Genomic DNA, 57,671 nt, shown 5'->3' with positions numbered 1-57,671 from the left:
CCTGCTCGTCGCGGGCAAACACCGCAAGGAAATGTTCGGCGGCGAAGCCAACACCACCAATAACCGCATGGAACTGCTTGCCGTCATTCGCGCGCTCGAAGCGCTGACCAAGCCCTGCCACGTTGTGCTCCACACCGACTCGCAATACGTGCAGAAAGGCATCAGCGAGTGGATTCACGGCTGGAAGACGCGCGGCTGGAAAACGGCAGCCAAAGCGCCGGTGAAGAACGCCGATCTCTGGCAAACGCTCGATGTCGTTTCGCAGAAACACGAAATCGACTGGCGCTGGGTGAAGGGCCACGCGGGGCACGAAGGCAACGAAGCCGCCGACCAGTTGGCCAATCGCGGCGTGGAGAGTCTGCGTCGCGGTTAGCGCGGCGACGGCGATCCGACAAGCACCATCCGCGCGTTGCGTGAGGCGTCATGACCCGCAGCGCGCCAATTCCGAAAACACACGAGACTCACCGAACATCATGCGACAACTGATCCTCGATACCGAAACCACTGGCCTGAATGCCAAGACGGGTGACCGTCTGCTGGAAATCGGTTGCGTCGAACTGGTCAATCGCCGCCTGACCGGCAACAACCTGCACTTCTACATCAACCCCGAACGCGACAGCGATCCGGGCGCACTGGCGGTGCACGGGTTGACCACCGAATTCCTCTCCGACAAGCCCAAATTCGCCGAGATCGCTGAAGAGTTGCGCGAATATTGCCGCGACGCCGAGATCATCATCCACAACGCCGCGTTCGATTTGGGCTTCCTCGACATGGAGTTCGGCCGTCTCGGCTGGCCGCCATTCATGCAGCACTGCTCGAGCCTCATCGACACGCTGATGCAGGCCCGCGAGATGTTCCCAGGCCGGCGCAATTCGCTGGATGCCCTTTGCGAGCGTCTCGGTGTGAACAATGCGCACCGCACGCTGCACGGCGCATTGCTCGACGCGGAACTGCTTGCCGACGTCTACCTCGCCATGACACGCGGTCAGGAAAGTCTCGTCATGGATACGTACGATGGCGACGATGGGGAAGCCGGCGCACATCGCGAGAAGATTTCGCTGCGTCAGTTCGACCTGCCGATCATTGCGGCCGCGACCGAAGAGATTGCGCTGCACGACGACGTGCTGAACGGCATCGACAAGAGCGTGAAGGGCACGTGCGTGTGGCGCAAAGAACCGGCACCGCCCGAAGGCGATGCGCCTTCCGCCCCGTAAGTTCGCGCAGCACGATCCGGGACTTTGCGAAAATTTCGCATGACGCTCTTCCCAAGCGAAGAAAACATCCCTATAATTGCGGTCTTTGCTGCTTGCGAGTCATCGCGAGAAACGGCGTGAAGTGATCGAGAGATATCGTCACGGCGGCAGCAAAAAAGAACGAAAGAAAAGTTGCAGGCTTCTACGAAAACAGTTAAAGTTCTGCTCCTGATTGCGAAACGAAAGCGTTAGCAATCAGCACTAAATCATTGATTTAGTTAATGATTTGGGTGGTTAGCTCAGCGGTAGAGCACTGCCTTCACACGGCAGGGGTCACAGGTTCAATCCCTGTACCACCCACCAAATTTGCGCGAACCGCGCTGAAAAAGGCCCTCAGGCAAATGCCGAGGGCCTTTTTCTTTTGTTGCCTAACCTCTTCGAGAGCTTTAGGTGCAAGGGCGGTGCAGTCAGAAAATGCGTCCAGACCTCAACAAGAACTCGTATGGCGCAACACGGGGCGTCGTTCAAAAGATGCGGAGACTTCTGGCGAGCCTTCGTCCGAAGGAAAGATTACCCCGCGCAAAGTCGGACATTCGACATCGGGGCATCACCGGCCACAGCATCAATCATTCTGCCTACGCATCGGCCTGCTTCATGCAGCATTGCCCAAAGAGCCCCCTCACTTCGCAGCGGCTCCCGGGCTGTGCGGAAAACGAGGCATCACGATCGATGCCCTGCCCTTCCTGTCGGCAAACGTATTTGCCTTTAATCTGCCTGCTGCTCGTTGGCAAAACAGCCAGTCCCGATCATGCGCAGCGCTCCGCCGTCGCGCACGACGAAGAGTGCGTCGAGGCGCCGGCGCTGGGCATAATCTCGCCCTGCATCCACGCCTAGCACCAACAAGGCTGTCGCGTAAGCGTCCGCGTCCGCGCATGTCGGTGCAATGACCGTCACCGACGCAACGGAACTGCACAGTGGCGCACCGGTTCTGGGATCCATTGTGTGCGAGACACGCACACCGTCGATGTCGGCCCAGTGACGGTAGTCGCCGGACGTCGCAATGGCGGCATTGCTTAGTTCGATCACACTCATTGCGGTATGCCGCTCGTCATCCGGGGCTTCAAGCGCAATCGCCCACAGCGACCCATCCGGCTTGCTTCCGCAAGCGCGCATTTCACCGTCGATGCCAACAAGCCATGAGCCGATCCCGTGCTCGTTCAACACGCGTGCCAGTTCGTCGACGCCGAATCCCTTTGCAATGCCACACAGATCCAACGCAACCGGTCCACGCTTGCGTACCCGGCACTGTTGCACATCCACGTCGATCAGATCGCTCACAGACGAACATGGGCTCGCTCGCGACGTCTCCACCGCGCCTGGATGACGTGCACGCTGCTCGCCCGATGGCCCAAAACCCCACATACCAACAAGGTCACCGACGCCGATGTTGAAGGCGTTGTGCGTATCACGGCCAATCTCCAGCGCACGTGCGAGCAAAACCGCAAGACTTCTGGATACCGGCACCCAGCAGTCCAGCTCGGCACGATTCAGCCGCGACAGGTCGGAGCTTTCCTTCCAGTTCGACATCTGCTCGTCAACCGCGCCAACCGCCGCCGCAAGCCGCGCCGCCAGTTCCTTTTCATCCGTCGTCGGCGACGCATGGAAGGCCGCAGTGTAGCGGGTTCCCATCGTCGCGCCGCTAAGGCGCCAGAGCTTAAGTTGCGCGTCTGGCAACGCTTCAATAGACATCTTCGACATAGCGCCCCTGCGCTCTCAATTGTTCGACGGACAAGCCGGTATCCATCAAAATACGTTCCCACGCCTGCGCGACACCTTCCGCCATCCTGCGGCCGCCGCACACCATGATTTGCGCGCCGTGCGCAACCAGCGTGCGCAGGCTCTGCGCATCGGCGACAAGGCGCTCCTGCACATAGCTCCGGCTTCCGGAACGTGAGAAGGCAGTCGTGAGCGCCCGCAGTCGCCGGTCGGCTACCAGATGCTTGAGTTCGTCGCGATACAGGAAGCCATCGTCAGCGTCGCGCGCACCGAAATACAGGTGCATCGGACGACGAACCGCGTTGTGCCGGATGAACCCGATCAGTGGACCGATCCCAGTACCGGCCCCGATCAGGATCACCGGAGCACTTCCAGCCCCCGGCCGAAAACACGCGTGCGGCCGCATGAATGCCTCAATCGTTTCGCCGGGCCGCAGGTCCGTGAGATACCCGGAACACACGCCGTTCGGGTGACGCCGCACGCAGATCTCGACCAGGCCGTCCGCCGCCGCGCTCGCGAGCGAGTAGTACCGGGGCGAGGTGGCGCCCGGCGGCACGACGCCGAGCAGATCCCCCGTCTCGAACCGAGGCAGCCGCCGCCGTAGCAGGAGGGCCCAGGATCTTGCCCGCTCGGCAGGCATGAAGCGCAGCACCGAAGTCATGTCCTCTTTATCGGCACCGTAGTCGTCTCGTGAGACGAGCTTGAGCGGTATCGTGGGAGGCAGCAATGGCGTGTAGCGAATATCGAGCGACACGCCGAGCCTTTCGGCGAGCCCCGTGCACCACTGCCGGAATTCGGGTTCAGACTGCCGGTCAACCGTGCCCGGATCGGTCAGTGCGTCTAGCCCCTTGGCCGTCAGCGCGTCATGAACCGTTCGCGCATACCCGCAAAAATGAGGAAACTGACGGTCGCCGAAGCCCAACACCCCGAACGCCACCCCGCCAGGGATCGTCAGACGCTCGAGCTTCGGCAGGAATCGTGCAGCGCTCTCCGGTGCATCGCCGTCACCATGGGTCGCAGTCAGGACCAGCAGATACCGCAGGCCGCGGTAGTCGGCTGCAAGATCGTTCATCGGCGCAACATGCACGCGAAAGCCAGCCCGGGTCAGTGCTGCATGCAGTGCCGAAGCAAAGCCCCACGTGCTATTGCCCTCCGTACCCACTAGCAACACCGTATCTGCGTCGCGTGCCGGCACGTTGCAGGCGAGCTTCGGCATGCCCCGTCGACGACGCAGCCACAGCAACAGGCCGGTGGTGGCCAACAACGGCACCGATGCCGACGATGCGCCGAGGATCAGCCCGAGCCACCATAGACCTTCGCCCGTGTGCAGCATGCGGACCATCCCGTGCAAACGTTGCCAGGCGTCGACCGGCTGAAAGGCAAGCCATCTGCCTGACGATGGATCGACATAACCGGCGCCATCCGTCGTATTCACTTCGATGACGCTGCTCGGGTCGGCCGCGTTGGCAAACGTCAACTGACGCAGCCTGGAGACGTCGATTGCCAGTGCAGACAACTGCCGCAGTGGCATCGGGGACGGGGTGATTGCCGAAACGCTGAGGCTGGGCTCCTGCGCGCCGCCTTCCGGGATCACGCCGAACGTCGTCAACGACATGACCACCCCGGTCATCGCCGACAGCGTGAGCCCGGCAAGCACGGCTCGCGCAGTCTCGTTATGCAGTCGCTGCAACCCGTCACCCCGGATCGGGGCCAAAATATGCGTCCACCCGCCCATCCGGCGTGCGAGCAAAACAAGCCCAGACAACACCGCGAACAGCATGAAGGCGGCAGTCGCGCCTGTTGCTATCCGGCCAGCGTCGCCGAGAAAGAGCTTGCGGTGGAGGTTCTTCAGCCAACGCTCGACAGGCGATGGGCGATAGTCGCCGACAGCCTTGCCGGTCACGGGATCAATGATCGATGCACGCTGTTCGCCGCCAACATGGTAGTACGCGATGATCTCCCCTGACGGTCGGCGCATGAGCGTTTCGACGCCGGGCACCGAGGTGCTCACGCGGCTGGCGAGCGTTGCCACGCTCAACGGCGCCAGGTCTGGGCGGACGGCACTTGCGTGCTCAAGTGCCGGATTTACTGACAACACCGCGCCTGTCAAGGCGACGATCGTCATCAGCAATGCAGCGATGAGACCGGGGATTGAATGGAGCTTGCGTAACATCGGGCACCTCCTCGCCTGCCCCTGGCTACAGGGAATAGCGGAACGACTTCACATAGCCGCTCCCCTTGACCGTCTTGTTTGCGCCCGAGGTGGTCAACGGCACGACGACCTCGGATGGGTACTCCTTCATGTCCTCGACCGCGGTGTCGATGTGGACCTCATATCCGGCGTCGAGCAGCGTGTCGGAAAGATCCAGCGTCGCACGCAGCGTCTTGCCTGCGCCGACGCTGGCGCCCGTAATGCCGTCCACCTTTGCGGTGCCGCCTGTGGCGCGATACCAGTCGCGCAGGTGTCGGTAGTACTTGGCTTTCCGCCCCGCCACCCACAGCGTGCCCTGATACCGTCCGGTGCGATCGGTGACATACATGGCAACGTAAGCGCCATCTCCCCCATAGTTCGACAGTTGCGTTTCGAACGAAACCTGACGCGCGGATGCAAGTGAAGGAGCAGCAAGCGCACCGGCAAGCACGGCAATCGGGAATGCGTGTTTCATCTGGATTCTCCTGATTTAGGCAAAAGGGGGGCATCGCACCCATCGCATTGGCCTGCCGCTGCTTCAGCAGGGCCAACGCCGATGAGGTACGCGGTGCATCGGCGATAAAGGGTCAGCGGATCTGGACCCGGGGCTTCGTGCCGGGCTTCAGCAAACCTTCGGAGGGTGCGTCAGCCGGTGGCTTGCCAGAATTCGCATCCGGCAGGCGTCCGCGTGCTCCGTCGTGGTCGTCGTCTTCACGCTTCATGCGGACGACATCGAGGGTGACAGGATCAAGTTTTGCCTTGAAACGCCGGCCATCGGCATCACGCCCCTTGACCTCGTAGCAACCGTCGTCGATCCTGAGCCTGTCGATCTGCCACCCCTTTTGCTGCGCCATCGTCCGGACGGCATCACGCGGCTTCCAGGCGTTGACCGGGGCCTCGCAATCGTCGCTGTCGTGCGCCTGTGCGGGATAGTGGATGCCGACAGCGCCGACAAGGACAAACATCGTGAGCACCAGGCGTCTGGCTATTCGCAGGTGTTTCATAACTAACATCTCCCGTTCCCATCCTTAGACGCCACAATGCACCCCAAACCTGAAGCCAAGCTTGCGGACACAGGAAATTTCCGTCATGTTCGCGACAGGTTCGCATGGCAAAGTCACGCGAGACACCCATCAGGGAGATCTTAATGAGAGTCCTTCTCATCGAGGATGAGCCTTGGCTCGGGGAGGCCGTTCGCGACCAGATCGAGAAAGACGGACATCCGACCGACTTCGTCACCAACCTCGCCGAAGCACGCCGACACCTCGCGGCCGCCAACTACGATCTGGTCCTGCTCGATCTGCTGCTTCCCGATGGCAGGGGGCTCGACTTCCTGCGACAGCTTCGTGCGAGTGGATCGACCGTGCCCGTCATCATCCTGACAGCGCTCGACCAGGTGTCGAATCGTATCGACGGCCTGAACGCCGGCGCGGATGACTATCTCGTCAAACCATTCGACCTGTCCGAGCTTTCCGCGCGGGTGAGCGCGGTGTCGCGCCGGTATTCGGGCAATCCGAATCCCCTGGTCAATCTCGGCGAACTGCGTATCGATACGGCGGGACGCAGCGTGATGCGGGGTGCCGCGCGCATCGACCTGACCGCCAGTGAATGGGCGCTTCTCGAAGCCCTGATCCGGCATCCGGGGATGATCGTATCAAGGAGCCGGCTGGAGGATCGCCTTTATTCCTTCAACGAGGAAATTGGCAGCAACGCCATCGAGGTACATATGAGCCGGCTGCGCAAGAAGCTCGGTGCCGATGTCATCGAGACCTTGCGTGGGCTCGGCTATCGGCTGAAACTGGACTGACCATGCTGCGCAGCCTGCAAAGTCGACTGGCGGCAGCACTGGTTGCAGGGCTCGCGGTGCTATCGCTCGCGGCTGCGGCCGCTTCATTCTACGTGCTGCGCCACGAAGTCGATCAGATGTCGGACAGTGCGTTGCAGGAAACGGCGCAGCGCCTGTTGCCGCTCGCCATCATGGATATCGTCGGGCGCGATTCGGATGGCGATGACGATGGCAGCCGCCGTATCGCAGCCGTTCGCCCGCACGACGAATTGCTGACCTACGCGGTTCGCGATGACAGTGGCAAGCTCCTGCTGCAATCGCACGACGCCGATCTCGCCATCTTCCCGCCTGACCTGAAAGCAGGTTTCACTTCCACGGCGTCGCACCGGATTTACGCCGAACCGGGCTTGCAGGGCACGATCTCCCTGATGATCGCCGAGCCGCTCGCCACGCGCCGGCATGCAGTGATTGAGGCCGCGCTCGCGGTCGCCAGGGTCCTCATCCTGTTTCTGCCGGTCGGCCTGTGCGGCATCTGGCTGATTGTCCGCACCGGGCTACGGCCAATCCGGCGCTTCTGCGACAGCATCGCTGCACGCGGCCAGAACGACCTGACCCCACTCGAAAAGAAGGAACTGCCGACGGAGGTCGCGCCGGTCGCCGACGCGGTCAACGACCTGATGGCTCGCCTGGACCGCGCGCTGGCTGCGGAGCGCAGCTTCACTGCCAATAGCGCGCACGAGTTGCGCACGCCAATTGCCGCAGCCCTCGCGCAGACGCAGCGCCTCATGGCCGAAATGCCTTCCGCCGCCACGCGGGAACGCGTACAGCATGTCGAGAGAGCCCTGCACACTTTGTCGCGGGTCAGCGAAAGGCTCATGCAACTCGCGAAGGCCGAAAATGGACGCGTGCTCGGGGACGCGCCGCAGGATCTGCGCCCGGTGCTGGAGCTTGTCGTCGAGGATTTTCGGCGCGTTGCATCGGCGCAGCCGATCCAGCTCGACGTGCCCGACCAGCCCGTACCGTCGTGGATCGATCCGGACGCATTCGCCATCGTCGTGCGCAATCTGGTTGAAAATGCACTCAAACACGGTGCGCCCGGGAAACCGGTGGAGATTGTGCTGTCGGTCGCCGGTACGCTCAGGGTAAGGAATCAAGGACCCGTGCTGCCGGACGATGAACTTGAGCGCCTGACGAAACCGTTCGAGCGCGGCGCGACTACCGCCACAGGCAGCGGGCTTGGTCTGGCGATCGTCGACGCGATTGTCCGCGGCGCAGGTTCGGTCCTTACGCTGCGCTCACCGGTTCCGGGCTGGCAGGACGGCCTGCAGGTGAGCATCGATGGTCTGCCGCTGGCGTCCGCGAAGCCGGTGCGCGAGAAGACCGGTTCAGCGTAATCAGTCGAGATGGCGTGACGGGTTGTCTTGAGACGATCGGCGAACCTGGGCTGGCACTCTCAAGCCCTTGTTTTAATACTGACTTCTGCCGGTCGGGACCAATTTTTCATAGGCGAACAGACAGCATATCCAGCGGTGCAACGGTTTCAGACGCACCGCACGCCTCTATCGCCTCACCCCATCATCAGCGCTTGAACCCCGCTGCACCGATCACTCGCGTCTCCGGTCCCGTCAGCGAATAAACGATCCCCGCGTTGTTCGCCGCCGCGCCCGTGAGCATGCCCTGCGTCGAAAACGTGCAGGCGCTGCCCGCGCACGCGCCACCAGTCACGTTCTGTGTCATGGTGGTGAACGTACCCCGTGCGCCATCCGGGCCGACTCTCGTGATCCCCGATCCCGTCACGTAGGTCTGTCCGGGCATCGCAATATTCAAATTAGGCGTGACGTTGTACTGCCCATTCTGAAACGCAATGCTGAGCGCCCCCGATAGCGTGCCAACCGCGCCCGTCGTCATGTCGACAGCTTTCGTTGCGCCGGCGAGCGCGTAGGTCATCGTGCCCGACACCGGCAGATTGGCATCCAGCGTCGGGCGCCCCACGAGGTATGGCATGCCTGAGCGCCACGTCGACAGATCGAACGCCACGTTGTGATCGGACACACTCCCCGACGTCCATCTCCCCCAACCGAGGTCGTCGAGCTTGCCGACCTCAATCGCCGTCAACGTCGAATTCACGGCGAACGGCATGGTCGATCCCGTGAAGTTGGTCAGCCAGTTCAACACATTGAACGTCGCCGTTCCCGAGCCAAGATTACCAAGACCGTCCGAGCCCCAGTTCATCAGGTAATAGCCCGAACCACTTGCCAGCACGCTGGGCAGCGCGGCCGGCGGTATCACGACAGGGGGAATGACTGCCGTCACGACATTAGGCGGCGGATCCCGAAAAACGGACGGCGGCGTGAACGTCAGCCCAGGATTCACGGGCATGAAGACCGGCGGCGTGGCGAGCTGCGGCGTGAAGCCGAACTGTCCCGCAACGAACTGCTGCGTGCCACCAGGATTCGTCACGTTGATCAAGCCGTCCAGCACCTGAACATAAAGCCCCGGATTCAGTTGTGTGAAACTACCACCGGCGCCGCTAGGCACAGTACTCCCCGGTGCCGAGGGTTGCGCGAAGCGGCCGAAATCCGGGATCGCGGTCTGAGCGGCGGCTGGCGAAATCCCGGCCACCATCAAGCACGGCATTGCACTCAGAAGTGCCGCCACACGCCGGAAGGCGTCGCGAGACACCCCCCGGGTCAGTATCGGTTTGCGCAACGTCATTTTTCGCTCCATATCAGGACGGCAAGGCAACATATCGAAGTCGGAAACAGACCGGGCACGCACCCGCGAAGTGTCAGCGGAAGTCATAACGCGCCACAACTTCATAAACGCTGCGGTGATAGTCATACAGCGTCAGACTGGAACGGTTGCGAGTGAAGCTGTATTGCGGTGTGACTGAAAATGCCTTCGTCACGAAATACGAATAGCCCGCTCGCACATCTAGCTGGCGGTCGCGGCGCTCGACGAGAAACATGCTGTCGAGCGTGTCGTAGTTGCGCCGCTCGAAGCTCACGTTCGCAAACAGCACCTGATTAGGCATCGCATGCCATTCGCCACCGAAGCGTCCGCCCCACAGGTGATTGCCGAACGCCGCAGCATTGTTGTCCTTGGGACTCTCACGTCCCGCATACATCGACGCAAACACCACCGGCTCGCCATACACCGACGTGAATCCCTTGACGATGGAGGCGCCGCCCAACGCGCGGTTCACATCGCGCGCGTCTGTTCCCATATAGCGCAGCGGCGTGTACTGCGCGAACGCCGCAGCCTGAAGGCTGTCACCCAGATCTCGCGTCCACTGCGCCGTGAAACCGTTCAGATTGCGATAGCTCTCCGCGTCCAGCCACATGTGCTGATTGGCATATTGCAGGCCGAAGTTGTTTGCACCGGATAGCCAGTTCGCCCCAAGCTGGAACATATAGCTGCCCTGATCGAACCCCCGGGCGTTGCCGCCATATCGGCGAATATCAATGTCGGCACCGCCCGACACCACGAGGTTCTCCGTCACGGCATGACGCACCGACAACCCACCGCTCACATCGCCAAAATTCGCGGGCGTGCCGCGGGCGCTGCCGTCGAGAACGAACACCAGACCGCCGAGCGACGGAATGGCAATCGACGAGTTGGTCGTCGCGTTGTTGGCGTTGGTGTCGCGTCCGAAATTGCCTTGCACGTATCCCGACCACGCGGTGCGCACGCCCGCCGGCGCATTGATCGCGTTCAGATAAGCCTGAATGACGGGGCGCACCCCTTCCGGCACATCGCCTGCGGCCACGCTCTCGAATTCGCGCCGCGCATTCTCGCGTTGCCCCAGCAGGAAATAGGTTCTGGCAAGCTCGAGATGCGTGGGCCCGTCATCGGGACGCGCCGCAGCACTGCGCTTCAACGCTCGTTCGGCAACCTCGAGATGACGGCTATCCGCCGCAGCGATGCCAAGCAGATAGTCATACGCCGAATCCCCGGCCAGACGATCCTCCAGCGGAGCGAGCACCGCGTAGGCCGCATCGGGCGACTTCGCCTGCATCAATGCGCGCGCCTGTTGAAGCGCCTGATCTTTTGCATCGGGCGAATCTGACGAATTTGACGAGCCTGGCTGAGCAAAGGAACGAGCGTCGACTACAGCGCCTTCGGAAGCGTATGCCCCGCCGGCGAGAACAACGGAAAACGCCGCCGCAACGAACGCGCGCCAGCGAAACGATAGAACGGACATGCCAAGAATCCCCGATACGACGAGACTCCGGCCGCACCGGTAGCCTCTTGCTGGTCTATTTATTGGTTTTACTTTGTACAGCCGAATCTCACTGTCGCGCGCCTACCTGTTTTCATTGCAGCAACGGCAGTGAACGCGCGGCGTCCCAGGGCCGGTGCGTGAGCGCCATTAAAGCGCAACGATATAGGCATGGCAAGCGGGGAATCCGGAGGCACGTCCACGGCATTCGCTCAGGGTTCGCCCAGTGAACTCGACTTCGGCGCACCCTTTTCAATAGATTATTTCTATGAAAATATTAAATTAATTAACATTTATCTTCCCATCGTCCCCCATCAACACACCCCCTGATCCACGCCTCGCCGCACGTTGCGGGATTTTGCACGAAGTTATGGGGCCTACAGAGGCAGTCTTATATAAGACCCAAGCATTCACATTACGAAAAGGCATTTCAGTTTTGCCCCCGACCCGTGTCACAATCGGGGAAATTTGTCATGGCTAGCGGACTGGCATCTCAGTCAGCGGCGTTCCCCCACCTTTCCCTGCTTCTTGAATCCGAGACCAGCGATGAGTACGCAGCAACCCAGCATCATCTACACCCTGACCGACGAAGCACCGCTTCTGGCCACCAGTTCCTTCCTCCCGATCATTCGTACGTTCACGGCACCGGCGGGCGTGTCGGTCGAGACGAGCGACATTTCGGTCTCGGCCCGTATCCTCGGCGAGTTCCCCGAATTCCTGACGGAAGAACAGCGCGTGCCGGATAACCTCGCCGAGCTGGGCCGTCTGACGCAAGAACCGGACACGAACATCATCAAGCTGCCGAACATCAGCGCATCGGTGTTCCAGCTCCAGAGCGCCGTGAAGGAACTGCAATCGAAGGGCTACAAGATCCCGGACTATCCGGAAGATCCGAAGACCGACGAAGACAAGGCTATTCAGAAGCGCTACTCGAAGTGCCTCGGCTCGGCCGTGAACCCGGTGCTGCGCGAAGGCAACTCGGATCGTCGCGCCCCGCTCGCCGTCAAGAACTACGCCAGAAAGCACCCGCACAGCATGGGCGAGTGGAGCATGGCTTCGCGCACGCACGTTGCGCACATGAAGCATGGCGACTTCTACCACGGCGAAAAGTCGATGACGCTCGACCGCGCCCGCGACGTCAAGATGGAACTCGTCACCAAGAGCGGCAAGACGATCGTTCTGAAGCCGAAGGTCTCGCTGCTCGACGGCGAAATCATCGACAGCATGTTCATGAGCAAGAAGGCGCTGTGCGACTTCTACGAAGAGCAGATGGAAGACGCGCGCAAGACCGGCGTGATGTTCTCGCTGCACGTGAAGGCCACCATGATGAAGGTCTCGCACCCGATCGTGTTCGGTCACGCCGTGAAGATCTTCTATAAGGAAGCCTTCGAAAAGCACGGCAAGCTGTTCGACGAACTGGGCGTGAACGTCAACAACGGTCTCGTGAACCTGTACGAGAAGATCGAAGCGCTGCCCAGCTCGCAGCGAGAAGAGATCATCCGCGATCTGCACGCCTGCCACGAGCACCGTCCGGAACTGGCGATGGTCGACTCGGCCAAGGGCATCTCGAACCTGCACGCACCGAACGACGTGATCGTCGATGCCTCGATGCCCGCCATGATCCGCATCGGCGGCAAGATGTGGGGCGCCGACGGCCGTCCGAAGGACACGAAGGCCGTGATCCCGGAAAGCACGTTCGCCCGCATTTATCAGGAAATCATCAACTTCTGCAAGACGAACGGCAACTTCGACCCGACCACGATGGGTACGGTGCCGAACGTGGGCCTGATGGCTCAGAAGGCAGAAGAGTACGGCTCGCACGACAAGACGTTCGAAATTGCCGAAGACGGTGTGGCGAACATCGTCGACATCGCCACGGGCGAAGTGCTGCTCTCGCAGAACGTGGAAGCCGGCGACATCTGGCGTATGTGCCAGGTCAAGGACGCACCGATCCGTGACTGGGTGAAGCTCGCCGTGAACCGCGTGCGCAACTCGGGCATGCCGGCCGTGTTCTGGCTCGACCCGTACCGTCCGCACGAAGCCGAACTGATCAAGAAGGTCGAGACGTACCTGAAGGATTACGACACCAACGGCCTCGACATCCAGATCATGTCGCAAGTGCGCGCCATGCGTTACACGCTCGAGCGCGTGATCCGCGGGCTGGACACCATCTCGGTGACCGGCAACATTCTGCGCGATTACCTGACCGACCTGTTCCCGATCATGGAACTCGGCACCAGCGCCAAGATGCTGTCGATCGTGCCGCTCATGGCCGGTGGCGGCATGTACGAAACGGGTGCCGGTGGCTCGGCACCGAAGCATGTGAAGCAGTTGGTGGAAGAGAACCACCTGCGCTGGGATTCGCTGGGTGAATTCCTGGCATTGGCCGTCTCGCTGGAAGACCTGGGCATCAAGACGGGCAACCAACGCGCCAAGATCCTCGCCAAGACGCTGGACGCCGCTACCGGCAAGCTGCTCGACAACAACAAGAGTCCGTCGCCGAAGACCGGCGAGCTGGACAACCGCGGCAGCCAGTTCTATCTGGCAATGTACTGGGCGCAGGAGCTGGCCGAGCAGAAGGACGACGCCGAACTGGCCAAGGCCTTCACCTCGCTCGCCAAGCAACTGACCGAGAACGAGAAGACCATCGCGAGCGAATTCGCCAGCGTGCAGGGCAAGCCGACGGACATCGGCGGCTACTACAAGCCGGACTTCGAGAAGCTCGATCAGGTCATGCGTCCGAGCAAGACGTTCAACGCGGCACTGGAAAGCGCCACGAAGGCGTAAGACGGGAAAGCATGCGATGCGGGCGGTCTGTGAGGACCGCCCGGGAACACCGCAGCATCCAACAAAAAAGCTGGCCTAGGCCAGCTTTTTTGTTGACTTCACGCAGGTGGTGCGAAAGCGGGCGATGCCGCCCTTCGCCCCACCGGATCAATGCGTTAGCGATTGACCTGTTCCTTCGATTGCGTGAGTGCGAGCACAGCGCCGATGGCCAGTGCCGCCGATACGCAGTACATGCCCGCGTTGGTGCTGTGCGTCACGTCCTTGAGCCAGCCGATGACGAAGGGGCTCACGAAGCCGGCGAGGTTGCCGATCGAGTTGATCATGCCGATAGCTGCGGCCGCTGAGCCGCCGACAAGGAGCGCGCTCGGGTAGGTCCAGAACACCGGCATCGTGGCAAGCATGCCCGCCGTGCCGACCGAGAGTGCAACCATCGCGAGCGGCACATTGTTGCCCCAGACGGTGCTCAGGTACAAGCCCACGGCACCGGCGAACGACACCACGGCAAAATGCCAACGACGCTCACGCGTGCGGTCCGAGCTACGTGCGACACCCATCATGCTGAGCACGGCACAGGCGTACGGAATGGCGGTGAGCAGGCCGACGTCGAGTGCGCTTTTCACGCCGCTGGCCTTGATCAGCGTCGGCAGGTAGAAGCCGATGCCGTAGAGCCCCATCATGCAGCAGAAGTAGATCACGGCCATCAGCCACACGCGACCGTTCGCGAACACTGATGTGACCGAATGCTGAACCTTGCCCGCACTGTCTTGCGCAATGTTGTGCTCGAGAACCGCCTTTTCGTCTTCCGTCAGCCAGGACGCGGCACGAATGCCGTTCGGCAGATACATCAGCGTCACGACACCGAGAATCACCGACGGAATGGCTTCGATGAAGAACAGCCACTGCCATGCGGACCAGCCGCCCACGCCATTGAACGCGGCGAGAATCCAGCCCGAGAGCGGCCCGCCGAACACGCCCGCAATGGGAATGCCGATCATGAATAGCGCGTTCATCCGGCCACGGCGTTGCGCCGGAAACCAGTAGGTCAGATACAGCACGATGCCGGGGAAGAAGCCTGCCTCGGCCACGCCGAGGAAGAAGCGCACGACATAGAACTGCGTCGGTGTCTTCACGAACAGCGTGGCGGCCGAGAGGACTGCCCACGAGATCATGATGCGCGCGATCCAGCGGCGCGCACCGACCTTATGCATGATGATGTTGCTCGGCACCTCGAAGAAGAAGTAACCGATGAAGAAGATGCCGGCGCCCAGACCGTAGATGGTCTCGCTGAACTGAAGGTCGTTCAGCATTTGCAACTTGGCAAAGCCGACGTTCACGCGGTCGAGATAGGCCGCGACGTAACACAGGAAAAGGAAAGGCAACAAACGCCAGGTCGCTTTTGCATAGGCTTGCGCCTCGATCTCGCGCGTATGCGCGCTGGGTTTGACTCCGCTAGCGATAGTACTCATGGTCTCCACTTCGAACCTTGGCTGCTCATTTATCTGTTCATGCAGCCAGAATCACGACTGCAACGCTGCCCCCGGACCACTCGCACTGATCACGCCGCCTTACCCACTCGACTGCTCTGAAAGACCTCACGGTTCTCGCCATAAGAGAACCGATCGCGCGAAGTCCGGACGCATTGTCTCCGGACGTCGCCCCCGGCCAGCGGGCCGTTGGGCGACGTTTCTCACCCTGCCATCCCCTTTCGTCATTGGGAGGCCGACGGGATTGTAAACCATAGGACACCGCTCCATTTCGAACGCTTGCCCGGCCATTGGCCACATGCCGAAACCGCGTACGCCGAAAATGTCGTGTTGACACGACGTTTATCGCGAGCTGACACAATGCGGCGTTGCGATCGATGTCAGCGTCGCAATGCCGCGCAGCGCGGTGCGTCCGGAGGCTGACATGCGTATGCCGATAAGGACGTGTCTGAAAAGCCATCGAAAATTCGTCACATCGCCACCTGACAGCCAGGCGGCTTGGCGCGTAACCTAGACGTTTTCGGGAGGCATCACGCGGTGCACTGCAATGCCCGTCGCGAGATGGAGCGAGACGTCGTGCAAGGCCTCCCGCCGAGACATTTTCCGAGTCACCTATCGCCATGACGTCACCCACTGCTCTTTCTCTCCCCACGCCGGCGACGGTCTCGTTGGTGAGTGTGTTTCCCGCTGCCGAGAACGGTGGCAATCCGGCGCCCATCGTGCTCGATGCGGATGCCATGACCGCAGACGACATGCGTGCCGTGGCTGCGCACTATGGCCACGAGAGCGCGTTCGTGATGGCTCCAGAACACGCGGGCAATGCCTGGCGTTTTCGATTCTTTGTACCGAATCACGAGATGGAGATGTGTGGACACGCGACGCTGGGGGCGTTGTGGGTGTTGCGTCGCGCCGGGCGATGGGATGGCAGCCCCGTCACGATTGAGACGCTCAGCGGACGGGTCGAAGGCCGCCTCGCGTCGGATGGCGAGCATATCGAAGTGAGCCAGCCGGCCGGGCGCACCGAACCGGTCATCGATGCCAGCGCCATCGCCGCCATTTGCGCGGCGCTGCGAATCTCACCTGACGACATCGCGCTCGAAGGTATCTGTAACGCCGCGACCAGCCGCGTGAAGACGCTGGTGCCGCTACGCAGCGTCGAACAGTTACAGGCGTTGGCACCCGACTTTACGACGATGCTCGCCACATGCGACGCCATCGGGTCCACCGGCCTGTACCCGTGTGCCCGGGAAGACGTTGGCAACGGACGTGCGTTACCGGTACTGCAAGCGCGTCAGTTCCCGCGCGCTTCCGGCTATCCGGAAGATGCGGCGACCGGCATAGCGGCCGCCGCCCTGCTCTACGGTGCGCGCCGCTACGGCTGGCTCGCGCCCGGCGAGCGTGGCGTCGTCGTGCGCCAGGGGGTGGCAATGGGGCATCCCTCCGCCATCACCGTCACGTTGCGCGATCCGCTCGATGCTGCCGTCGGCTGCTGGATCAGCGGCGACGTGCACGCCATGTAACGACGACCGGTACACCGCACAGGAACACGGTACCGGCCCGGCTGGCGAGAAGACGCCATGACGTGCCGACGGACGTCGAACGTCGAACGAACGACCGCGACGGGAAGCACCGGCCGGCGCTTTGAGCCTTAGCCGTCTGCGCGCAGCAGCCCCCAACATAACCGGTAGAGTTCGTCTTCAAACTCGGGCGTGCCGAGCAACGGGGAGTCTTCAAGCGCGGCGGAGCGCAGCGTGCCCATGACGGCGCGTGTGAGCACGAAGATGGTGGCGGCGGTGGGCGGACGCATCTCTGGGGCGTCGCGCCGCGACATGGCGACGGCGATATGTTCGGCTGCCTCGCGCATGGCTTGCATGATGTTCTCGTGATGATCGAGTTGCCACGCCATCTTGATGAGCGAGCGCTTCACGCGCCCGCCCGCGCCGAACGCTTCGATGAGCACCCGAAGCCGCTCACGGATCACACGCTCGGGGTCGGCGCCTTCTTCGGCGGCTCGGGCAATACGTTCATTGAGTTCGTCCATCACGCGGCGACGTTCACGCGCGATCATCGCCAGCAGAATCGCTTCTTTGGTCGGGAAGTACTGGTAAAGCGTGCCGATAGAGAAGCCGGCCTTCCGAGCGATACGATTGGTGGTGAGCGCGGCCTCGCCTTCTTCGTCCAGAACCTGAGCAGTGGCCTCGAAAATCGTCTCGACGGTGTGTTGCGCGCGTGCCTGCATCGGCCGCTTTCTCATGGTTGACGGGGCGTTCGGGGTAACGGGCGGCTTGGGTGTGAACATGTTGAAAAACCTGAGCGGGAAGCGAGTTGCGGCAAGACGCCTGAAAAATGAATAATGCTCACATTCAAGACAAAACTCAAGTGACGGCGACAAGGCGAGCCTTCCGCACTCAGCGAGTGCCGCAAATTCGCCAATATCGCCGGAGAGCCGAGACACCATGAGCAACGACATTTCCGCCCTGACCGTACGCAAGCTGACTGTCGACCTCGCCAGTGGCTTCGACCGTCATTGGCATAGCGGCGACGCGTACCGCACGATGTACTACAACGCGCTGTCGATGAGCTTCCCGGTTGGCGAGCAGTCGTTCATCGATTCGGTGCGCGACACGATGGACCATCTGCCCGACGATGCCCGCTACGACAAGTTACGTGCCGACATCGCGCAGTTCATCGGACAAGAGGCGACACATCGTCATCTGCATGGCCAGTACAACGCGCAGTTGGCCAGGCAGGGGCTGGTCAATCACTGGGAAAACTGGGCGACGGCCCGCATTCAATGGGCTCGCCGCCGCAAGCTCTCGCCGATGTATATGCTCGCCGTGACGGCTGCATACGAGCACTGCACGGCCGTGTTCGGCGATGGCGCACTTCGTTACGACCGCTGGCTCGCGAAGGCAGCGCCGAAGATGCGCCTGATGTGGCAATGGCATGCGGCCGAAGAAACCGAGCACAAGGCCGTCGCGTTCGATCTGTATCGCACACTCGGGGGCAGCGAGCGTCAGCGCATCCTGACCTATCTCTATGTGCTGTTCATGTTCGCGCTGGAAAGCCATGCGCAGACGATCAATAACCTCTGGCACGACGGCACGCTCTTCAAGCCGCGTACCTGGTGGGGATTCACCACGATGTTCTTCGGCCAGGACGGCATCGTCTGGCGCAGCACCGGGCCAATGCTCAAGTACCTCGCGCCCTCGTTTCATCCGAACCGTCACGGAGATCCGAAGCTCGCTGAAAACTGGCTTGAGGCCCATAGCGCCAGTTGGCGCGCCGTTCGTTGATTTGCTTTGCCGGTTGCTGACGGCTGACCTGCGCTTCCCTCAGCGGTCGGCCGCCGGGCCGGTACCCGTTTTCGTCGCTCCACGAAATTCGCTTTGGAAAACGGGTACCGGCCCGACGGCACGAAACACGCCCTCGCATCGTCGCAACCCATCCCCCTCCCCGCCTCGCTTCCCCCACCACCCCCATCTTCACGACGACACCGTCTTCTCATGCGCCAAGGGCCTCGCCGCCCGTCCCCACGTGCTTCGCAACTGCTGGGGCCCGAGCAGCGAGGCCCTCGACATCACACCGGTGCCTCCTCCACCCAGTCCGCAACGGCCGTGGCTACCGACAAGGTTGCAACACACTCGGTAACGTGGGCGTGTCGCGTATTTCACGACGACACCTGCAAACCGGGGGCGAAGAAGTTCTTTGGGGATAACGAGGCTCTCGACGATCGGGCCCCAGCAGTTGCGAAGCACGTGGGGACGGTCGGCGAGAGCCTGGGCGCATGAGAAGACGGTGTCGTCGTGACGGTAAGGCGAACGACTGCGCAAGCGCGTGCGCCGGGGGAGGTCGCGTCGAATCGATGGCATGGAGATGGCCGTCGGCGGGGTCCCCGTTTTCCAAAGCGAATTTCGTGGAGCGACGAAAACGGGGACCCCGCCGATGGCAGACCGCAGCCGTGTGCAAGGGGCAAACCACCGGCGTTAACCCGAGAATTGTGCCGTCAACAACGGAATACCGAGTATCAAAGCCAGGTGATATGTCATATGAGGCAACTTGATAATAATAATCACGCCTCAAAGCAACACCGATACCCTCGCGAAGCGAAGTCAGTGTGTCAATGACTCAGGCGTGCCCCCTTGCACTCTTCGGTGAAAAGAGAAGTTCAGAGGCACGCACAAACTAAAACGAGACGGAGACACATTCATGAGCAAGGCAGCAGATTGGCTGCGAGGCGCGCTCGCCCTCGCGGTCTGTAGCGCAGCGGGCGTCGCCCACGCACAATCCAACGTATCGCTCTACGGTCAGGTCGACGCCTGGGTCGGGGCCGCCAAGGCACCGGGCGGTGAGCGCGCGTGGACGCAAGGCGGTGGCGGAATGTCCACTTCTTACTGGGGCATGAAGGGTTCTGAGGATCTAGGCGACGGTCTCAAGGCGATCTTCACGCTGGAGGATTTCTTCTTGCCGCAGAGCGGACGCTATGGCCGCTTCACCGGCGACAGTTTCTTCTCGCGCAACGCCTATGTCGGACTGCAATCGAACTCGCTCGGCACGGTGACGATGGGGCGTCTCACCACGTCCTATTTCGTCTCGACGATTCTGTTTAACCCGTTCGTGGACTCGTATACGTTTAGCCCGATGGTCTATCACACGTTCCTCGGCCTCGCGGGTCAGGGGATCGTCGGTGATTCGGGGTGGAGCAACGCGGTGATGTATGCCACGCCGGATTACAAGGGGCTCGGCGCCAGCTTCTCGTACGCCTTTGGCAACAAGGCCGGTGAAATGGGCCAGAACAAGTGGAGCGCCGCCGCGATGTATTTCCATGGCCCGCTCGCGGCCACCCTCGCCTATCAACAGGTGAAGTTCGATTCAACGCCCGACGATCAAGCGGGTATCACCGGCTTTCGCAATCAGCAGGCCCTGCAAGCCGGTCTGACTTACGACTTTCAGGCGGTCAAGCTCTACGGTCAGTATCAGTACATCAAGAACACGATTACCGGCGGCAACCTGACGTCGAAGGGCGCTCAGTTGGGCGTGTCGGTGCCGCTCGGCGGAGGCAGCGTGATGGCTTCGTTCGCCTATACGAAGAATTCGGGTATGAACGACACGAGCCGAAGCACCTGGGCGCTCGGCTACGATTACCACCTCTCCAAGCGTACGGATCTCTATGTGGCCTACCTGAACGACAAGGTGTCCGGGCTCGAAGCGGGGAATACTTTTGGGATGGGCATGCGCACCAAGTTCTGACAAACTCGGCTGCACGGGTTCGCTCGCAGTACAATGCGCGCGCCCCCGCTGCACACGGACAACGGCATAACAAAGTGACAAGGAGAGCACGTTGCTGACTAAATTCTTCAAGCTCAAGGAGCATGGCTCCAATGTACGGACAGAAATGGTGGCAGGTCTCACGACCTTCCTCACCATGTCGTACATCATTTTCGTCAACCCCAACATCCTCGGCACGACCGGCATGGACAAGAGCGCCGTGTTTGTGGCGACCTGTCTTGCGGCCGCCATCGGCTCGGTGGTGATGGCGTTCGTCGCGAACTACCCGATCGGCATGGCGCCGGGCATGGGGCTGAACGCCTTCTTCGCCTTCACGGTCGTCGGCGCAATGGGCTACACGTGGCAACAAGCGCTGGGCGCGGTGTTTATCTCAGGGTGTTTGTTCATCATCCTGACAGTAACAGGCATACGCTCATGGCTGATTGCCGGGGTGCCCAAATCGTTGCGATGTGCGATTGCGGCCGGTATCGGGCTGTTCCTCGCGATCATCGCGCTCGGTAACGCCGGCGTGGTCGTGGCGAACCCGGCGACGAAAATCGGTCTGGGCGATCTCCACTCGCCGCAAGCGCTGCTCGCGATCTTCGGCTTCTTCCTGATTGCCGTGCTCGACGCCCTGCGCGTACGTGGCGCCATCCTGATCGGCATTCTGGCCGTGACGGTTCTCTCGATGGTCCTGGGCCTGAACCAGTTCCAGGGTGTCTTCGCCATGCCGCCGAGCCTGGCCCCGACGTTCCTCCAACTCGACATTCCAGGCGCACTGCACGCAGGCTTCGTTCACGTGATTCTCGCGTTCGTGCTGGTGGAAGTGTTCGACGCCACCGGCACGCTGATGGGCGTGGCAAAGCGCGCCGGTCTGCTCGAAGGTACGCATTACAAGGGCCTTGGCCGCGCGCTCTTCGCCGACTCGATCGCAATTTTCATCGGCTCGCTGCTGGGTACGAGCAGCACGACTGCCTACGTGGAAAGCGCCTCGGGCGTTCAAGCCGGCGGCCGCACGGGCCTCACCGCCCTCACGATTGCCGCACTCTTCATCCTCGCACTGTTCATCGCTCCGCTGGCCGGTTCGGTACCCGCCTACGCAGCCGCCCCGGCGCTGCTGTATGTCGCAGGTCTGATGCTGCGCGAACTGCTCGACGTGGAGTGGGACGACATCACGGAAGCCACCCCGGCCGCATTGACCGCACTGGCAATGCCGTTCACCTACTCGATCGCCACGGGTCTGGCATTCGGCTTCATCTCGTATGCCGTACTCAAGCTGTTCACGGGCCGCGCGAAACAAGTTCACCCGGCCGCCTGGGTGATCGCCGTCCTGTTCGTGCTGAAGTACACGTTCTTCCCGGGTTGATCGATTCGACATCCCCATGACAAAACGGCCCGCCGGAGGATTCCCCCGGCGGGCCGTTTTGCATTGCGATGCGATGCTGCGGCTCGCAGCAGTTGCCCTACCCGGCACTCACGCCTTCGCAGCCGAAATCAATGCGGCCAACCCCGCACGATGCTGCCCCTGCGCATCGAAGTTCTCCGGTGATAACCATTGCTGGAAACCACGGCTGATGGCCGGCCATTCGCCATCGATAATCGAGAACCACGCCGTGTCGCGGCTACGGCCCCGGTACACAATCGCCTGACGGAAGATGCCCTCGAAGATGAAACCGTAACGCGCCGCCGCTCTGCGCGACGGTGCGTTCAAAGCATCGCACTTCCACTCGTATCGGCGATAACCCAACTCGTCGAATGCTCGGCGCATCAACAGGTATTGCGCCTCCGTACCCACACGCGTGCGCTTGAGCAACGGCGAATACGCCACATGCCCGACCTCGATCACGCCGTTCGCCACGTCGATGCGCATAAGCGCAAACGTCCCCACCGCCTTGCCCGTCTCCCGATCAACGATCGCGTAATGCAACGGATCAGCAGACGACGCCAACTTGGTCGCGTACGCGTAGTAACTGTCGAAGTCCGGGAACGGGCCACCACTCATGTATGTCCAGTCGCGGCCGTCCGGCGCGCCAGCATATGCCTCGTACAAATCCTTCGCGTGACGCTCCACGTCAATCGGCTCGATCCGGCAGTAACGCCCCTCGATCGGCGTACGCGACGGCGCCGCTCGCGGCTTCCAATCCGGCAGCGCAGCGCCGATCGGCTGGTCGTACTCGTTGAAGTTTGGTGCGTCAGTCATGTCCTTCTTTCTCCGAAAATAGGCCCACGTTCAGTTCATGACGCTCAAGGTATCGCTTCAGTGGTACGATTAAAAGCACCACTATGCGGAAATCTCATGGTGCCAGGATTTTTGTAAAACCCGCCGCAAGCCAGACCGAAGCCCCCTTCCGCCACTCAGACAGTGACCCAACTCGCAGCGGAAGGGGGCTCCGGTCCGGCCGCATACGCTCTCGGTTTCGCCGCCCCCCGCCCTCTATTTCGCCACGTCGCCATGACCACCGCTCCGAAAGGCCGCCCCGCTCTCCACGATCACTCGCCGGAAAATGTCGCCGCACTCTTCGATAGCCCACTCACCCTCGGGCCCGGTCGCGGCGCCTCTCTCCAAAAACAACTTCTCTCCCGGCTCAAACACGCCATTCTCGAAGGCCGCCTGCCCGCCGGTGCCCGACTTCCCGCCTCCCGCACCCTCGCCGAAGATCTCGCCGTCTCACGGAACACCGTCTCCATCGTCTACGATCAACTCGCCGCCGAAGGCTTCATCGTCCCCCACCGACTCGGTACCCGCGTCGCACAACTCTCCCTCGACCCACACTTCGCCGCCGAAGCCGCCAAGCAAAAGGCCGACGCGCTCATGCCCCTGCCGCCGGACGATCTCCCCGCCACACCCGCCGCCTCACGACGCATCCAACGCCTGCCATCCACCCGGCACGCCGCCCGCGCCAACGAAACACCCCTCCCGTTCACACCCGGTGTGCCCGCACTCACCCGCTTTCCCGCCAGTACCTGGCGTCGCACACTCGAACGGGTCATGCGCGAGGCCCAACCCCGCCACTATCACTATGGCGACCCGCTCGGAGAACCCGCCCTGCGCGAAGCCATCGCCGAACACCTCCGCATCTCTCGCGGCGTGCGTTGCGATGCTTCTCAGGTCGTCATTACGGAAGGCGCGCACGAGGCACTGATCCTCTGCGTCCGGCTACTCACCGACCCCGGCGATACGGTCTGGATGGAAGATCCCGGCTATCGCGGCGCCAAGGCCGCCTTTCATTCGAGCGACGTTCGCCTCCAAGCCCTTCGCGTCGATGACGAAGGAATCGTGATTCCGGATGGTCTGTGGGAAACGTCGCCGCCACGACTGGTGTATGTCACGCCCTCGCACCAATATCCGCTCGGCAGCGTGCTGTCGGCCGCTCGCCGCCTCGATCTGATCGCTCAGGCTCGGCATCACGGTAGCTGGATTCTGGAAGACGACTACGATAGTGAGTTTCGCCATCAAGGCGAACCCATCGCCGCCATGCAAGGCATGGTGCCGGATAGCCCCGTGGTGTACGTCGGAACGTTCAGCAAGACGATGTTTCCCGCACTCCGCCTCGGCTTCCTGATTCTGCCCGCAACACTCGCCACGCAAGCCCGCGATGCACTCGACGAACTCCTGCGCGGCGGTCATCGCTTCGAACAACTCGCTATGGCCGATTTCATCCGAAGCGGTCAGTTCGCGCGACATCTCGGCCGCATGCGGCGTCTGTATCGGGAACGTCAGACCGCACTGCGTGACGCGCTGGCCTCGTATTTCGACCCGGCGTATGCGGTGATCGGAGAACGCTGCGGCCTGCACCTGACAGTGCGGCTCGATCCCGCCTTCCCCGACAAGGCCATCGTGGCCGCCGCACAGCGCGAAGGCATCGGCCCCCGCGCCCTGTCGAGCTTTGCACTCGACCCACTACCCACGAATAACGGTCTCGTGATCGGCTACGGCGATACGGATGCTTCGCGTATCCCCAGCCTGATCAAGCGGCTTGCCACCATCGTGGCAGCGCAAAAGTCGGCGGCGAGTTAATCGCGCCGCCGTAGGGTATTACGCAGTCTGTGCGACTTTCTTGCCGCCCTCGCGAGCCTGTGCAGCACGCGCCATCCACAACGTCAGCAAGATAGCCGCGACGGCTGCGATGGCTGCACACAAGTACACCTCGGCGTACCCATACGCCCCCACGATCAGGCCCGCCACCGGGCCTGTTACGCCAAGCGCAACGTCGAGAAACACGGAGTACGCACCCAGTGCCGCACCACGGTTCTGTGCCGGCACCAGGTTGACAGCCGCCACACCCAGCGACGGGAACACCAGCGAGAACCCCGCCCCCGAGAGCGCCGCCCCCAACAAGGCGGTGAATCCGGTCGGCGCTATGCCAAGCACGACCAGTCCGAACGCTTCGAGCGCAAACGACACCATCGCAACACGGTAGCCACCGAAGCGCCCGATGCTGCTGCCAAGCAATAGCCGCACGCCCATGAAGCACACACCGAACGCGGTCAGCGCAAGCGCCGCGTTGTCCCAGTGATGGCTCGCGTAGTAAAGCGTGATAAAGGTGGAAATGGCGCCAAAGCCGATGGAACCCAGCGCGAGGCCCATGCCGAACGGCAACACGCGGCCAAGCACGGCATGGAACGCCAGACGCTCACCGTGGATGACCGGTGTCGCGCGCTTCACGCGCGCCAGCACCAATCCCACAATGCCGGACAGCGCAATCGCCCCGCCCAGCGCTTCAATGCCATAGGCATTGTCTAGCGCAACGCCCAACGGTGCGCCCAGCGCCAACGCGCCGTATGTCGCAACGCCGTTCCAAGAGATAACGCGCGCGGTGTGCGACGGCCCCACCTGCCCAATGCCCCACATGATCGCGCCCGTCGACACCCAACTCTCGCCAAAACCCAGCACGAGACGCCCGAGAATCAACGCAAGGAGCGAGAGCCACGCCGCATCGGAGAACACACCGGCCAGCGCCACGAGCAAGCCAGATGCGCCGCAGGCCACCAATCCGCACAGCACCGTGCGCTTCGGCCCCCAAGCGTCGGCCGTGCGCCCGGCGTAAGGGCGCGAGAGCAGCGTCGCCAGATACTGGACGCTGATGGCCAACCCGGCAACAACCGAACTGTAAGCCAGATCCACGTGCACGAACGACGGCAGCACTGCGAGCGGCAAACCGACCGTCAGATAGCAGAGGAACGTGAAGAACACGGTGGAGACGATCTGCAATGTCGTCGCGAACTGTCTGTTCGCAGGGCGGGTGTCGTTGGGCATTGCGCAGGGGATCAGGAATCGACGAAACCCCAGGAAGCGCCAGCCCACACGCCGGGCAAGCATGCGCGTAGGTCAACTCAATCCTAGGGTTTTCCCGGATGATACGCCGTTTCGCGTCTTTTGTGTAAACGCTTAAAAAATGACGGCGAACCGGATTTTCAGTTACCGATTGGCCGCATTCCCGCGCGCCCGGTCCCGCTCGGCCGCGCCTTCGCGCAGCAGGGGAATGAGCTTCTGGCCATATTCCACGGTGTCGTCGAGCAGATTCCAGCCGCGGATGTAGAAGGCGCTCACGCCAATGTCGTAGTAACGAAGATAGGCCTGCGCCACTTGCTCCGGCGTGCCGACCAGTGCCGACGTCGAGCCGCCTGCGCCAAGCAACCGCGTGTACTTGAGCCAGAGGCGTTCGTCGGCCACGTCCTGCTCCTGCGCCACGGTGTTGAGCCGCTTCGCGCCGACGGAGCTGCGTACCGGCGACGAGAACTGCGGGCCATCCGCCTTTGCGGCCGCCTCGAGTTCACGGCGCGATGTCTCGAAGATATGTTCGGCGCGCTCCCACGCCTCGGCTTCGGTCGCCCCGAGAATCGGGCGCTGCGACACGCTGAAACGGACTTGCCGCCCGTGTCGCGCCGCTTCGCCCTGAACCCGCTCGACGAACGCCTGTGTCGGTGCAAGCGGCTCGCCCCAGAGCATGTAGACATCGGCATGCTTTGCGCCAACGCGCACCGCACCGTCGGACGCCCCGGCGAACGACAACCCGATCGAATCGGGATGGTGCGGCTTGACCGCCGAAAACGCGCCATCGACACGATAGAAGTCGCCGTGGTGAGAGAACGTGGACGCCTCGCGCCACACGCGTTTGAGTACGTCGAGATACTCGTCGGTTCGGGCGTAGCGGGCATCGTGCGGCACGTCGTCGCCGTCACGGCGCTGATCGGTTTCGTCGCCTCCGGTGATGATATGCAACGCCACGCGCCCTGCCCCGGCCAGACGCTCCAGCGTGAGCGCCTGACGCGCAGCCAGCGTCGGTTGCGTGAAGCCGGGGCGATGTGCCACCAGCGCGCCGAGCCTCGATGTCTGATACAGCACATAGGCGGCAATCTGGAACGCATCCGGACGCCATGACTCATGCCCGATCAGCACGCGGTCGTACCCCGCCTGCTCATGGGCGCGCGCCACCGCCGCGATGTACTCCGGTTCAAAGGCACTCGCGCCGCGCAATCCGGTCGTCTCAGTGACACGGCTGTGCGGCACCGTGCCGAGGATCTCGATGGGCATGACAGGTGTTTCCTAAAATCAGTATCAGTCAGCTTGAGCGCAGCCCACGCCGGAAGTCGTTCCACACGCTCACGCGGCGGTACGGGTGTGCTCGATCTGGCCCTGAATCGTCTGCGGGTTGATCAGGAAGTTGTAGATCGGGCAGGTACGCTCAACCGCTTCGTGCAGCGCCGCGATCTGTTCGCGCGACGCGGGCGATTCGATATGCGCCGTGTAGCGCACGTTGACCGGATAGACCGGCACATTCTCGAAACCCGGCTGCCCGGCACGGTGATCGATGTTGGCCGTCACCTCGACATTGATCGCGTCGAGCGGCACGTCCTGCAACGCCGCCTGCGTCAGAAAAATGTGCGTGAGGCAAGTGCCCAGCACGCCAAGCTGCATCTCCTGCGAGCCTGGGCCCAGCGAATGCCCCGCCAGTTCGGGCCCGCTATCGAAAATGATCTGAAAGTCGCGCACGCGGATGCGACGCACGCCCGTGCGACCTTCGGCGCTCACGCGCGCGCTCAATTGCGCGGGTTGCGAACCATCGTCGCGGATCTTGTTGCGCCAGCTTGTCACGGCGCCTTTCTTTTGCAGCAGATATTCACGCAGGTTGCTCACGAAAACCTCTTCGATGAAGTCGATGAAATGAATGGGATGAACGGCGCGAGGGCAGGAAAATCAGGCAACACCCTCACGCCGTCGCACGCGCGGCAGCCGCCGCCAATACGGTGTTGAAACGGGCGTCGAAGACTGGGCGCACCTCCACGGGCCGTGCGATGATGCCGAGCGACGCGAAGCGCTCGGCTTCCTGCTGCACGGTGGCGATGAGCGCATCGTCGATGGGCGTGAACTGCCCGCCCGTGCGGCTCGCGGCAAGCGCGGCAGCGTCAGGCGACAGACGTGCGGTTTCGACCTGTTTGCCCGCCCATGCCTGCGCATGCGTGCGCACCCAATCGGCAGCGGTCTGGGCCCGCACGAGATAGTCCTGCAAGGCGGCGCGACGGGCGCTGTCGCCGAGCACGGACTTGCTCGCAAATTGGAAGGCATACGACAGACGTTGAGGTGTCGCGAGGATGCGCGCCCCGTATTGACGCTGTGCAATCGCCGCATTCGGGTCCCAAATGCCCCAGGCATCGACCTTGCCGCTGATGAGTCCCGCAAGACCGTCGGCCGGTGTCAGATAGACCGGCTCGATATCCTGCCAGCGCAACCCCGCCTGCTCGATGATCGACACGAGACTATTGTGGAAACCCGAGCCGCGAAAAACCGCCACGCGCTTGCCTTTGAGTTCGCTGACCTGATGTAGCGGCGAGTCGCCGCGCACCAGCAGCGCCCCGTACAGGCCATTGTTCTGTGCCCCCACAACGAAGGCGTTGCCCGGCCGGGCGGCAATCGCCAGCGTTGGCGTGTCGCCGCCCGAGAAAACGTCGATATGTCCGCTGAGTAGCGCCTCGAGCGCTGGCGGCGCCGCCTCGAAACTCGCCCACTCGATGCGATACGGCAGGTCTCGCAACGCACCCGCGATCTGAAGCTGGACGTCCGGACCGAGACGGCTCGCCAGACCGACGCGCAGCGTCACACCCGCCGGAATCGCCTGCGCGGCACGGAATTCATCACGGGAATAGGCACGCCTGGAAACGGCCAGCGGCGGCAAACCAAATGCGGCAGCGCCCGCCAGACGAAGCGCGCCGGAGAGAAAACGTCTACGACCCACGGGGGTGTCCTCTACGGTGAAAAACGAATAACCGTGTCGATTACACCATCCGTGGGCCGCTCGCCCAACCAACGATTCGCCACAAGGAATTCCGCGCCTATCGCATATGCAATCCCGGCAAAGCCATCGATCCCTCGATCGCGAACATACGCGGAACCCCTCGTCACATCACACCCGCCGGATCCGCCAGACGTCAGACGTCAGCGCCCGACCTCCGCCAATGCCTTCAGACTCACCGACAGCATGGCGAGATCGGTATTGCCCACGGCCACCTGATCGGCAAGCACCCGGTGATAACGCGCCAACGCCTCGGCATGCGCGTGCTGCCACCCCGCGACCAGTCTGCCTGCCGGACTCGGGTCGGCGACGTCGGCAGCGTGCTCGACGGCCTCCGCCCGCTCGCCGCCGTCGAGCACGCTGGCCGTCAAACGCCGCCTGAGCACCGACAACTCCTCAAGCAAGGTGGCACGCGCGAGCCGTTGCCAGTGCGTCTGCATCGGCAAACCCAGTATGCCGGTCTGCAACCAGCCATAGCCGAGCGGCGCATCGAGCGAGAAATACACCTGTGCGGCAAGCGCGGGCTCGCGCGCGCTGATGCTGGCCACTTCCGCAATGTCGAGCAATGCCACTCGCGCGCCGATCCCCGCCGCCGTTTGTGCGAGCGACATCGGCACACCGGCGTCGATCATCGTCTGCGCCCTGAGGCGCGCATCCTCGGCCGCCTCGCCGCTAACCAAGGTGTCGAGTGTCGGCAAAATCGGATCGAGCACACCGCGCAACCGCTCGACGGTCTGCGGCACATCGCTCAGCCGCCGGCGCAGGAACCACAACGTCGCCTGCTCGTGCCATTGCGCGATGGACGCAAAGAGCGATGCCTGCGTTTCGTGCGAGACCCGTGCGTCGAGCGCATCGACCTCGCGCCATAGCGCGTCGAGACCATAAGCGCCACGCGCCGCCAGACTGGCCCGCACAACATCAGCCGGCTCCGCGCCGGTCTCCTCGCTCAATCGGTGTACGAACGTCACCCCCGCCCGGTTCACGAGCGCGTTGGCGTGCATCGTGGCGAGAATTTCGCGTTTGAGCGGGTGACGCAGCATCGCCGCGCCGCATCGGCTCGCCAGCGGCGTGGGGAAGTAGGACGGCAACTCCTCGGCTACGAAGTCGGCATCGGGCAGATCGCTTGCGAGCAGTACGTCGTAGAGCCACATCTTGCTGTAGGCCATGAGCACCGCGCGCTCCGGCGACGTCAGTCCCGCCCCGGCCGCGCGGCGCGCGTCGAGTGCTTCGTCGTCGGGCAGAAACTCAATGGCGCGCACCAGCCGCTGTGCCCGCTCGAGATAACGCATGAAGCGCGCGTCGTCGTCGAGCGCCGCCGCCGCGCGCAACCGTCCCAGCGACAAGGCTTGCGTCTGCAAATAGTTGTCGCGCAGCACGAGCGTGCCAACTTCCTCGGTCATTTCCGCGAGCAACGTGTTGCGCTGCTTGAGCGTCATTTCGCCATCCGTCACCACCAGACCCAGCAGAATCTTGATGTTGACCTCGTGATCGGAGCAATCGACGCCCGCCGAGTTGTCGATGGCATCGGTGTTGATGCGCCCGCCGTGCTGCGCGTACTCGATACGCCCGAGTTGCGTCAACCCGAGATTGCCGCCCTCGGCCACGACCTTGCAGCGCAGCTCTGCACCGTTCACCCGCAGACTGTCGTTGGCGCGGTCGCCCACTTGTGCGTGTGTCTCGGTACTCGCTTTCACGTATGTGCCGATGCCGCCGTTGTAGAGCAGATCGACCGGTGCTTTCAATAGCGCGCGCAACAGGTCGTTGGGCGGCATTTCAGTCGCGTCGGTGCCGATCAATTCACGCACCTGCGGCGAGAGCGCAATCGCCTTGGCCGTACGGGGAAACACACCCCCGCCCTCCGAGATGAGACTCGTGTCGTAATCGGCCCAACTGGAGCGCGGCAATTGGAACATGCGCTCGCGCTCGGCGAACGACGTCGCCGCATCGGGGTTCGGATCGAGGAAAACGTGCCGATGATCGAATGCCGCCACGAGCCGGATGTGCTTCGAGAGCAACATGCCGTTGCCGAAGACGTCGCCCGACATGTCGCCGATGCCGACGACTGTGAAGTCCTGCGTTTGGGTGTCGACGCCGATCTCGCTGAAGTGACGCTTCACCGACTCCCAGGCGCCGCGTGCCGTGATAGCCATCTTCTTGTGGTCGTACCCGACCGAGCCGCCCGACGCGAAAGCGTCGCCAAGCCAGAAGCCGTACTCGGCAGAAATGGCATTGGCGTAGTCGGAAAAGGTAGCCGTGCCCTTGTCGGCCGCGACCACGAGGTAAGGGTCGTCGCCGTCGATGCGTACGGTTTGCGGCGGCGGCACTAGCTGACCGTCGACATAGTTGTCGGTCAGATCCAGCAGACCGCGCAGGAACGTCTGGTAACACGCCACGCCCTCGGCCAGATAAGCATCCCGGTCGCCCGGCAACGGCGGTTGCTTCACCACGAAGCCGCCCTTCGAACCGACCGGCACGATCACGGTGTTCTTCACCATCTGCGCTTTGACCAGGCCCAGCACCTCGGTGCGGAAGTCCTCGCGGCGATCCGACCAGCGCAGACCGCCACGCGCAACGCGTCCGCCGCGCAGATGCACGCCTTCCACGCGCGGCGAGTACACCCAGATCTCGAACATCGGCTTCGGGTCGGGTAGGCCCGGCACCTTCGATGGATCGAACTTGAACGACAGGTAGGTCTTTTGCGTGACACCATCCTTGCCCGTCTGGAAGTAGTTGGTGCGCAACGTCGCTTCGAGCACGCCAAGAAATTGGCGCAGAATGCGATCTTCGTCGAGATTGGGAACGTCTTCGAGCGCCGCATGAATCTGTGCACGCAGCCGCTCCGCCTGCGACGAGCGCACCTGTTCGCTCAGCGCCGGATCGAAACGGGCGAGGAACAGACGCACCAGCATGCCGGCAATCGACGGGTTTCCGGTCAGCGCACTCTCGATGTACGCGTTACTGAAGGTCGAGCCGACCTGGCGGATGTACTTCGCGTACGCCCGCAGAATGCGCACTTCTCGCCACGTCAGCCCGGCTTGCAAGACCAGACGATTGAGGTCGTCGTTCTCGACATCGCCTGCCCAGATGCGCGCGAAGGCATCTTCGAAGCGCGAGCGGGCGTGTTCGAGATCGACGTCTGCACCATCCAGACTCGTCATGCCGAAGTCGTGCATCCAGACGGCCCCCGTGTCGGCAGGCTCGATACGGTACGGACGCTCGTCATTCACCCGCACGCCGAGGTGCTCAAGCATCGGCAGGCTGCGCGAGAGCGCGATAGGCTCGCCCGCCTGATAGATCTTGAAGCGCAACGTGCCGGACGAGGCCTCCAGCGGCCGGTAGAGCTGCATGGCGAGCGGCGTGGCCCCGGTGGCCCCCGTCTGGGCCGGCGGCGCGGCGGCCAGCAGCGGCTCGATCAACTCGACGTCGCGCACCGCCACGCGGGCGGCATAGTCTTCGCGATACCCGGCGGGAAATGCCTGCATGTAGCGCCGCAGCGCACGTGTGCCGCGCTCTTCGCCCAACTGTTCGCGCAATGCGTCGGACAGGTCGTCCTGCCAACGGCGCGTCGCCTCGACGATACTCGCTTCGAGTTCGTTGACATCGACGTCCGGCACGTGTCCCGGCTCGGTGCGCACGGTGATGTGAATACGCGCGAGCATCGACTCGGAGAGCTGCGGCGTGAATTCCACGCTCGTGCCGTGATAGGCCGTCTGCAACAGGTTCTGCACACGCACGCGCAGATCGGTGTTGAACTTCTCGCGCGGCACGAATACGAGACACGACACGAAGCGATCGAAGCGATCACGTCGCACGAACAATCGTGTGCGCTGACGCTCCTGCAATCGCAGAATGCCCAGCGCGATATCGGCCAGTTGGTCGACTTCGATCTGAAAGAGTTCGTCGCGCGGGTATTGTTCGAGAATCGTGGCGAGCGTCTTGGCCAGATGCCCGTTCGGCAGGAAGCCGGTGCGCCCGATCACCTCGGCGACCTTGCGGCGCACGAACGGAATTTCGTCGACCGGCACCATGTAGACGGTCGACGTGTAGAGCCCGAGGAAACGACGCTCGCCGCACACGCGCCCCTGAGCATCGAAGCGTTTGACGCCTACGTAATCGAGATAGCCGGGGCGGTGCACGCTGGCCCGCGAATTCGCCTTCGTCAGAAAAATTGGCGCACTCTGCTTCACGATGCCGATGGCGCCGGGCGACAGACGGGTGATGTCGGGGGTGCTGGCGTCGCGCCGGGCCTCGCGAAGCACGCCCAGGCCGGTGCCCGCCACCCCTTGCAGGTAATGCTCGCCCTCGCGCTCGACCAGTTCATAGTCGCGATAACCGAGGAAGGTGAAGTGACGGGCAAGCATCCAGCCGATGAACCCATGCGCTTCGTCGATCTCCGCCCGCTCCTGCGAACTCACGCCCCTTCGTGCGGCATGTTGCACGAGGGCTTCGATGGCCGCATGAGCCGCCGCCTGCATCGCACGCCAGTCCTCGACAGCGGCGCGCACGTCGCCAAGCACACGTTGCAGGCCGTCCGCCAGCGCCTGAATGCGCTCGGGCTCGGAGAAGCGGTCGACTTCGATATGGATATACGATTCGAACCGGCCGTCGTCGGCCGTGGCGTCGCTGTCGCTCTGTGGTGCCCCATCCGACGCACCGGCCGCCAGCAATGCCCCCACGTCGCTCCCGCCATTGGACGGAACATGCGTGCTCCCAGGCTCGGGGCGAACGAGGCCGCTGCCCGGCACCACCGCGAGGCGCTTGCCTGCCGCGTCACGCTTGATGCGGTAGACCGGATGAAACGCCGAGTGCAGGGCCAACCCCTGCCGGTTGATCTCCATCGTCACCGAATCGACGAGAAACGGCATGTCGTCGTTCACGATTTCGATGACGGTATGGCTGCAATGCCAGCCGTGCTGATCGAGCGTGGGGTTATAGATGCGGATGCGTGGCTCGCCGGAGACGAATTTCTGGCCGAGTTGCCAGTGCGCTATCGCCGCGCCATAAAGATCGGCGACACTGCGCGAGACGACATCGTCGGCATCGGCCAGACCGTAGTAATGCCGTACGAAGGGTTCGAACAGCGCGGCCACCTCTGGCGCACGCTCCCCGGCCATCGTGACGACTTCCGCCATGTGTTGACGGACTTTCTCTTCCGAATTCGCGGGCATGGGCAACCTCAAGCGGGAATGGACGAGACATCGACAGGCAGAGCCATGCTACGCCCGGCAGCCCCAGACTGGCAACGGCGCGAACCCTGACGCGAGCACAACCGGCCCAACCCGACCGGTATAATTGCGCATGAACTCAAAAGCCACCGAATCGCGCAACGACAGCGCCCCCTTCTCGAGCCTGCCGCTCACGCCTGCCATGCAGGAGAACCTCGCACGGCTAGGTTACGTCTCGATGACGCCCATCCAGCAGGCGTCTCTGCCCGACATCCTCGCCGGCCACGACATCATCGCGCAGGCCAAGACCGGCAGCGGCAAGACCGCCGCGTTCGCGCTGGGCGTGCTCCAGCGCGTCGATGCCCGCGATTTCGCAGTGCAGGCCGCCGTGCTCTGCCCCACGCGCGAACTCGCCGAGCAAGTCGCGCAGGAAGTGCGCCGCATCGCGCGCGCCGAAGACAATATCAAAGTGCTTACCCTGTGCGGCGGCTCGCCCCTGCGCCCGCAGGCGGAAAGCCTCGCCCACGGCGCCCACGTGATCGTCGGCACGCCGGGGCGCATCATGGATCACCTGGACCGCGGCACGCTCTCGCTCGCCAGCATCAAGACGCTGGTGCTCGACGAAGCCGATCGCATGCTCGATATGGGCTTTTTCGACGACATCGCCACGGTTGCACGTCAAACGCCCGCTTCGCGTCAAACGCTGCTCTTCTCCGCCACGTACCCCGAAGGCATCGGCAAGCTCGCTCAGCGCCTGCTGCGCACGCCGCGCGAGATTCGTCTGGAAGAGAAACACGACGCGAGCAAGATTCGCCAGCGCTTCTATGAAGTGAGCGAGAACGAGCGTCTGCACGCCGTGGGGCAACTGCTCGACCATTTCCGGCCGGTGAGCACCATCGCGTTTTGCAATACGCGGGCGCAATGCCGCGATCTCACCGACGTGCTACGCGCCGAGGGCTTTCACGCCCTGATGCTGCACGGCGATCTGGAACAACGCGAGCGCGATCTGGTGCTGATCCAGTTCGCGAACCGTAGTTGCTCCGTGCTGGTGGCCACCGACGTGGCGGCGCGCGGGCTGGACATCGCGCAGCTCGAAGCAGTTATCAATGTCGACGTGACGCCCGACCCCGAGGTGTACGTTCACCGCATCGGCCGCACGGGCCGCGCCGACGAGGAAGGCTGGGCGTTCAGTCTGGCATCGATGAACGAGATGGGCCGTGTCGGCAACATCGAGGCCGCACTGGGCCACGAAGTGCCGTGGCACAAGCTCTCGGAACTCACCCCGTCGGGCAGCGGGCACCTGCTGCCGCCGATGGTCACGCTCCAGATGCTCGGTGGCAAGAAGGACAAGATCCGTCCGGGCGACGTGCTCGGCGCACTCACCGGCGAGGCCGGCTTTGCCGCCACCCAGATCGGCAAGATCAACGTGCTGGAGAACTTCACGTATATTGCCGTGGATCGCGACATCGCGCCGACGGCATTGCGCAAGCTCGCAGATGGCCGTGTCAAAGGCCGCAAGGTCAAGGTAAGATTCCTCCAGGATTGAGGTTCCTTAGGTTCCTTAGTTTCGTTACCCGCCGGTTTCGTCACCATCCGGATCGTCCCCTGAGCGCTGCGCGCGGCAAGGAGGCTGCAATGAGGTCACTACGTGCCCTGTGGTTCTCCCCTGTCGCGCGTCTCGCGCGGCGTTCGGCGCTGACGGCCCTGATGGCGCTGGCCGCCGGCTGGCTGGCGGCGTGCAGCACCAAGGGCGTACCGCCCAACCCCACCCTCACCGAAGACACCCTCGACGAGTACGCCCTCGTCATCGTCGGCCTCGACACGCCGCTGCAAAGCACGTGGGGTCCGTGGAATTTCTCGGACGTCTCTCAGACGGTCAACGGCATCATCGGCGGCAAGGTCACACGCACGCTCAACAGCAATCCGCCCACGCGCGGCTTCGTGGCCATGCGCGTCTCGCCGCTCATGCGCAACGAGCGCTTCGGACCGATGGAATTCACCCCCGCCGACAACAGCTATCGCTTCCGCTATTGCAAGGGCCGCAAGGTGCCGACGGTACAGGTCCGCCGGGGCGACGTGATCTACGCGGGCACGCTGGTGCTCGACAGTCACGACGGCAAGGTCTGGCTGCGCACCGAATTCGACATGGCCGGTGCGCGGCGCTTTGTACAGGCGAACTATCCCTCGCTCGCCGACAAGCTTCAGGCCCAACCGTTTACCTACTTTGAAGTGAAAAGCGAGCCGGGCTGCCGCTGATCCCGTCGGCCGGGCTTACCCCTCGTCAGCGTGCCCGCCCGGCGTAAGCACGATCTCCCGCCCCTCGCACAACGCTTCGGCACGTTCGCTGAGTTCGCTCGCGACGTCTGCCAGATGCCGCCGCAGCGTGTCTGCCAGCACGGACTCTGGCTGATGCGCGGGGCGCAACATCTCCACCGGAAATTCGATGGCCGGCGCCACGCGGTACAGGCGCTGTGTCTGCACATGCGCACTCGCCGCCGTGAACTGATCGAGCAACGCGTAACCCAGACCATGCTCGACGAGCGCCGCCGCCAGCGAATACGTCTGCACCATCAATTCGGCGTCCTGCAATAACGCCGTCTGATCCAGACGCTCGTTGATCAGCGCCCCCAGTGGCGTGTCGTCGTGCAGCTTGATGAGATCGCGCCCCGCGAGCGCATCGGCGCTTGCCGGGCCGCGACGCGAGAGCTTCGGCCACGACGCGGGCACGGCTAGCACGATGTGTCCCTGCGCCACCGGCCGGCTCACGATGCCCGCCGCCATCGGCGGTGCCGAGACGATGCCGACGTCGACCGACGACGTCAGGATCGCGGTAATCGTTTCGGTGGTGTGATGCGTAATCAGTTCGAAGACAACATCCGGATGCGCACGACGCATGCGCTCGATCGCAGCAGGCAACAGGCTCTGCGCAAGACTCGGCGTCGCCGCAATGCGCAGATGACCCACACCATGCTGGCGCAGGTTACGCGACGTGGTGCGCAGCCGCTCCAGATCGCTGAAGATGCGTTCAACGTCGGGATACAGACGACGGGCTTCGGCCGTTGGCACGAGCCGGCCCTTGATGCGATCGAACAGCTTGAAGCCCAGTTGCTGCTCGGCGTGCTGCAACACGCGCGAGACGACGGGTTGCGATACGTTAAGCAATTGCGCCGCGCCACTGGCCGAACCGGTCAGCACCACCGCGCGAAACGTCTCGATATGCCGCAATTTCATGCCTGACGTCGTCCCCTGTTCCAGATGCCGGATAGGCAGCGAGGCCGACCCTATAGCCAAAAGACATATGCTGCCTCAAATCCGCATAGGTTACCGAATTTTCTCGCTCTACACTGCGTAGCAAAGGGTGTGTAGAAAGCCTGCCGCGAGGCCCCCGCCCTCCCGCCGGGAATATTTTCCGCCTTGCATTCTCTAGCGTTTTTGGTTGTTATTCATCGTCATGCATATTGGAGTCATCGGGGCGGGCATCGTCGGCCTCGCCAGCGCGTATCAGTTGCTTCGCGCAGGCCATGAGGTCACCGTCATCGACGCCGGACGCGGTCCGGGCCTCGGGACGAGTTTCGCCAACGGCGGTCAGTTGAGCTACGGCTATGTCTCGCCGCTCGCCGCCCCCGGCGTACTTTCGCAACTGCCCTCGCTGCTGTTCTCGCGTACAGGACCGCTACGCATCAAACCCTCGTTCGATCCGGATTTCTGGCGCTGGTCGATCGAGTTCGTCAAGCACTGCAATGCGCGAGCCAACGCCAGCTCCACGTTGCGTCTGCTCTCGCTCGGCCTGCACAGCCGTGAGGTGATGCAGGAGTTTCTGGCCAAGGAGTCGGTGTCGTTCGACTACCGCCGCAGCGGAAAGCTCGTGGTGTATCGCGATGCGGGCAAACTCGCCGCCGCCGAGCGTTCGCTGGAGCTCGCCAACGGCCTCGGTTACACGCAGCGTCGTGTCGACGCTGCGACATGCGCCACCCTGGAACCCGCACTGGGCAAGATTGCCAGTGAACTGGCGGGCGGGATTCATACGCCGGGCGAAGGCACCGGCGATTGCCAGTCGCTGTGCAAGGAACTGGCACGACTTGTGGGCGCGCACGCAAGCGGCACGTTGCTGTTCGACCGCGAAGTGACGGGCTTCGACGCGCGCGGCGGCGCCGTGCAGGCGATTCGTACCCGCACGGGCGACGTGACGGTCGACGCCTGCGTCGTCGCCAACGGGTTGGCCGCCATGCCGTTGTTGCGCACGATCGGCGAGTCGGTGTCGCTGTATCCGCTCAAGGGTTACAGCCTGACGTATCGCGGCGCCCCGGTCGACGCACGACCGCAGGTGTCGGTGACCGACGCCGACAACAAGGTCGTCTATGCGAGCCTCGGCGAGCATCTGCGCGTGGCAGGCATTGCCGACCTGGTGGGGTATGACGATCGCATCGCGACGCACCGCATCGACGCATTGCGCTCCCTCTCTGCGGGGTTGTTCCCCGCGCTGAGCCGTGCGCACGCGCCGCTGGAATGGACTGGCATGCGACCGGCCACGCCGCACGGCCGTCCGGTTCTGGGGCGCGCGGACAAGTTGCGCAATCTGTGGCTGAACGTCGGCCACGGGGGGTTGGGTTTTACCTTGTCGATGGGCGCGGCGCGTGTGATTGCCGACGCCATCGACGGCAAGCGTCCCGCAGTCGATCTGGCAGGGTTTGCCCGGCTGGCCGCGTGACCCCTTGGTCGCCGACCATAGCGGGCCGGCCGGATCGAACGCCTTGATGACGAAGCAGGACGAGGCAGGACGCGGGATTTCAATGCATCACTCCCACGGGGATCGTCGGGAGCAAGTGTTGGGTTGTACCAGTGTGTTTTGGCTTTCGATATTCCAACGGCGCGGACCACCGTGCCATCACTTCCGATAGGACAGAGACCATGAAGAAGCTGTTTGCTCCCCTGCTGCTCGCCAGCGCTGCCGCCGCCCTGTTCGCGCACACCGCGAGCGCACAGGAACTGACGGGCACGCTCAAGAAGATCAAAGACACCGGCGTGATCGCTCTCGGGGTGCGCGAGTCGTCGATTCCGTTCTCGTACACGGACAATGCCGGCAAGACGATCGGCTACTCGCAGGAAATCGCGCTCAAGATCGTGGACGCGGTCAAGAAAGACCTGAATCTGCCGAACCTGAAAGTGACGGAAACGCCGATCACCTCGCAGAACCGTATCGCACTGATGCAGAACGGCACGATCGATCTGGAGTGCGGTTCGACCACGCATACGTTCGAGCGTGAGAAGCAAGTGGGCTTCTCGCACAACATCTTCCTGTACTCGATCAAGATGATCGCCAAGACTGGCTCGGGCATCACCGACCTGAACAGCCTGAAGGGCAAGACCATCTCGACAACCGCCGGCACGACGGCCGACCGTATTCTCTCGGGCAAGAAGGGCGAGATCGGCTTCAACCTGATTCAGACGAAGGAACACTCGGATGGCTTCCTGACCGTCAAGCAAGGCCGTGCCGCGGCCTTCGTGATGGACGAGCCGCTGCTGTACGGCCAGCGCGCCGCACTGTCGACAGACGAAGCCAAGGGCTATGAAGTGGTTGGCCCGAACCTCCAGTTCGAAAACTATGCGTGCATGCTGCGTCGCGACGACCCGGCGTTCACCAAGGTCGTGAACACGGTCATCGCCGACATGGAAAGGTCCGGCGAAATGGAGAAGCTGTACAACAAGTGGTTCACGCAACCGGTTCCGCCGAAGAACCAGAACATGAACTACCCGATGACGCCTGAAATGCGCGCCATGTTCAAGGATCCGATCACCAAGGCTTACGACTGATCCTGACGGGCCGTGCGTTGTGCAGGGGCCCCGGTTCCCGCACAACGCACGATCCGGTTTTCTGCCGCTCCCCCCATTGTCATCATCATGAACTCGCACGCCACGCTCGGCATCCTCGGCGGCATGGGCCCCGCCGCCGGCATCGACCTTTGCCGCAAGATCGTCGATCAACATCCTGCCAGCCGCGATCAGGATCACATCCCGTTCATTCTGTACTCGGTTCCCCAGATTCCCGACCGCACCGAAGCCCTGCTGCACGACGGCGCCTCCCCGCTCGACGGCATGCTCGACGGTGTGCACGCGCTAGAGCAATCCGGCGTCGGCTGCATCGCCATTGCTTGCAACACGGCCCACGCCTGGCTCGACGCACTGCGTCACCGCACCCGGCTGCCGGTGCTCGATGTGGTCGAAGCCGTCGCCAGCGAGTTGTCCACATGCGTCGCACCCGGCGCACCCATCGGCCTGATGGCCACCGAAGGCACGCACCACGCCAACGTCTACCGGCCGCGGCTCGAGGCCCTGGGCTACCGATTTGTTCAGGCGGCCGAACCGCTCGCGCACCAGGCGCTCGTGAGCGAAGGCATCCGGCTCACGAAGGCCGGCGACGTGCGTCGTGGCGGTGAAGCGCTCGCCATGGCGATGGAGCAACTGCTGGCCGCCGGCGCGCAACGCGTCATTCTCGGCTGCACCGAAATTCCGGTCGCTCTCGCCACATGCGAAACCCCGCTGGGACGCTTCGGCCTGGACGCCTCGGCAGCACTGGCTCGCGCCTGCATCGCGTGGTCGCTCGCCCACGAGCCCCCGGCCCACGCCTGAACCGGCCGCATCGATCGTCGATGCCCGCTTCCCGAGCGACACGCCGCCCGGCACCGGCAAGGATGGCCGCGACGGTGGCGATGTTGCATTGCAGTAACAAAAATTCACGATTGCTGCCCCCCAAAGTGCTTCGCGCTTGAGTAGACTGACGCTCGCAGGAGAATCGCACCGGGCACCGGTGTGCGGAAGGTCCGGATGGCGGGCGTTTTGGGGCGACTATCGGCCAAACGTCAACGGCCGCGCAGGAAATAATCCCGATGTCTTGTCAGAAAAAAACCCACAGGGAAAAACCTGTGGAATGCGGCATGAAACGGGGATTGCGGCGACCAAAATCGCTGGCGTCTTTAGCTATAATGGCCCACAATCCATCGGACACCTGCCGGACCATGGTTCGGCCAAGAGCGTTTGCCTGAACGGGGAAGCACATGAGCGGCAGCGCGCTCGACGTGATGCATGCACAGACAACAACAATGAGTTCAGATCGACTCCCAGCCGGTGTGCCTTTCGTCGAACCTTCGACCATGGCGCCGGTCATCGCCGAGGGTAACCTCCCGGCGCCGGCGCCCGCATTATCCCGGGCGCTGGTCGAGCTGACCGGCGGACTCTCGGCGCACGTTGCTGCCGATGGCCGCTTCCTTTTCATTGCCGAATCCTCCCTGCGCCTGCTCGAATACTCACGTGAGTACCTCGACCACGCCACGCTCTTCGAGCTGACCGGCATCGAAGACGTGCCGATGTTGCAGGACGCCTTCTCCGCCGCCCAGACGCTCGGTCCCCAGCAGTGCACGGTGCGCCTGTTGCGCGGTCTGACCGACCGTATCTGGATGCGCCTGCGCATCGCTCAATACACGCCACGTATCGCCGGTACGAACGCATCGTTTATCGTGCATGGCGAGGACATCACCGCCTTCAAGGAAAACGAAGCGCGCCTGTCCGATCTGGCCGTGCGCGATCCCGTGACGGGTCTGGGCAATCGTCAGTACATTCAGCAGTGCATCGTCGAAGCCATTCAGCACGCCCGTGAAGGCGGCCCGAACTTCGCCGTCGCCCTGCTCGATCTGGACGGCTTCAAGAAGATCAACGATTCGCTTGGCCACGATGTGGGCGATCAGCTCCTGCGCGACGCGGGCCAACGCCTGATCGCGCAGATTCGCGAGACGGACATGGCCGCGCGCATGGGCGGCGACGAGTTCGTGCTGATACTGCCCGGCTGCGACGACGAACAGGCGCTCGGCGGGATCATGAAGCGCCTGCTCTCTGCGGTGCAGCAACCGTTTCAGGTCGGCGACCAGTTGCTGCACCTTACGACGAGCATCGGCGTGTCGTTTTTCCCGCAACATGGCGATTCGGCAGGCCTGCTCATCAAGCATGCCGACGCCGCCATGTACTGCGCCAAGGATCGCGGCCGCAACGGTCTGTTCGTCTACACGGACGATCTGGGCAATCTGCACCGTAAGGCGTTCTCGTTGGAATCGGCCATGTTCGAGGCGATTCACAACGGCGAATTCAGCTTGCACTACCAACCGATCTGCGACCCGACTTCACTGAACGTGAAGGGTGTCGAAGCGCTCATGCGCTGGCATCCGGCGCTCGGCCCGGTCTCGCCGACCGAATTCATTCCGCTGGCCGAAGCCAATGGCCTGATCAACCTGCTGGGCGGCTGGGCATTGCGCGCCGCCTGCATGCAACTCGCGCGCTGGGATCGCACCCGGCTCGACGGGCTGTACATGTCGGTCAACGTCTCGGCGCAGCAATTTCACCATCCGTCGTTCCCCAGCCTCGTGTGGCAAGCGATTGCCGACTCGGGCGTGGAAGGTCACCGGCTGGTGCTCGAAATTACCGAAAGCGTGCTCATGCGCGACCCGGAGCAGGCCAATCTTGTGCTGCGCGAGTTGCAGACACTGGGCGTGCGTTTCGCCGTCGACGACTTCGGCGCGGGCTACTCGAGCCTGGGATACCTCAAACGATTCCCGCTCTCCGCGCTCAAGATCGACCGCAGCTTCGTGAAAGACATGCCCACGTCACCGAACGACCGTACGATCGTGACGGCCGTCCTGGGACTGGCGCGCGAGTTGGGTCTGTCGGCTATCGCCGAAGGGGTCGAGACAGAAGAACAACGGCAGATGCTGATCGATCGCGGCTGCCATTCCATCCAGGGCTGGTTGGTGTCGAAAGCCCTGCCTGCGGGAGAACTCGAGGCGGCCTTTGCGAGCGGGCGTCTCAATGTGGATGCCGGCCACTGACCGGACATCCCCGCTACCATGACATGAGCCTTACCAAAGAAAAAACGCTCGAATTACTGTGGCAGCGCATGGCCGAGCGCGGCGACTTTCCGTCGCTGCAACGCTCGGTCACGGGCATCGTGTCTGCCATGCAAAGCGAGAATACAAGCACGGCCGACCTGGCGTCGTCAGTGCTCTCGGACTTCGCCCTCACCCAGAAAGTGATCCGCCTGGCCAACTCTGCCATGTATGCGCCGTTCGGCTGCAACGTGACGACGGTCTCGCGCGCGATCATGATCCTGGGCGTCGATACGATCGGGCACCTCGCCCTGAGCCTGAAGCTGCTGGAGGGTTTCGGTGAAGTTGCCGCCCATCGCGACGACATGGCCCGCGAGTTGGCCCGCGCCACGCTGGCCGGCGCCTTCGCGCGCGACATCACGGCGAAGAACGGTATCCGCGATGGGGAAGAAGCGGTCGTCTGCACGCTGCTGCACCACGTGGCGCGACTGCTGGTGACCTACTGCTTCCCGGACGAGTGGATGGAAATTCAGGCCATCGCCGCCGCACAAGGCATCAGCGACAGCGACGCCTGCGAACAGGTGCTGGGCATCTCGTTCCCCGAACTCTCGGAAGCCGCCGCCCGCAAGTGGGGGCTGCCGGAAACAATCGCGACGAGCATGCGTCCGATCGATCTGGAGGGCGACGCCCCGCTCTCGCACGCCGACTGGCTGTGCGCCGTGGCGAACATGTCCAACGAGATGGTGACGGAACTCACGCGCGGGGCAGACCCCGCGCGTCTGGCGGAGCTGGCGGAGCGCTATGCCGAACGCCTCGCGCTGAACATCGGCGAAGTGGTTTCCGTAGGCGAAGAGATGGTACGCGACACGAGCCATCAGGAATTCATCGCGATCAGCACCGGCGCGTCGAACACGCGTCAACCGCCGGCGGGCAAGCCACTGGACTCGGCGCGGCGTCTGGCTGACGGTCTCTCGGAAGTGCGGGCCGCCACCGGCGAGACCGACGCCGTGGGCCTGCTCAATCTGACGCTCGAGGCCATCCTCCAGTCGCTGGGCTTCGTCAACTGCGCAGCCTTCGTGCGCGCATCGGCGAGCAAGGTCTTCGAGATGCGCTTCGGCATCGGACGCGACGTGCAGTCGCTGCTCGGCCTGACGTTCCCCGAAGCCTTCGAGCCGGACGTTTTCCATCTGGCGCTGACCAACGGCCGGGCGATTCTGATCGACAATGCCCGCGAGCCGCGCATCGTGCCGCGTATTCCAATGTGGCACCGTCAGCATTTCTCGAACGTGAAGTCGTTCTTCCTGCTACCGGTTCGCCAGCGCAACCAGACCGTGGCACTGCTCTACGGTGACTGGGGCGGCGCGCTGTGCACGGGCGGCATCGGTGCAAAGGAAATGGAATTCCTTCACCACATGGGCGAGGAGATCTCCTGCAAGCTCGAGAGCGTGGCGCAGCAAAACGCCAGCACTGGCAATACCACCGATTCGCTCGCCCGCCGGCCATCCGGCACGACTGGCGCACGCTGAGCACCATCACGCGTCGCCAAGCCGCCGGTGCCCGGCAGCCTGGCGGCGAGTGAAGCCTCGTTCATCGGGCCCTGACGCCCCCTCTTCTTCGCTGACGCTCCCCCGTTCTCCATTCCCCATGCCGACGGCATATTCCGGGCCATTTCCGTTTGGCCTGTGTCGGTCTCGTTGTCGATCTTCCGTCGTGGCAAGCGCGTTCATTCGCCGCCGGGCAGCGCCCGTGTGTCTCTGCAATTCATACGCCAAACACAATCTTTAGTATTTCGGATTCGATATGAGCCTCAGCGGATCGCCCGCACTCACCGCCGTGCACAGGACGAAGCGAACGTGGCCGATCTCGGCCCGCGATGTCTCGCGGCTGGCTTCCCGGCGGCATCTGCCCCATATGGCATAAGGCTTTCCCGGTGTTCGACCACGGCGGCACGGGCGGGCTTAACATGTCGCCATACCGCAGTTTTCGGCCGCGACGGCGTGCCGGTCGCCGCTCACGGCAGCGACGTCGCCGGCCCGGCGGCTTTTTGACTGCACTCGCTGCGCCCCGGTAAAAAATTTACGCTCGGTTCGCCATGTAAATCAAATCGTACCGTCGGATCAGGAGAAAACATGACGCAATCTGCTGCTTTACCGGTGCATCCGGTCGACGAGCGCCTGCCGCTCCCCAAGTTGTTCACGCTGGGATTGCAGCACGTGCTGGTGATGTATGCGGGGGCGGTAGCCGTACCGCTGATCGTCGGGGGCGCGCTCAAGATGTCGGTCGATCAGATCGCCTTTCTGATCAACGCCGATCTGTTTGCCTGCGGTATTGCCACCCTTATCCAGACGCTCGGCCTCTGGATCTTCGGCCTGCGTCTGCCAATCATGATGGGGGTGACGTTCACGGCCGTCACGCCGATGATCGCCATCGGCACGAACCCCGATCTCGGGCTGCTCGATATCTATGGCGCGACCATCGCGGCCGGTCTGATCGGCATTCTGATCGCCCCATTCATCGGGAAGCTGCTCCGGCTCTTCCCGCCGGTGGTCACCGGCACCGTCATCACGGTGATCGGCATCTCGCTCATGGGCGTGGGGATCAACTGGGCGGCAGGCGGCTTCGGCAATCCCGACTACGGCAACCCGCTTTATCTGGGCGTGTCGTTCGCGGTACTGCTGTGCATTCTGTTCGTCACCAAGTACGTGCGCGGCTTCTTCTCCAACATCGCGGTGCTGCTGGGCATTCTGTTCGGCACGATCGTGGCGATTGCGCTGGGCAAAGTGTCGTTTGCGAGCGTGTCGGAAGCGCCGTGGTTCGGCCTCATCATGCCGTTCCATTTCGGCATGCCGCGCTTCGATCCGATTGCCATTGCGACGATGACGCTGGTGATGCTCGTGACGTTCATCGAGTCGACCGGCATGTTCCTCGCGGTGGGCGACATCGTCGGCCGTCCTGTGGATCAGAAGACACTGGTGCGCGGCTTGCGCGTCGACGGGCTGGGCACGATGATCGGCGGCATCTTCAATACGTTCCCGTACACGTCGTTCTCGCAGAACGTGGGACTGGTCGGCGTGACCGGCGTCAAGAGCCGCTGGGTATGTGCGATGGGCGGTTTGATCCTGATCGTGCTGGGCATGTTTCCGAAGGTGGCCCACGTGGTGGCGTCGGTACCGCAGTTCGTGCTGGGCGGCGCGGGCATCGTGATGTTCGGTATGGTCACGGCCACCGGGGTGAAAATCCTCTCGACGGTGGATCTCTCGAAGAATCGCTACAACCTTTACATCATCGCGATCAGCATTGGCGTGGGGATGATTCCGGTGGCGTCGGACAAGTTCTTCATGAAGCTGCCGCACGCCCTGGCGCCGTTCTTCCACAGTGGCATTCTGCTCGCCTCGATCAGCGCGGTGCTGCTCAACGCCCACTTCAACGGCTTGCGTAGCGAGGAAGAAGCGAGCGCACTGGCGCAGGAAGCGGGTAAGCAGGCAGACGCCGCGCATTGATGCCGCGGCGGCACGTCGGCCGGGGGCAATGGCCCGGCTGACGTGCTGTGCGCCCGCGATCACGCCATCCTATCGACATCCCTTCAGTGAAAGTTCCGACTCGAGATGGCGAGTTCGCCTAGCATCGACGAGAGATCGACCAGGCGATGGGCGACCAGATGGGTCACACGCTCCTCGCGTTGCCAGACACCTTCCACGCCCAACAAGGACGACGCCAGCAACGCCTTGCGTTGCGTCTCGACCAGATCGGGCCAGACGATCACGTTGATGACGCCCGTCTCGTCTTCCAGCGATACGAAGACCGTGCCATTGGCCGTGCCCGGCCGCTGCCGTCCCGTCACGATGCCTACCGTGCGTACCCGGTGTCCGTTCACGCCCTCGGCCTGCAATTCCCTTGCCGTTCGTACCCGCATCCTCGTGAGCTTCTCCCGCAACAACAGCAGTGGGTGACGGCGCAGCGTCAGTCCCGTACTCGCGTAATCGGCCACAATGTCCTGCCCCTCGGGCATCGGCGGCAATGTCACCTGCTCATCGCGACTGCCCGGCACCGCGTCGCGCAGTGCCGTCGCCCCCAGCAGCGGCGTGGGCGGCTGCCATGCCGCAACCGTCCATCGCGCCTGACGCCGCCCGCCCAGCAATGCCGACAGCGCATCGGCGGCAGCGAGCGCGTCGAGATCCCGCCGCGACAATGCCGCCCGTGCCGTCAGATCGTCGATGTCGGTGAACGGCTGCTGCCGGCGCGCGCGCTCGATTGCCTTCGCGCCTTCGTCAGACAAGCCCCTGACCAACGACAGCCCCAGTCGCACCGCCGGCCTGCGGGCATCGCCGTACCGTCCGATGCGCGCCTCGGGACGCGACTCCACATCGCTCACGCAAACGTCGATTGCACGCACCTCGACGCGATGCCGCCGCGCATCCTGCACCAATTGCGACGCCGAATAGAACCCCATCGGCAAACTGTTGAGCAACCCGCACAGGAACATCTCCGGCGCATGGCATTTGAGCCATGCACTCGCGTAGGCGAGCAACGCGAAGCTCGCCGCATGACTCTCGGGAAAGCCGTACTCGCCAAAGCCCTCGATCTGCCGGCAGATCGCCTCGGCAAACTCACGCGGATAACCGTTCTTCAGCATCCCGCTGATGATGCGAGTCTGGAATTTCTCCAGCCCGCCCTTGCGCTTCCATGCGGCCATCGACCGGCGCAACTGATCGGCATCGCCCGGCGTGAAATCGGCGGCGATCATCGCGATCTGCATCACCTGCTCCTGAAAGATCGGCACGCCCAGCGTGCGCTCAAGCGCCTCCTTGATTTCCTCACGCGGATAAATCACATCCTCTTTGCCCTGCTTGCGACGCAGATACGGGTGCACCATGCCCCCCTGAATCGGCCCCGGCCGCACAATCGCCACTTCGATCACCAGATCGTAGAACTTGTCCGGCTTCAGGCGCGGCAACATGCTCATCTGCGCACGCGACTCGATCTGGAACACACCCACCGTGTCGGCGCGACGAATCATTCCGTACGTCGCCGGATCGTCTCGCGGAATGTCGGCCAGTTCCATCGGCACACCGCGCCATTCGCCAAGCAGATCGAGCGTACGGCGCAAGGCGCTCAGCATGCCGAGCGCCAGCACATCGACCTTGAGCAGCTTGAGCGTCTCGATATCGTCCTTGTCCCATTGAATGACGTAACGATCCTGCATCGCCGCCGGGGCGATCGGCACGAGCCGCGAGAGCCTGTCGCGCGAGATCACGAAGCCACCGACGTGCTGCGACAAATGCCGGGGAAAACCGATCAGCCGCGCCACCAGATCGGCCCATAACCGGGTAGTCGGCGCGTCGGGCGACAATCCCTGCGCCGCCATGCGCGCGAGCAGATTCTCACGGCCATCCCACCACTGCTGGCTCTGCGCAACCTGCTCGACGATCGACAGATCGATGCCCAGCGCTCTGCCCGTGTCGCGCACCGCACTGCGCATGCGGTACGAGATCACCGTCGCGGCAAGCGCCGCCCGGTCGGTGCCGTACTTCTTGTAGATGTACTGAATCACCTCTTCGCGCCGCTGATGCTCGAAGTCGACGTCGATATCGGGCGGCTCGTTGCGCTCCTTCGACAGGAAACGTCCGAACAGCAACTGCACTTCGTCGGGGTTGACCGCCGTAATGCCCAGGCAATAGCACACCGCTGAATTCGCCGCCGACCCGCGCCCCTGGCACAGAATGTTCTGGCTGCGCGCGTAACGCACAATATCGTAGACCGTCAGGAAATACGGCTCGTACTCGAGATCGCCAATGAGTGTGAGTTCGTCCTCGATGAGATTGCGCACCTTCAGCGGCAACCCATTCGGATAGCGTCGCTTCGCCCCCGCCTCGACTTCCTGACGCAGATACGTCACCGGTGTATGACCGGCAGGCACCAACTCCTCCGGATACTCGTAACGCAGACTGCGCAGCTCGAAATGGCACCGCGAGGCGATGGCCACCGTCTCGGCCAGCGTATCGGGGGGATACAACCACGCGAGCCGCAGCCGCGTGCGCAGATGCTGCTCGGCATTGGCCGCAAGCGAAAGCCCGCAAGCCTGCACCGGTCTGCCCAGCCCGATGGCGGTCAGCGTGTCCTGCAACGGTTTGCGCGAGCGCACATGCATGAGGACATGGCCGGTGGCAACAAGCGGCACACCGCACTCGGCGGAGATCGCGCGCAGACGCGCCAGATGCGCGTCTTCGTCGGCACGGTGACGGCGCTCCAGCGCCAGCCATACCCGTCCTTCGCCAAAGGTTTGCGCCGCCCAACGGGCCTGCGCCAGCGTGCGCTCGGGACTCGCATCGGCGTCCGGCACCAGAATCATCAGACACCCCGGCAGCCCCTGCAGGTGCGCTTGCCCGGTCGCCGGCGCGCTGAAGTCTCGTGCATGCAGACGATAACTGCGCTTCGGGCCGCGCATGCGACCGAGCGTAATCATCTCGGAGAGATTACCGTAGCCTTCGCGATGCTGCGCCAGCGCGACCAGATGGACAGTGCCGAGGGCATCCGGCGTGCTCTCCGGCGTCAGACGAAACTCACTGCCCACGATCAACGACACCGAGGGATGCTTCATCACCTCAGCCAGTGCGCGAACCACGCCGGCAAGCGAGCACTCGTCGGTAATCGCCAGCGCGGTGTAGCCCAGGTGCGCCGCGCGCGCGACCAACTCCTCCGCGTGCGACGCGCCGCGTTGAAACGAGAAATTCGACAGACAGTGCAGTTCGGCATACGCGGGCAGGCTGCCGTCGTCGGCCGCGCGCGAGTCCGCCGCATCGGCACTGTCGTCGTTGGCGGCCAGCCCTTCGGTCGGGCCTTGCCATGGCAGGAAATCGTCGGCATTCATAAGACAGGGGCTCCGTGGACTCAGCCGAACAAACCATGCAAATACCACGCGGCATCCGCCCCTTTCACGGGACGCTCACGAAACACCCACAGCAATGCCCCCTGGGTATCGGCCGCAATGAAGTAGTCGCGCGTAACAGTGCCCGGCTCCCACCAGCCCGCTTCGATACGCTCCGGGCCGCTCACCAGTTGCAACGGCCCCTGCCGCCACGGACGCTCCCGCTGCACGCTGAGCCGCTGCGGCGCATCGAGCAGCCACGCCGGACGCGGTGGCAACGGCCTCTCGCCATCCGGCAGATGACGGCTCGTACCGGACGTCGCACCATCGGCAGCAGGCGCCGCACGTACCGGCGCCCCGTACGGCACACTGACGAACGCCGCCTCGGGCCGATGATCGCCGCGCACCTGCAAACGCCTCACATGCTCGTCGCCTAGACGGGCCGCCACGCGCTCCATCAGTTGCACAAAATCCTGCCGGGCACGTCCTGGCTCGGGCAATAACGAGCCGCTTTGCGGCACATGCGGCGCCGTTTGCGTGATGTCGAGCCGCAAGGTCAGCACCGGGGCGATCAATGGCGAGCGGGCGAGCCGCTCCTTGCACAAGGACAACAAATGCGCAGGCGCGGCACTCGCTTCGGCGAGACGGATATCGAAACGCGTCGGCGCCAGCGTTTGCCGCCCGAGCGGCTCATGCTCGAGCACCAATGTGAGTGCGCGCGTGGCCAGTTGTCCGGCGCAAAGCCACCCCGTGAGTTGCGCCAGCAGTCGGCGCAGGCCGAAGAGCAGCACGTCGATGTCATGGGTCAGCGATGGCAGCGGCAGCACCGCCTCGAAATGGGGCGGCGCGCGATACCAGTTCGGCGACTCCGGCGTTTCGCCATAGGCCCGGCAAAGCGCGGCAGGCAGATCGGCGCCACAACGGCGGCGCACGCCCGCCGAGGGCAACGCGCGTAATTCGCCCAACGTCGCACAACCGATTTGCGCGAGCCAGTCGAGCCACGGCTGCGCCTCGGCCAGTAACGTCACCGAAAGCGAATCGAGTTGTTGCGGGAGATCCGTCGAGGCAGGGGGCAACATCTGCCTCAGCGGCATTGGCATGACCGGCTCGCCGGACAACGCAAGAAGCGCCGCCGCGCTGGCCGTAGCGGCAATCCCCATCGACGCACGATGACCCAGCGCCTCGGCACTCTCGAGCACCTGCGCCGCCAGCGATGCCAAACCGCCGAACAAACGCAGACTTGGCGCCACGTCGATCAGCACGCATTGCGGCGAAGCGATGGCGACATCCGGACCGAAACGCAGCAATGCCAGCGCCAACGCTTCGAGCGCCACGGTCTCGGCCGCCTCGTCGCGATCGTGAAACCGCGCTTGCGGCAACAGCGCCAACACACCCCCACGGCGCATGCCGGGTTGTACCCCCGCAGCCTGCGCCGCTTCACTCGCCTGCCAGACACGCGACTGTGCGAGCACGACCGTCGTGTCGGCCTGCGCGTCAGCCCGTGTGAGCGGAGAGGCGATCTCGAGCGCCAGACAGGGCAGATGCAGGGCGATCCAGCAAGCCATGCGAGACTCCGGAAGCAGAAACCAAAGACACCGTAGACGGTGCAAGCGAAGGGGCCCGATCGGGCCTGACGGGCATCGGCCTGTCGTCGTCGGCGCCCCCCGTGACCGGTTGCGGGGCACGGGTATAAGGTGCAGGCAACGTCAGCCAGAGCGGTTCGGTACGAGGCGGCCCGCGGCGCTTGTGAAACTGCACGCCGAGACGGCTCCCCTCAGCGACGGTAAGCCCCAGCCTCAGCGGTGCCGCCGAGGCCGTCGCGATGGCGGCCGGTCCGCGCATCACCCAGGCGAGCGTCTCGCCACCACCGGCCGCGACCTGAAGCCGCCGGATCTGCTCGGGCGTCGCCGCCGGAAGCCAGGTCAGCACAGCACCGCAGCACGCGCTTTTGAGCGCCTGCTCGGCGCACCAGAGCATGTCCCGATCCTCGGTCTTCATGCCTCGCCCGCCACGTGCCCCCGTCATCGGACGCGTCTGACGCGCCGGACGCATCACGACACTAAGCCAGCGCAGATCAATCCCCCACCCGGCCAGCGCCGGAGCATACGGCAGCATCGGCGGCGCAATCACCATCACCGGCTGCCCCGCCTGCGTGAGATCGCGCAACGCCGGTGCCAGCAGCCGCCATTCACCGATACCCGGACGCTCGCTCAACAATTCCGTCACCGCGCCATGCGGCCAGCCAGCGCCGGGCAATTCGGCGTCAAGCGCAGCAAAGCCAGTGGTGTGGCCAGCCCGGTGGCAACGCGCCAGCTCACTGGCACGCCACAGCCCGGCAGGCAAGGAGGAAAGCGGCAGGGTCATCTCGCACCCGAATACTGTATGAATGTACAGTATAGCAGTTCATACGCTATTTACGGGCTATCCGTGCCTCGCCTGCTGTCATGATCCGGCTTGCGGTGGAACGCCGCCCCGGCTAACGTTGACACCATTGGACGAATTCCCTCCCTCATGCCTCTGCCAACTACAGCCACTGCGCCTTTCTGTCCCTCCGAGGTCAAAGGCAGCATCATCATCGACGCGCGCGAATCGCGCTGGATCAAACTCAAACGCTTCGCCGGCCCCGGACTACTCGTTGCGATCGGCTACATGGACCCTGGCAACTGGGCGACGGATATCCAGGCCGGGTCGCAATTCGGTTACTCGTTACTCTGGGTGGTCGCACTCTCCAGCCTCTCGGCCATCTTTTTGCAGATGCTTGCCGCCCGGCTGGGGCTGGTCGCCGGACGCGACCTCGCGCAAGCCAGCTATGACCGCTACGGCCGCGCAGGACGCCTCGTGCAGTGGATCACCGCCGAGATCTCGATCATCGCCTGCGATATTGCCGAAGTCCTCGGCTGTGCGCTCGCATTCAAGTTGCTGCTGGGTGTGCCTATCGCCTGGGGCATTGTGCTCACCGCGCTCGACACGATGATCGTGCTCGGTCTGCAAGGCAAAGGCTTTCGTCAGATCGAGGCCATCGTCTTCGGGTTGATCGGCACGATGGCGTTCTGCTTCGTCGCGCAGGTGGCAATGGTGCCGCCCGACTGGCATGCCGTGGCGGCAGGCCTCGTGCCCGGCGCTCCCAGCCACGACCGGCGCGACGCCATCGTGCTCGCGCTCGGCATCGTCGGCGCCACGATCATGCCGCACAACCTGTACCTGCACTCCAGCGTCGTACAAACCCGGCGCGTGGTCGGCGGCAAACGCGGCGATGTGCGCGACACCCTCGCGATGGTCCGCATCGACACCTGGGTCTCGCTCGTGATCGCGATGGGCGTGAATGCGGCCATTCTGATGCTTGCCGGTGCGGCATTTCATGCCAGCGGCCAGACCAATGTCACCGATATCGAGCAGGCGTATCGGCTCATTACGCCGATTGCGGGCAGTGCGGCGGCGTTCCTGTTCGGCATCGCCCTGCTCGCGTCGGGGCAAAGCTCGACGCTCACCGGGACCATCGCCGGGCAGGTCATCATGGACGGTTTTCTGAAAATGAAGATCCCCTGCTATCAGCGCCGCCTGATAACCCGCGGGCTTGCGCTCGTGCCCGCGCTGATCGGCGTGCTGTGGCTTGGCGACGGCGCCGTCGGCAAGTTGCTCGTGTGGAGTCAGGTGCTGCTCAGCCTGCAACTGCCGTTCGCCATGTGGCCGCTCATCCGCTCGGTCAGCGACCCGCGCGTGATGAACGGCAACACCATCGGACGCCCCACGCAAGTGTTCGCGTGGGGCCTCTTCGCAGTCATTACCGCCACCAACCTGCTGTTGATCTTCGGACTGGATTGAGGCGACCGGTCTGGGCCGGGCGCACGGCGACACGACGTGCACGACGCCTGGCCGCCGCCGTCACGGTTCGTTCTACAAACCGAGATCGCTCAACCCCGGATGATCGTCGGGGCGGCGCCCCTGCGGCCAGAGAAACAGACGCTCGCCCTCGGTGATGCGCGAGTCGTTGATGCTGGCGTGGCGCTCGGCCATGAGCCCTTGCGCGTCGAACGCCCAGTTCTCGTTGCCATACGAACGGAACCAATTGCCCGAGTCGTCGCGCCATTCGTAAGCGAATCGCACCGCAATACGGTTCTCGGTGAACGCCCACAGTTCCTTGATGAGCCGATAGTCGAGTTCGCGTTGCCATTTGCGCGTCAGGAATTCGACGATCTGGTCGCGACCGCGCGGAAACTCGGCACGATTGCGCCAGCGGCTGTCGACGGTATAGGCCAACGCAACCCGCGCAGGATCGCGCGAATTCCAACCGTCTTCGGCCATGCGAACTTTCTGAATTGCAGTCTCACGCGTGAATGGCGGAAACGGCGGGCGAGCTTCATTGTCGGCCATGACAACTCCTGTCAAAAACATGAGGGGAACGCCGGTCGAGTGTATCGCCAAGCGCCCCGCGCTGCTTATCGCAGAGAGCGTACGCACCGTGTTTCGGTGTGCCAACACGCCAAAAACGCGTGCTAATATCAGCCCCCCTTACCCGAAATTACAAGAGCAAAGCATCGCAAATCGGTAAGGGATCAGATGCCCGCGACAAGTCGACGTCACCACGCGTCGCCTGCCGGGTCAAAACACATACAGGGGTATCACCGTGCAGAAAAGCAAGTCCAGCATTGCGCTGCTCAGCGCCGCCATGGTCGCCGTCGGCGTGCTTGGCGGTTGCGCCACCGAAAGCTCGCGCACCATGCAAGTCGCCAAGGTGGAAAGTGCCAGCCGTCCGTACGTGGGTGTACGCACGCCTATCGCCGTCGGCAAATTCGATAACCGTTCCGCTTACATGCGTGGCGTTTTTTCCGATAACGTCGACCGACTTGGCAGCCAGGCCAAAACGATCCTGATCACCCATCTGCAACAAACCAATCGCTTCAACGTGCTCGACCGCGACAACATGGCCGAGATCCGTCAGGAAGCCGATATCAAGAAGACTCAGCAGACGCTCAAGGGCGCCGACTACGTGATCACCGGCGACGTCGTCGAGTTCGGCCGCAAGGAAGTGGGCGACAAGCAACTCTTCGGCATTCTGGGCCGTGGCCGCGAGCAGATCGCTTATGCCAAGGTCAATCTGAACGTGGTCGATATCGCCACGTCAGAAGTCGTCTACTCGAGCGGTGGTGCGGGCGAGTTCGCCCTGTCGAATCGCGAAGTGATCGGCTTCGGCGGCACCGCTGGCTACGACTCGACGCTCAACGGCAAGGTCCTCGACCTCGCGATGCGCGAAGCCGTCAACAATCTGGTCGCCGGTATCGAAAGCGGTGCCTGGAAGCCGGGCAAGTAAGCCAGCCAACTCACTTTTTCAGCATGCCGCAGGTGCGTCGCGCGTAATGCGCTTTGCCTCGCACATCAGTGCAGGCTTGCGCTCGCCCGCCGCGACATGCGTGTCAGGATCTCTATCGCCATGAATCGCAAGTTCTCATCCGGCCGCGCCGCCGTGGCGGCCATCATCGGTGGTGCACTGCTCACGGGCTGCGCCACCCCGCCCAAGCCCCTGTACGACTGGGAAAGCTACCAGCCGCAAGTCTACGAATACTTCAAGGGCGAATCGAAGGAGGCCCAGATCATCGTGCTCGAGCGCGACCTCGAGAAAATCAAGGCCGCCAATAACGCCGCGCCCCCTGGCTTTCATGCTCACCTCGGTCTGCTCTACGCCTCTGTGGGCAAGTCCGACAAGATGGTCGAGGAATTTCAGACCGAGAAGCAGTTGTTCCCCGAATCGGCCGGTTACATCGACTTTCTTCTCAAGAACAAGACCCCGGAGGCCAAGCAATGATCGCGCGACTCTGTAAATGGATGACGGTAGCGGCACTGGCCGCCGTGATGACGGGTTGCGCGGTGCATCAAGCCAAACCGTACGACTACACCGCGTTCAAGGAAAGCAAGCCGAAGTCGATTCTGGTGCTGCCTCCGCTGAACGAATCGCCTGACATCGATGCGACCTACAGCGTGCTGTCGCAGGTTACGGTGCCGCTGGGCGAAGCTGGCTACTACGTGATGCCGGTAGCATTGGTCGATGAGTCGTTCCGTCAGAACGGCCTGACCGTCGCCGGCGACATCCATCAGGTGAGCCCGGCCAAGCTGCGCGAAATCTTCGGCGCCGACGCTGCGCTCTATCTCAAGATCACGCAGTACGGCACGAAGTACATGGTGCTCGACAGCGCTACGGTGGTGACCGTCTCGGCCGAACTCATCGATCTTCGCAACGGCGCCAAGTTGTGGAGCGGCGCGGCCAGCGCGTCGAACAACGAAGGCAACAACAATAGTGGTGGCGGCCTGATCGGCATGCTGGTCACGGCGGCGGTCAAGCAGATCGTCAACAGCGTGTCGAACGCCGGCTACACAGTCGCCGGCACGGCCAATGCGCGCCTGCTGTCAGCGGGTCGCGCCAACGGCCTGCTCTACGGCCCGCGCTCGCCGAAGTACGGCACCGACTGAGGTCGGTTCCCATACCCCGGACATGCGGTCGTCGCTTGATCGTGTGTCCGGGGTGCGCCGACTGTGCAGACCGCGGCACGTCGCCTATAGTGGTAACGCATCACGAAGCAAAACTCGGACCGATAGCTACACCGTGCCCCGAGCACGGGACGATAACGCCTGACGACGCATGCGCGCGCGTCGGGCGTCAATCAAGCTACGTCCAGGAGTCATCATGTTTCCCCGCTTTGCTTCCCCCATCATCGCCTTCGTCGCCAGCGGCCTGCTCGCCCTGTCGACATTCGTATACGCCGACCCGATGCGTCTGTCCGACCTCAAGGACGCCAACGGCCAGCAACTCAGCGTTGACGACTTGCGTTTGCTGATGCCCGGCGCACATATCACCAACGTCATCAACAACGGCAGTACGCGCAAGTGGATCAACGAGACCAATGGCACGCTCAATGCCACGAGTGATAACAAGGGCAATCTCGGATCGGGGGGACGCCTGGTCCAGGTCGCCCACGCCACCGGCACCTGGTCGGTCAACGACAATGGATCGTATTGCGTGAACCTGGAATGGCGGGCGCTCACCGAGAATTGGTGCCGCTTCATGTTCAAGGTTGCTGACAAGTACTACGGCGTGACGTCGCTCGCCAACGGGGCCGCGATCGCCACCGAGTTCACCATTGAGAAGTAAACAGTGGCCCCGCCGATGAAAAACGCCCCGGTACGGCAGTCAGACCGGGGCGCGACCGCCGACTTCGTTTTCCGTCGTCATCGTCAAGAGGGATGCTTGGCGTTGCATTCGCCCCCATGTGCCGCGTAAACGACAAAGCCCGCCAAAATGGCGGGCTTACGCGAGCCAATCCTTGGAAACCGCAGGGATTGGCATCCGGACTTACGGTTGGGCGCCGTCGCACGTCATCACATCGATGACGGGAATCGCCCAGTGTGACGATCGACTTGCCTGATTGCGCCAGCGACGACCGTTCGTCCGGAACGACTTGCTACAGACAGCTTAGAAACCGGCGGTTTCCAGCGTGCGGATACGTTGTTCCAACTCAATGATGTCCTTCGACTCAGCCAGGAACGCTTCACGACGACGGCGTTCAGCAGTTTCGAACCAAGTATTCACGACTTCAAACAGGGCGGCAAACATGGTGTTTCTCCAATTTATTTAGTGTGCTGCATCGCAGCAGTGCTTCGCATTATATAGGGTTTTCCATTTAAGGGTTATACCCTATATAGAAAAATCACGAAAAATCTGCTAGAAGCATGTTTCGAATGCAGTCAATTCCAAATAAATTTCATAAAAATCAATAACTTAAACAA

At 63.1% G+C, this 57,671-nt stretch carries 43 protein-coding genes and 1 tRNA gene (1 of these 44 cut by a window edge); 24 read left to right on the top strand and 20 right to left on the bottom strand.

Annotated features, from left to right (window positions below; translation table 11 throughout):
- From rnhA to PCO31110_RS19705, 3 genes are all read left to right on the top strand, one after another.
- A protein-coding gene (gene rnhA, locus PCO31110_RS19715) for a ribonuclease HI (RefSeq protein WP_010805938.1) crosses the window boundary here: on the top strand, positions 1–373 show its 3' portion. The gene continues 74 nt to the left of window position 1, outside the view; the window shows 373 of its 447 coding nt (coding positions 75–447); its start codon lies beyond the left edge, outside the window; it ends in the stop codon at positions 371–373.
- A 100-nt stretch (positions 374–473) separates the two neighbouring features.
- The gene (gene dnaQ, locus PCO31110_RS19710) at positions 474–1,214 is read left to right on the top strand and encodes a DNA polymerase III subunit epsilon (protein WP_150691207.1); all 741 of its coding nucleotides are present in this window, start codon (positions 474–476) and stop codon (positions 1,212–1,214) included.
- A 267-nt stretch (positions 1,215–1,481) separates the two neighbouring features.
- Positions 1,482–1,556: transfer RNA gene (locus tag PCO31110_RS19705), tRNA-Val, on the top strand.
- Positions 1,557–1,958: 402 nt separating this feature from the next.
- On the opposite strand, the gene PCO31110_RS19700 is transcribed toward PCO31110_RS19705, so the two are convergent.
- The 4 genes from PCO31110_RS19700 to PCO31110_RS19685 form a co-directional block, all read right to left on the bottom strand.
- On the bottom strand, positions 1,959–2,951 hold the full coding sequence (locus tag PCO31110_RS19700; RefSeq protein ID WP_150691206.1) for an FAD:protein FMN transferase: 993 nt from the start codon (positions 2,949–2,951) through the stop codon (positions 1,959–1,961).
- On the bottom strand, positions 2,932–5,142 hold the full coding sequence (locus tag PCO31110_RS19695; RefSeq protein WP_150691205.1) for a PepSY domain-containing protein: 2,211 nt from the start codon (positions 5,140–5,142) through the stop codon (positions 2,932–2,934). The genes PCO31110_RS19700 and PCO31110_RS19695 overlap by 20 nt, the downstream gene beginning before the upstream one ends.
- A gap of 25 nt (positions 5,143–5,167) precedes the next feature.
- A complete protein-coding gene (locus PCO31110_RS19690) occupies positions 5,168–5,635 on the bottom strand; it encodes a DUF2271 domain-containing protein (RefSeq protein ID WP_010805934.1) in 468 nt (155 codons plus the stop codon).
- Between the two features lie 112 nt (positions 5,636–5,747).
- Positions 5,748–6,173 (bottom strand): PepSY domain-containing protein, encoded by a 426-nt coding sequence (locus tag PCO31110_RS19685; RefSeq protein WP_150691204.1) that lies wholly within the window; start codon positions 6,171–6,173, stop codon positions 5,748–5,750.
- Between the two features lie 134 nt (positions 6,174–6,307).
- Between PCO31110_RS19685 and PCO31110_RS19680 the strand changes: the two genes are divergently transcribed.
- The gene (locus PCO31110_RS19680) at positions 6,308–6,967 is read left to right on the top strand and encodes a response regulator (protein WP_010805932.1); all 660 of its coding nucleotides are present in this window, start codon (positions 6,308–6,310) and stop codon (positions 6,965–6,967) included.
- 2 nt (positions 6,968–6,969) lie between these two features.
- A complete protein-coding gene (locus PCO31110_RS19675; protein WP_150691203.1) occupies positions 6,970–8,340 on the top strand; it encodes a sensor histidine kinase in 1,371 nt (456 codons plus the stop codon).
- A 184-nt stretch (positions 8,341–8,524) separates the two neighbouring features.
- On the opposite strand, the gene PCO31110_RS25745 is transcribed toward PCO31110_RS19675, so the two are convergent.
- Together PCO31110_RS25745 and PCO31110_RS19665 are read right to left on the bottom strand one after the other, a co-directional pair.
- Positions 8,525–9,661, bottom strand: a complete 1,137-nt coding sequence (locus PCO31110_RS25745) for a hypothetical protein (RefSeq protein ID WP_010805930.1) — start codon at positions 9,659–9,661, stop codon at positions 8,525–8,527.
- Between the two features lie 73 nt (positions 9,662–9,734).
- Positions 9,735–11,150 carry a surface lipoprotein assembly modifier gene (locus PCO31110_RS19665; RefSeq protein WP_150691202.1) on the bottom strand — a complete coding sequence of 472 codons (1,416 nt, stop codon included), beginning with the start codon at positions 11,148–11,150 and terminating at the stop codon, positions 9,735–9,737.
- Between the two features lie 564 nt (positions 11,151–11,714).
- Here PCO31110_RS19665 and PCO31110_RS19660 point away from each other — a divergent pair.
- Positions 11,715–13,955: an NADP-dependent isocitrate dehydrogenase gene (locus tag PCO31110_RS19660; protein WP_010805928.1), complete on the top strand. Its 2,241-nt coding sequence runs from the start codon at positions 11,715–11,717 to the stop codon at positions 13,953–13,955.
- A 155-nt stretch (positions 13,956–14,110) separates the two neighbouring features.
- Here the strand turns inward: PCO31110_RS19660 and PCO31110_RS19655 are convergent, their stop codons facing one another.
- Entirely contained in the window at positions 14,111–15,421 is a 1,311-nt protein-coding gene (locus tag PCO31110_RS19655; protein WP_150691201.1) for an MFS transporter, read from the bottom strand.
- A gap of 638 nt (positions 15,422–16,059) precedes the next feature.
- Between PCO31110_RS19655 and PCO31110_RS19650 the strand changes: the two genes are divergently transcribed.
- Positions 16,060–16,959 carry a PhzF family phenazine biosynthesis protein gene (locus PCO31110_RS19650; protein ID WP_150691200.1) on the top strand — a complete coding sequence of 300 codons (900 nt, stop codon included), beginning with the start codon at positions 16,060–16,062 and terminating at the stop codon, positions 16,957–16,959.
- Between the two features lie 128 nt (positions 16,960–17,087).
- Here the strand turns inward: PCO31110_RS19650 and PCO31110_RS19645 are convergent, their stop codons facing one another.
- The gene (locus PCO31110_RS19645) at positions 17,088–17,693 is read right to left on the bottom strand and encodes a TetR/AcrR family transcriptional regulator (protein ID WP_051126306.1); all 606 of its coding nucleotides are present in this window, start codon (positions 17,691–17,693) and stop codon (positions 17,088–17,090) included.
- 202 nt (positions 17,694–17,895) lie between these two features.
- On the opposite strand from PCO31110_RS19645, the gene PCO31110_RS19640 reads away from it, so the two are divergent.
- The 3 genes from PCO31110_RS19640 to PCO31110_RS19630 all read left to right on the top strand — a co-directional run bounded on the left by PCO31110_RS19640 (position 17,896) and on the right by PCO31110_RS19630 (position 22,073).
- Positions 17,896–18,735 (top strand): metal-dependent hydrolase, encoded by an 840-nt coding sequence (locus PCO31110_RS19640; RefSeq protein ID WP_150691199.1) that lies wholly within the window; start codon positions 17,896–17,898, stop codon positions 18,733–18,735.
- Positions 18,736–19,648: 913 nt separating this feature from the next.
- Positions 19,649–20,689 carry a porin gene (locus PCO31110_RS19635; protein ID WP_150691198.1) on the top strand — a complete coding sequence of 347 codons (1,041 nt, stop codon included), beginning with the start codon at positions 19,649–19,651 and terminating at the stop codon, positions 20,687–20,689.
- Between the two features lie 91 nt (positions 20,690–20,780).
- Complete coding sequence (locus tag PCO31110_RS19630) at positions 20,781–22,073, top strand: NCS2 family permease (RefSeq protein WP_010805923.1); 1,293 nt, start codon at positions 20,781–20,783, stop codon at positions 22,071–22,073.
- Positions 22,074–22,181: 108 nt separating this feature from the next.
- Here PCO31110_RS19630 and PCO31110_RS19625 read toward each other — a convergent pair whose 3' ends face one another.
- Complete coding sequence (locus PCO31110_RS19625) at positions 22,182–22,907, bottom strand: GNAT family N-acetyltransferase (protein ID WP_150691197.1); 726 nt, start codon at positions 22,905–22,907, stop codon at positions 22,182–22,184.
- A gap of 252 nt (positions 22,908–23,159) precedes the next feature.
- Between PCO31110_RS19625 and pdxR the strand changes: the two genes are divergently transcribed.
- Positions 23,160–24,725: a MocR-like pyridoxine biosynthesis transcription factor PdxR gene (gene pdxR, locus PCO31110_RS19620; RefSeq protein ID WP_150691196.1), complete on the top strand. Its 1,566-nt coding sequence runs from the start codon at positions 23,160–23,162 to the stop codon at positions 24,723–24,725.
- Between the two features lie 18 nt (positions 24,726–24,743).
- On the opposite strand, the gene PCO31110_RS19615 is transcribed toward pdxR, so the two are convergent.
- The 5 genes from PCO31110_RS19615 to PCO31110_RS19595 all read right to left on the bottom strand — a co-directional run bounded on the left by PCO31110_RS19615 (position 24,744) and on the right by PCO31110_RS19595 (position 34,166).
- The gene (locus PCO31110_RS19615) at positions 24,744–25,964 is read right to left on the bottom strand and encodes an MFS transporter (protein ID WP_150691195.1); all 1,221 of its coding nucleotides are present in this window, start codon (positions 25,962–25,964) and stop codon (positions 24,744–24,746) included.
- Between the two features lie 162 nt (positions 25,965–26,126).
- The gene (locus tag PCO31110_RS19610; RefSeq protein ID WP_150691194.1) at positions 26,127–27,242 is read right to left on the bottom strand and encodes an LLM class flavin-dependent oxidoreductase; all 1,116 of its coding nucleotides are present in this window, start codon (positions 27,240–27,242) and stop codon (positions 26,127–26,129) included.
- A 69-nt stretch (positions 27,243–27,311) separates the two neighbouring features.
- Positions 27,312–27,845: an OsmC family protein gene (locus PCO31110_RS19605; protein WP_010805918.1), complete on the bottom strand. Its 534-nt coding sequence runs from the start codon at positions 27,843–27,845 to the stop codon at positions 27,312–27,314.
- Between the two features lie 73 nt (positions 27,846–27,918).
- Complete coding sequence (locus PCO31110_RS19600; protein WP_010805917.1) at positions 27,919–28,941, bottom strand: PhnD/SsuA/transferrin family substrate-binding protein; 1,023 nt, start codon at positions 28,939–28,941, stop codon at positions 27,919–27,921.
- 200 nt (positions 28,942–29,141) lie between these two features.
- A complete protein-coding gene (locus PCO31110_RS19595) occupies positions 29,142–34,166 on the bottom strand; it encodes an NAD-glutamate dehydrogenase (protein ID WP_150691193.1) in 5,025 nt (1,674 codons plus the stop codon).
- Between the two features lie 130 nt (positions 34,167–34,296).
- On the opposite strand from PCO31110_RS19595, the gene dbpA reads away from it, so the two are divergent.
- Together dbpA and PCO31110_RS19585 are read left to right on the top strand one after the other, a co-directional pair.
- Positions 34,297–35,709, top strand: a complete 1,413-nt coding sequence (dbpA, locus tag PCO31110_RS19590) for an ATP-dependent RNA helicase DbpA (protein WP_010805915.1) — start codon at positions 34,297–34,299, stop codon at positions 35,707–35,709.
- An 89-nt stretch (positions 35,710–35,798) separates the two neighbouring features.
- Positions 35,799–36,419, top strand: coding sequence for a hypothetical protein (locus PCO31110_RS19585; protein WP_010805914.1), 621 nt, complete (start codon positions 35,799–35,801; stop codon positions 36,417–36,419).
- Between the two features lie 15 nt (positions 36,420–36,434).
- On the opposite strand, the gene PCO31110_RS19580 is transcribed toward PCO31110_RS19585, so the two are convergent.
- Positions 36,435–37,394 carry a LysR family transcriptional regulator gene (locus PCO31110_RS19580; RefSeq protein ID WP_010805913.1) on the bottom strand — a complete coding sequence of 320 codons (960 nt, stop codon included), beginning with the start codon at positions 37,392–37,394 and terminating at the stop codon, positions 36,435–36,437.
- A gap of 220 nt (positions 37,395–37,614) precedes the next feature.
- Between PCO31110_RS19580 and PCO31110_RS19575 the strand changes: the two genes are divergently transcribed.
- The 6 genes from PCO31110_RS19575 to PCO31110_RS19550 all read left to right on the top strand — a co-directional run bounded on the left by PCO31110_RS19575 (position 37,615) and on the right by PCO31110_RS19550 (position 46,530).
- Positions 37,615–38,871, top strand: coding sequence for a D-amino acid dehydrogenase (locus PCO31110_RS19575; protein WP_036662982.1), 1,257 nt, complete (start codon positions 37,615–37,617; stop codon positions 38,869–38,871).
- Between the two features lie 200 nt (positions 38,872–39,071).
- The gene (locus PCO31110_RS19570) at positions 39,072–39,974 is read left to right on the top strand and encodes a transporter substrate-binding domain-containing protein (protein ID WP_010805911.1); all 903 of its coding nucleotides are present in this window, start codon (positions 39,072–39,074) and stop codon (positions 39,972–39,974) included.
- A gap of 87 nt (positions 39,975–40,061) precedes the next feature.
- Positions 40,062–40,790, top strand: coding sequence for a cysteate racemase (gene cuyB, locus PCO31110_RS19565; RefSeq protein WP_150691192.1), 729 nt, complete (start codon positions 40,062–40,064; stop codon positions 40,788–40,790).
- Positions 40,791–41,260: 470 nt separating this feature from the next.
- A complete protein-coding gene (locus tag PCO31110_RS19560) occupies positions 41,261–43,033 on the top strand; it encodes a putative bifunctional diguanylate cyclase/phosphodiesterase (protein ID WP_036662980.1) in 1,773 nt (590 codons plus the stop codon).
- A gap of 23 nt (positions 43,034–43,056) precedes the next feature.
- Complete coding sequence (locus PCO31110_RS19555) at positions 43,057–44,556, top strand: HDOD domain-containing protein (protein WP_010805908.1); 1,500 nt, start codon at positions 43,057–43,059, stop codon at positions 44,554–44,556.
- Between the two features lie 603 nt (positions 44,557–45,159).
- Complete coding sequence (locus tag PCO31110_RS19550) at positions 45,160–46,530, top strand: nucleobase:cation symporter-2 family protein (protein WP_010805907.1); 1,371 nt, start codon at positions 45,160–45,162, stop codon at positions 46,528–46,530.
- A gap of 83 nt (positions 46,531–46,613) precedes the next feature.
- On the opposite strand, the gene PCO31110_RS19545 is transcribed toward PCO31110_RS19550, so the two are convergent.
- The 3 genes from PCO31110_RS19545 to imuA are packed head-to-tail and all read right to left on the bottom strand — an operon-like array spanning position 46,614 to position 52,259.
- The gene (locus PCO31110_RS19545; protein WP_010805906.1) at positions 46,614–49,898 is read right to left on the bottom strand and encodes an error-prone DNA polymerase; all 3,285 of its coding nucleotides are present in this window, start codon (positions 49,896–49,898) and stop codon (positions 46,614–46,616) included.
- A gap of 20 nt (positions 49,899–49,918) precedes the next feature.
- Positions 49,919–51,460 (bottom strand): Y-family DNA polymerase, encoded by a 1,542-nt coding sequence (locus PCO31110_RS19540; protein ID WP_150691191.1) that lies wholly within the window; start codon positions 51,458–51,460, stop codon positions 49,919–49,921.
- Positions 51,390–52,259: a translesion DNA synthesis-associated protein ImuA gene (gene imuA, locus PCO31110_RS19535; protein WP_010805904.1), complete on the bottom strand. Its 870-nt coding sequence runs from the start codon at positions 52,257–52,259 to the stop codon at positions 51,390–51,392. The genes PCO31110_RS19540 and imuA overlap by 71 nt, the downstream gene beginning before the upstream one ends.
- A gap of 147 nt (positions 52,260–52,406) precedes the next feature.
- Here imuA and PCO31110_RS19530 point away from each other — a divergent pair, with 147 nt between their 5' ends.
- Positions 52,407–53,717: an Nramp family divalent metal transporter gene (locus tag PCO31110_RS19530; protein WP_150691190.1), complete on the top strand. Its 1,311-nt coding sequence runs from the start codon at positions 52,407–52,409 to the stop codon at positions 53,715–53,717.
- A gap of 72 nt (positions 53,718–53,789) precedes the next feature.
- Here PCO31110_RS19530 and PCO31110_RS19525 read toward each other — a convergent pair whose 3' ends face one another.
- Positions 53,790–54,266, bottom strand: a complete 477-nt coding sequence (locus PCO31110_RS19525) for a nuclear transport factor 2 family protein (protein WP_010805902.1) — start codon at positions 54,264–54,266, stop codon at positions 53,790–53,792.
- Positions 54,267–54,561: 295 nt separating this feature from the next.
- Here PCO31110_RS19525 and PCO31110_RS19520 point away from each other — a divergent pair, with 295 nt between their 5' ends.
- The 4 genes from PCO31110_RS19520 (at position 54,562) to PCO31110_RS19505 (ending at position 57,036) form a co-directional block, all read left to right on the top strand.
- Positions 54,562–55,203: a CsgG/HfaB family protein gene (locus tag PCO31110_RS19520; RefSeq protein WP_051126317.1), complete on the top strand. Its 642-nt coding sequence runs from the start codon at positions 54,562–54,564 to the stop codon at positions 55,201–55,203.
- Between the two features lie 120 nt (positions 55,204–55,323).
- A complete protein-coding gene (locus tag PCO31110_RS19515) occupies positions 55,324–55,695 on the top strand; it encodes a DUF4810 domain-containing protein (protein WP_010805900.1) in 372 nt (123 codons plus the stop codon).
- Positions 55,692–56,357 carry a DUF799 domain-containing protein gene (locus tag PCO31110_RS19510; protein WP_010805899.1) on the top strand — a complete coding sequence of 222 codons (666 nt, stop codon included), beginning with the start codon at positions 55,692–55,694 and terminating at the stop codon, positions 56,355–56,357. The genes PCO31110_RS19515 and PCO31110_RS19510 overlap by 4 nt, the downstream gene beginning before the upstream one ends.
- 214 nt (positions 56,358–56,571) lie before the next feature.
- Complete coding sequence (locus PCO31110_RS19505) at positions 56,572–57,036, top strand: DUF995 domain-containing protein (RefSeq protein WP_010805898.1); 465 nt, start codon at positions 56,572–56,574, stop codon at positions 57,034–57,036.
- Between the two features lie 321 nt (positions 57,037–57,357).
- On the opposite strand, the gene PCO31110_RS19500 is transcribed toward PCO31110_RS19505, so the two are convergent.
- Positions 57,358–57,498 carry a DUF3563 family protein gene (locus PCO31110_RS19500; protein WP_010805897.1) on the bottom strand — a complete coding sequence of 47 codons (141 nt, stop codon included), beginning with the start codon at positions 57,496–57,498 and terminating at the stop codon, positions 57,358–57,360.
- Positions 57,499–57,671 lie beyond the last annotated feature (173 nt).

Source organism: Pandoraea communis, from assembly GCF_902459745.1.
In the GTDB taxonomy this organism is placed as follows: domain Bacteria; phylum Pseudomonadota; class Gammaproteobacteria; order Burkholderiales; family Burkholderiaceae; genus Pandoraea; species Pandoraea communis.
This window is presented reverse-complemented; position numbering and strand designations above follow the sequence as displayed.

What these genes read in the sequence shown, in the direction of transcription:
- dnaQ (WP_150691207.1), top strand. Translation starts at nt 474, where the DNA reads ATGCGACAACTGATCCTCGATACCGAAACCACTGGCCTGAATGCCAAG.
- PCO31110_RS19700 (WP_150691206.1), bottom strand. Translation starts at nt 2,951, where the DNA reads ATGTCGAAGATGTCTATTGAAGCGTTGCCAGACGCGCAACTTAAGCTC.
- PCO31110_RS19695 (WP_150691205.1), bottom strand. Translation starts at nt 5,142, where the DNA reads ATGTTACGCAAGCTCCATTCAATCCCCGGTCTCATCGCTGCATTGCTG.
- PCO31110_RS19690 (WP_010805934.1), bottom strand. Translation starts at nt 5,635, where the DNA reads ATGAAACACGCATTCCCGATTGCCGTGCTTGCCGGTGCGCTTGCTGCT.
- PCO31110_RS19685 (WP_150691204.1), bottom strand. Translation starts at nt 6,173, where the DNA reads ATGTTAGTTATGAAACACCTGCGAATAGCCAGACGCCTGGTGCTCACG.
- PCO31110_RS19680 (WP_010805932.1), top strand. Translation starts at nt 6,308, where the DNA reads ATGAGAGTCCTTCTCATCGAGGATGAGCCTTGGCTCGGGGAGGCCGTT.
- PCO31110_RS19675 (WP_150691203.1), top strand. Translation starts at nt 6,970, where the DNA reads ATGCTGCGCAGCCTGCAAAGTCGACTGGCGGCAGCACTGGTTGCAGGG.
- PCO31110_RS25745 (WP_010805930.1), bottom strand. Translation starts at nt 9,661, where the DNA reads ATGACGTTGCGCAAACCGATACTGACCCGGGGGGTGTCTCGCGACGCC.
- PCO31110_RS19665 (WP_150691202.1), bottom strand. Translation starts at nt 11,150, where the DNA reads ATGTCCGTTCTATCGTTTCGCTGGCGCGCGTTCGTTGCGGCGGCGTTT.
- PCO31110_RS19660 (WP_010805928.1), top strand. Translation starts at nt 11,715, where the DNA reads ATGAGTACGCAGCAACCCAGCATCATCTACACCCTGACCGACGAAGCA.
- PCO31110_RS19655 (WP_150691201.1), bottom strand. Translation starts at nt 15,421, where the DNA reads ATGAGTACTATCGCTAGCGGAGTCAAACCCAGCGCGCATACGCGCGAG.
- PCO31110_RS19650 (WP_150691200.1), top strand. Translation starts at nt 16,060, where the DNA reads ATGACGTCACCCACTGCTCTTTCTCTCCCCACGCCGGCGACGGTCTCG.
- PCO31110_RS19645 (WP_051126306.1), bottom strand. Translation starts at nt 17,693, where the DNA reads ATGAGAAAGCGGCCGATGCAGGCACGCGCGCAACACACCGTCGAGACG.
- PCO31110_RS19640 (WP_150691199.1), top strand. Translation starts at nt 17,896, where the DNA reads ATGAGCAACGACATTTCCGCCCTGACCGTACGCAAGCTGACTGTCGAC.
- PCO31110_RS19635 (WP_150691198.1), top strand. Translation starts at nt 19,649, where the DNA reads ATGAGCAAGGCAGCAGATTGGCTGCGAGGCGCGCTCGCCCTCGCGGTC.
- PCO31110_RS19625 (WP_150691197.1), bottom strand. Translation starts at nt 22,907, where the DNA reads ATGACTGACGCACCAAACTTCAACGAGTACGACCAGCCGATCGGCGCT.
- pdxR (WP_150691196.1), top strand. Translation starts at nt 23,160, where the DNA reads ATGACCACCGCTCCGAAAGGCCGCCCCGCTCTCCACGATCACTCGCCG.
- PCO31110_RS19615 (WP_150691195.1), bottom strand. Translation starts at nt 25,964, where the DNA reads ATGCCCAACGACACCCGCCCTGCGAACAGACAGTTCGCGACGACATTG.
- PCO31110_RS19610 (WP_150691194.1), bottom strand. Translation starts at nt 27,242, where the DNA reads ATGCCCATCGAGATCCTCGGCACGGTGCCGCACAGCCGTGTCACTGAG.
- PCO31110_RS19595 (WP_150691193.1), bottom strand. Translation starts at nt 34,166, where the DNA reads ATGCCCGCGAATTCGGAAGAGAAAGTCCGTCAACACATGGCGGAAGTC.
- dbpA (WP_010805915.1), top strand. Translation starts at nt 34,297, where the DNA reads ATGAACTCAAAAGCCACCGAATCGCGCAACGACAGCGCCCCCTTCTCG.
- PCO31110_RS19585 (WP_010805914.1), top strand. Translation starts at nt 35,799, where the DNA reads ATGAGGTCACTACGTGCCCTGTGGTTCTCCCCTGTCGCGCGTCTCGCG.
- PCO31110_RS19580 (WP_010805913.1), bottom strand. Translation starts at nt 37,394, where the DNA reads ATGAAATTGCGGCATATCGAGACGTTTCGCGCGGTGGTGCTGACCGGT.
- PCO31110_RS19575 (WP_036662982.1), top strand. Translation starts at nt 37,615, where the DNA reads ATGCATATTGGAGTCATCGGGGCGGGCATCGTCGGCCTCGCCAGCGCG.
- PCO31110_RS19570 (WP_010805911.1), top strand. Translation starts at nt 39,072, where the DNA reads ATGAAGAAGCTGTTTGCTCCCCTGCTGCTCGCCAGCGCTGCCGCCGCC.
- cuyB (WP_150691192.1), top strand. Translation starts at nt 40,062, where the DNA reads ATGAACTCGCACGCCACGCTCGGCATCCTCGGCGGCATGGGCCCCGCC.
- PCO31110_RS19560 (WP_036662980.1), top strand. Translation starts at nt 41,261, where the DNA reads ATGAGTTCAGATCGACTCCCAGCCGGTGTGCCTTTCGTCGAACCTTCG.
- PCO31110_RS19555 (WP_010805908.1), top strand. Translation starts at nt 43,057, where the DNA reads ATGAGCCTTACCAAAGAAAAAACGCTCGAATTACTGTGGCAGCGCATG.
- PCO31110_RS19550 (WP_010805907.1), top strand. Translation starts at nt 45,160, where the DNA reads ATGACGCAATCTGCTGCTTTACCGGTGCATCCGGTCGACGAGCGCCTG.
- PCO31110_RS19545 (WP_010805906.1), bottom strand. Translation starts at nt 49,898, where the DNA reads ATGAATGCCGACGATTTCCTGCCATGGCAAGGCCCGACCGAAGGGCTG.
- PCO31110_RS19540 (WP_150691191.1), bottom strand. Translation starts at nt 51,460, where the DNA reads ATGGCTTGCTGGATCGCCCTGCATCTGCCCTGTCTGGCGCTCGAGATC.
- imuA (WP_010805904.1), bottom strand. Translation starts at nt 52,259, where the DNA reads ATGACCCTGCCGCTTTCCTCCTTGCCTGCCGGGCTGTGGCGTGCCAGT.
- PCO31110_RS19530 (WP_150691190.1), top strand. Translation starts at nt 52,407, where the DNA reads ATGCCTCTGCCAACTACAGCCACTGCGCCTTTCTGTCCCTCCGAGGTC.
- PCO31110_RS19525 (WP_010805902.1), bottom strand. Translation starts at nt 54,266, where the DNA reads ATGGCCGACAATGAAGCTCGCCCGCCGTTTCCGCCATTCACGCGTGAG.
- PCO31110_RS19520 (WP_051126317.1), top strand. Translation starts at nt 54,562, where the DNA reads ATGGTCGCCGTCGGCGTGCTTGGCGGTTGCGCCACCGAAAGCTCGCGC.
- PCO31110_RS19515 (WP_010805900.1), top strand. Translation starts at nt 55,324, where the DNA reads ATGAATCGCAAGTTCTCATCCGGCCGCGCCGCCGTGGCGGCCATCATC.
- PCO31110_RS19510 (WP_010805899.1), top strand. Translation starts at nt 55,692, where the DNA reads ATGATCGCGCGACTCTGTAAATGGATGACGGTAGCGGCACTGGCCGCC.
- PCO31110_RS19505 (WP_010805898.1), top strand. Translation starts at nt 56,572, where the DNA reads ATGTTTCCCCGCTTTGCTTCCCCCATCATCGCCTTCGTCGCCAGCGGC.
- PCO31110_RS19500 (WP_010805897.1), bottom strand. Translation starts at nt 57,498, where the DNA reads ATGTTTGCCGCCCTGTTTGAAGTCGTGAATACTTGGTTCGAAACTGCT.